The 55,369-nt window shown below is 56.6% G+C and carries 57 protein-coding genes and 2 pseudogenes (2 of these 59 cut by a window edge); 28 read left to right on the top strand and 31 right to left on the bottom strand.

Annotated features, from left to right (window positions below; all coding sequences use genetic code 11):
• The 5 genes and pseudogenes from MXF20_RS19765 to MXF20_RS19750 form a co-directional block, all read left to right on the top strand.
• A protein-coding gene (locus tag MXF20_RS19765) for a hemagglutinin repeat-containing protein (protein WP_325970967.1) crosses the window boundary here: on the top strand, positions 1–56 show its 3' end. The gene continues 10,435 nt to the left of window position 1, outside the view; 56 of the gene's 10,491 nt are visible here — the last part of the coding sequence; its start codon lies beyond the left edge, outside the window; its stop codon occupies positions 54–56.
• Positions 57–65: 9 nt separating this feature from the next.
• Positions 66–413 (top strand): immunity 8 family protein, encoded by a 348-nt coding sequence (locus MXF20_RS19760; protein WP_325970965.1) that lies wholly within the window; start codon positions 66–68, stop codon positions 411–413.
• A gap of 369 nt (positions 414–782) precedes the next feature.
• A pseudogene (locus MXF20_RS23465) lies at positions 783–932 on the top strand (helix-turn-helix domain-containing protein); the annotation flags it as partial.
• Positions 933–968: 36 nt separating this feature from the next.
• A pseudogene (locus MXF20_RS19755) lies at positions 969–1,424 on the top strand (ISNCY family transposase); the annotation flags it as partial.
• Positions 1,421–1,594: a hypothetical protein gene (locus MXF20_RS19750; RefSeq protein ID WP_418936867.1), complete on the top strand. Its 174-nt coding sequence runs from the start codon at positions 1,421–1,423 to the stop codon at positions 1,592–1,594. The pseudogene MXF20_RS19755 and the gene MXF20_RS19750, both read left to right, overlap by 4 nt.
• A gap of 28 nt (positions 1,595–1,622) precedes the next feature.
• Here MXF20_RS19750 and MXF20_RS19745 read toward each other — a convergent pair whose 3' ends face one another.
• The 9 genes from MXF20_RS19745 to MXF20_RS19705 all read right to left on the bottom strand — a co-directional run bounded on the left by MXF20_RS19745 (position 1,623) and on the right by MXF20_RS19705 (position 11,287).
• Positions 1,623–2,678 carry a fimbrial protein gene (locus tag MXF20_RS19745; protein WP_325970963.1) on the bottom strand — a complete coding sequence of 352 codons (1,056 nt, stop codon included), beginning with the start codon at positions 2,676–2,678 and terminating at the stop codon, positions 1,623–1,625.
• A gap of 16 nt (positions 2,679–2,694) precedes the next feature.
• Positions 2,695–5,325 carry a fimbria/pilus outer membrane usher protein gene (locus MXF20_RS19740; protein WP_325970961.1) on the bottom strand — a complete coding sequence of 877 codons (2,631 nt, stop codon included), beginning with the start codon at positions 5,323–5,325 and terminating at the stop codon, positions 2,695–2,697.
• Positions 5,326–5,345: 20 nt separating this feature from the next.
• Positions 5,346–6,050 (bottom strand): molecular chaperone, encoded by a 705-nt coding sequence (locus tag MXF20_RS19735; RefSeq protein WP_325970959.1) that lies wholly within the window; start codon positions 6,048–6,050, stop codon positions 5,346–5,348.
• Between the two features lie 87 nt (positions 6,051–6,137).
• On the bottom strand, positions 6,138–6,668 hold the full coding sequence (locus MXF20_RS19730; RefSeq protein ID WP_325970957.1) for a fimbrial protein: 531 nt from the start codon (positions 6,666–6,668) through the stop codon (positions 6,138–6,140).
• 371 nt (positions 6,669–7,039) lie between these two features.
• Positions 7,040–7,276, bottom strand: coding sequence for a hypothetical protein (locus tag MXF20_RS19725; protein ID WP_325970955.1), 237 nt, complete (start codon positions 7,274–7,276; stop codon positions 7,040–7,042).
• Between the two features lie 174 nt (positions 7,277–7,450).
• Positions 7,451–8,683, bottom strand: a complete 1,233-nt coding sequence (locus MXF20_RS19720; protein ID WP_325970953.1) for an FKBP-type peptidyl-prolyl cis-trans isomerase — start codon at positions 8,681–8,683, stop codon at positions 7,451–7,453.
• The gene (locus tag MXF20_RS19715) at positions 8,683–9,504 is read right to left on the bottom strand and encodes a tetratricopeptide repeat protein (RefSeq protein WP_325970951.1); all 822 of its coding nucleotides are present in this window, start codon (positions 9,502–9,504) and stop codon (positions 8,683–8,685) included. The genes MXF20_RS19720 and MXF20_RS19715 overlap by 1 nt, the downstream gene beginning before the upstream one ends.
• Positions 9,501–9,833 carry a hypothetical protein gene (locus MXF20_RS19710; RefSeq protein ID WP_325970949.1) on the bottom strand — a complete coding sequence of 111 codons (333 nt, stop codon included), beginning with the start codon at positions 9,831–9,833 and terminating at the stop codon, positions 9,501–9,503. Before MXF20_RS19710 ends, MXF20_RS19715 begins: the two co-directional genes overlap by 4 nt.
• A 455-nt stretch (positions 9,834–10,288) precedes the next feature.
• On the bottom strand, positions 10,289–11,287 hold the full coding sequence (locus MXF20_RS19705; RefSeq protein ID WP_325970947.1) for a GlxA family transcriptional regulator: 999 nt from the start codon (positions 11,285–11,287) through the stop codon (positions 10,289–10,291).
• A 90-nt stretch (positions 11,288–11,377) separates the two neighbouring features.
• On the opposite strand from MXF20_RS19705, the gene MXF20_RS19700 reads away from it, so the two are divergent.
• A complete protein-coding gene (locus MXF20_RS19700; protein ID WP_325970946.1) occupies positions 11,378–12,073 on the top strand; it encodes a cysteine hydrolase family protein in 696 nt (231 codons plus the stop codon).
• A 146-nt stretch (positions 12,074–12,219) separates the two neighbouring features.
• On the opposite strand, the gene MXF20_RS19695 is transcribed toward MXF20_RS19700, so the two are convergent.
• A complete protein-coding gene (locus MXF20_RS19695; RefSeq protein WP_325970945.1) occupies positions 12,220–12,909 on the bottom strand; it encodes a hypothetical protein in 690 nt (229 codons plus the stop codon).
• A 277-nt stretch (positions 12,910–13,186) separates the two neighbouring features.
• Between MXF20_RS19695 and MXF20_RS19690 the strand changes: the two genes are divergently transcribed.
• Both MXF20_RS19690 and MXF20_RS19685 read left to right on the top strand, forming a co-directional pair.
• Complete coding sequence (locus tag MXF20_RS19690) at positions 13,187–14,122, top strand: class I SAM-dependent methyltransferase (RefSeq protein WP_325970944.1); 936 nt, start codon at positions 13,187–13,189, stop codon at positions 14,120–14,122.
• Between the two features lie 294 nt (positions 14,123–14,416).
• Positions 14,417–15,121: an MgtC/SapB family protein gene (locus tag MXF20_RS19685; protein ID WP_325970942.1), complete on the top strand. Its 705-nt coding sequence runs from the start codon at positions 14,417–14,419 to the stop codon at positions 15,119–15,121.
• A gap of 12 nt (positions 15,122–15,133) precedes the next feature.
• On the opposite strand, the gene MXF20_RS19680 is transcribed toward MXF20_RS19685, so the two are convergent.
• The 5 genes from MXF20_RS19680 to MXF20_RS19660 form a co-directional block, all read right to left on the bottom strand.
• On the bottom strand, positions 15,134–16,144 hold the full coding sequence (locus tag MXF20_RS19680; RefSeq protein ID WP_325970941.1) for a substrate-binding domain-containing protein: 1,011 nt from the start codon (positions 16,142–16,144) through the stop codon (positions 15,134–15,136).
• Positions 16,145–16,173: 29 nt separating this feature from the next.
• Complete coding sequence (locus MXF20_RS19675) at positions 16,174–17,583, bottom strand: sucrose-6-phosphate hydrolase (protein WP_325970939.1); 1,410 nt, start codon at positions 17,581–17,583, stop codon at positions 16,174–16,176.
• The gene (locus MXF20_RS19670; RefSeq protein ID WP_325970937.1) at positions 17,583–18,953 is read right to left on the bottom strand and encodes a sucrose-specific PTS transporter subunit IIBC; all 1,371 of its coding nucleotides are present in this window, start codon (positions 18,951–18,953) and stop codon (positions 17,583–17,585) included. The genes MXF20_RS19675 and MXF20_RS19670 overlap by 1 nt, the downstream gene beginning before the upstream one ends.
• A 64-nt stretch (positions 18,954–19,017) precedes the next feature.
• Positions 19,018–20,544, bottom strand: a complete 1,527-nt coding sequence (locus MXF20_RS19665) for a carbohydrate porin (protein WP_325970935.1) — start codon at positions 20,542–20,544, stop codon at positions 19,018–19,020.
• Between the two features lie 160 nt (positions 20,545–20,704).
• A complete protein-coding gene (locus MXF20_RS19660) occupies positions 20,705–21,631 on the bottom strand; it encodes an aminoimidazole riboside kinase (protein WP_325970933.1) in 927 nt (308 codons plus the stop codon).
• Positions 21,632–21,867: 236 nt separating this feature from the next.
• Here MXF20_RS19660 and paoA point away from each other — a divergent pair, with 236 nt between their 5' ends.
• The 5 genes from paoA (at position 21,868) to MXF20_RS19635 (ending at position 26,288) form a co-directional block, all read left to right on the top strand.
• A complete protein-coding gene (paoA, locus tag MXF20_RS19655) occupies positions 21,868–22,482 on the top strand; it encodes an aldehyde dehydrogenase iron-sulfur subunit PaoA (RefSeq protein WP_325970931.1) in 615 nt (204 codons plus the stop codon).
• Positions 22,479–23,435 carry a xanthine dehydrogenase family protein subunit M gene (locus MXF20_RS19650; RefSeq protein ID WP_325970930.1) on the top strand — a complete coding sequence of 319 codons (957 nt, stop codon included), beginning with the start codon at positions 22,479–22,481 and terminating at the stop codon, positions 23,433–23,435. Before paoA ends, MXF20_RS19650 begins: the two co-directional genes overlap by 4 nt.
• Positions 23,432–25,621, top strand: a complete 2,190-nt coding sequence (gene paoC, locus MXF20_RS19645; RefSeq protein WP_325970929.1) for an aldehyde oxidoreductase molybdenum-binding subunit PaoC — start codon at positions 23,432–23,434, stop codon at positions 25,619–25,621. Before MXF20_RS19650 ends, paoC begins: the two co-directional genes overlap by 4 nt.
• Positions 25,622–25,752: 131 nt before the next feature.
• The gene (locus MXF20_RS19640) at positions 25,753–26,004 is read left to right on the top strand and encodes a type II toxin-antitoxin system Phd/YefM family antitoxin (RefSeq protein WP_088517619.1); all 252 of its coding nucleotides are present in this window, start codon (positions 25,753–25,755) and stop codon (positions 26,002–26,004) included.
• Entirely contained in the window at positions 26,001–26,288 is a 288-nt protein-coding gene (locus MXF20_RS19635; RefSeq protein ID WP_325970928.1) for a type II toxin-antitoxin system RelE/ParE family toxin, read from the top strand. Before MXF20_RS19640 ends, MXF20_RS19635 begins: the two co-directional genes overlap by 4 nt.
• A gap of 50 nt (positions 26,289–26,338) precedes the next feature.
• On the opposite strand, the gene MXF20_RS19630 is transcribed toward MXF20_RS19635, so the two are convergent.
• From MXF20_RS19630 to MXF20_RS19600, 7 genes are read right to left on the bottom strand one after another with little or no spacing between them, the layout of a single operon-like run.
• The gene (locus MXF20_RS19630) at positions 26,339–27,673 is read right to left on the bottom strand and encodes an ArgE/DapE family deacylase (protein WP_325970927.1); all 1,335 of its coding nucleotides are present in this window, start codon (positions 27,671–27,673) and stop codon (positions 26,339–26,341) included.
• A 3-nt stretch (positions 27,674–27,676) separates the two neighbouring features.
• On the bottom strand, positions 27,677–28,621 hold the full coding sequence (locus MXF20_RS19625) for an ABC transporter permease (protein WP_325970926.1): 945 nt from the start codon (positions 28,619–28,621) through the stop codon (positions 27,677–27,679).
• A complete protein-coding gene (locus MXF20_RS19620) occupies positions 28,618–29,559 on the bottom strand; it encodes an ABC transporter permease (protein ID WP_325970925.1) in 942 nt (313 codons plus the stop codon). Before MXF20_RS19620 ends, MXF20_RS19625 begins: the two co-directional genes overlap by 4 nt.
• Before the next feature lie 11 nt (positions 29,560–29,570).
• Positions 29,571–30,542 (bottom strand): autoinducer 2 ABC transporter substrate-binding protein, encoded by a 972-nt coding sequence (locus MXF20_RS19615; protein ID WP_325970924.1) that lies wholly within the window; start codon positions 30,540–30,542, stop codon positions 29,571–29,573.
• 24 nt (positions 30,543–30,566) lie between these two features.
• Positions 30,567–31,334 (bottom strand): ATP-binding cassette domain-containing protein, encoded by a 768-nt coding sequence (locus tag MXF20_RS19610; protein ID WP_325970923.1) that lies wholly within the window; start codon positions 31,332–31,334, stop codon positions 30,567–30,569.
• Positions 31,327–31,983 (bottom strand): TenA family protein, encoded by a 657-nt coding sequence (locus tag MXF20_RS19605; protein WP_325970922.1) that lies wholly within the window; start codon positions 31,981–31,983, stop codon positions 31,327–31,329. Before MXF20_RS19605 ends, MXF20_RS19610 begins: the two co-directional genes overlap by 8 nt.
• Positions 31,983–32,828 carry a BtpA/SgcQ family protein gene (locus MXF20_RS19600; protein WP_325970920.1) on the bottom strand — a complete coding sequence of 282 codons (846 nt, stop codon included), beginning with the start codon at positions 32,826–32,828 and terminating at the stop codon, positions 31,983–31,985. The genes MXF20_RS19605 and MXF20_RS19600 overlap by 1 nt, the downstream gene beginning before the upstream one ends.
• A gap of 27 nt (positions 32,829–32,855) precedes the next feature.
• Between MXF20_RS19600 and MXF20_RS19595 the strand changes: the two genes are divergently transcribed.
• A complete protein-coding gene (locus MXF20_RS19595) occupies positions 32,856–33,719 on the top strand; it encodes a PfkB family carbohydrate kinase (RefSeq protein ID WP_325970918.1) in 864 nt (287 codons plus the stop codon).
• A gap of 35 nt (positions 33,720–33,754) precedes the next feature.
• Here the strand turns inward: MXF20_RS19595 and MXF20_RS19590 are convergent, their stop codons facing one another.
• Positions 33,755–34,705, bottom strand: a complete 951-nt coding sequence (locus MXF20_RS19590) for a substrate-binding domain-containing protein (protein ID WP_325970917.1) — start codon at positions 34,703–34,705, stop codon at positions 33,755–33,757.
• A gap of 353 nt (positions 34,706–35,058) precedes the next feature.
• On the opposite strand from MXF20_RS19590, the gene MXF20_RS19585 reads away from it, so the two are divergent.
• The 7 genes from MXF20_RS19585 (at position 35,059) to MXF20_RS19555 (ending at position 42,218) form a co-directional block, all read left to right on the top strand.
• The gene (locus tag MXF20_RS19585) at positions 35,059–36,084 is read left to right on the top strand and encodes a LacI family DNA-binding transcriptional regulator (protein WP_325970916.1); all 1,026 of its coding nucleotides are present in this window, start codon (positions 35,059–35,061) and stop codon (positions 36,082–36,084) included.
• Between the two features lie 359 nt (positions 36,085–36,443).
• Positions 36,444–37,190, top strand: a complete 747-nt coding sequence (locus tag MXF20_RS19580) for an ATP-binding cassette domain-containing protein (RefSeq protein WP_325970981.1) — start codon at positions 36,444–36,446, stop codon at positions 37,188–37,190.
• An 18-nt stretch (positions 37,191–37,208) separates the two neighbouring features.
• Positions 37,209–38,210, top strand: coding sequence for an ABC transporter permease (locus MXF20_RS19575; RefSeq protein WP_164861075.1), 1,002 nt, complete (start codon positions 37,209–37,211; stop codon positions 38,208–38,210).
• A gap of 3 nt (positions 38,211–38,213) precedes the next feature.
• Positions 38,214–39,293, top strand: coding sequence for a phosphotriesterase-related protein (locus MXF20_RS19570; RefSeq protein ID WP_325970915.1), 1,080 nt, complete (start codon positions 38,214–38,216; stop codon positions 39,291–39,293).
• A gap of 14 nt (positions 39,294–39,307) precedes the next feature.
• Positions 39,308–40,063, top strand: a complete 756-nt coding sequence (locus MXF20_RS19565; protein WP_325970914.1) for a glutamine amidotransferase — start codon at positions 39,308–39,310, stop codon at positions 40,061–40,063.
• A complete protein-coding gene (locus MXF20_RS19560; protein WP_325970912.1) occupies positions 40,063–41,178 on the top strand; it encodes a M20 family metallopeptidase in 1,116 nt (371 codons plus the stop codon). The genes MXF20_RS19565 and MXF20_RS19560 overlap by 1 nt, the downstream gene beginning before the upstream one ends.
• A 140-nt stretch (positions 41,179–41,318) precedes the next feature.
• On the top strand, positions 41,319–42,218 hold the full coding sequence (locus MXF20_RS19555) for a LysR family transcriptional regulator (RefSeq protein ID WP_325970910.1): 900 nt from the start codon (positions 41,319–41,321) through the stop codon (positions 42,216–42,218).
• Here MXF20_RS19555 and MXF20_RS19550 read toward each other — a convergent pair.
• From MXF20_RS19550 to MXF20_RS19540, 3 genes are all read right to left on the bottom strand, one after another.
• Positions 42,215–43,510 carry an MFS transporter gene (locus MXF20_RS19550; RefSeq protein ID WP_325970908.1) on the bottom strand — a complete coding sequence of 432 codons (1,296 nt, stop codon included), beginning with the start codon at positions 43,508–43,510 and terminating at the stop codon, positions 42,215–42,217. The two genes, MXF20_RS19555 and MXF20_RS19550, sit on opposite strands and share 4 nt — an antisense overlap.
• 268 nt (positions 43,511–43,778) lie before the next feature.
• Complete coding sequence (locus MXF20_RS19545; protein WP_325970906.1) at positions 43,779–44,204, bottom strand: thiol-disulfide oxidoreductase DCC family protein; 426 nt, start codon at positions 44,202–44,204, stop codon at positions 43,779–43,781.
• Positions 44,205–44,266: 62 nt separating this feature from the next.
• Complete coding sequence (locus tag MXF20_RS19540; RefSeq protein ID WP_325970904.1) at positions 44,267–44,851, bottom strand: TetR/AcrR family transcriptional regulator; 585 nt, start codon at positions 44,849–44,851, stop codon at positions 44,267–44,269.
• Positions 44,852–45,026: 175 nt separating this feature from the next.
• Between MXF20_RS19540 and MXF20_RS19535 the strand changes: the two genes are divergently transcribed.
• Both MXF20_RS19535 and MXF20_RS19530 read left to right on the top strand, forming a co-directional pair.
• A complete protein-coding gene (locus MXF20_RS19535) occupies positions 45,027–45,467 on the top strand; it encodes a hypothetical protein (protein WP_325970902.1) in 441 nt (146 codons plus the stop codon).
• Between the two features lie 5 nt (positions 45,468–45,472).
• Positions 45,473–46,009, top strand: coding sequence for an RNA polymerase sigma factor (locus tag MXF20_RS19530; RefSeq protein WP_325970900.1), 537 nt, complete (start codon positions 45,473–45,475; stop codon positions 46,007–46,009).
• Between the two features lie 42 nt (positions 46,010–46,051).
• Here the strand turns inward: MXF20_RS19530 and MXF20_RS19525 are convergent, their stop codons facing one another.
• Positions 46,052–47,071 (bottom strand): MBL fold metallo-hydrolase, encoded by a 1,020-nt coding sequence (locus tag MXF20_RS19525; protein ID WP_325970898.1) that lies wholly within the window; start codon positions 47,069–47,071, stop codon positions 46,052–46,054.
• Between the two features lie 214 nt (positions 47,072–47,285).
• On the opposite strand from MXF20_RS19525, the gene MXF20_RS19520 reads away from it, so the two are divergent.
• The 5 genes from MXF20_RS19520 (at position 47,286) to MXF20_RS19500 (ending at position 52,323) form a co-directional block, all read left to right on the top strand.
• On the top strand, positions 47,286–47,627 hold the full coding sequence (locus MXF20_RS19520) for a gamma-glutamylcyclotransferase family protein (RefSeq protein WP_325970897.1): 342 nt from the start codon (positions 47,286–47,288) through the stop codon (positions 47,625–47,627).
• 48 nt (positions 47,628–47,675) lie between these two features.
• Entirely contained in the window at positions 47,676–48,479 is an 804-nt protein-coding gene (locus tag MXF20_RS19515; RefSeq protein ID WP_325970896.1) for an MBL fold metallo-hydrolase, read from the top strand.
• A 114-nt stretch (positions 48,480–48,593) separates the two neighbouring features.
• A complete protein-coding gene (locus tag MXF20_RS19510) occupies positions 48,594–49,394 on the top strand; it encodes a MetQ/NlpA family lipoprotein (protein ID WP_325970895.1) in 801 nt (266 codons plus the stop codon).
• A gap of 472 nt (positions 49,395–49,866) precedes the next feature.
• Positions 49,867–51,735 (top strand): low affinity potassium transporter Kup, encoded by a 1,869-nt coding sequence (gene kup / locus MXF20_RS19505; RefSeq protein ID WP_325970893.1) that lies wholly within the window; start codon positions 49,867–49,869, stop codon positions 51,733–51,735.
• Between the two features lie 282 nt (positions 51,736–52,017).
• A complete protein-coding gene (locus MXF20_RS19500; RefSeq protein WP_021509483.1) occupies positions 52,018–52,323 on the top strand; it encodes a DUF1471 domain-containing protein in 306 nt (101 codons plus the stop codon).
• Between the two features lie 25 nt (positions 52,324–52,348).
• Here the strand turns inward: MXF20_RS19500 and MXF20_RS19495 are convergent, their stop codons facing one another.
• The 4 genes in view from MXF20_RS19495 to leuC are tightly spaced (at most 30 nt apart) and all read right to left on the bottom strand, a layout consistent with a single transcriptional unit that may run on beyond the window.
• Positions 52,349–53,311, bottom strand: a complete 963-nt coding sequence (locus tag MXF20_RS19495; protein ID WP_325970892.1) for a LysR family transcriptional regulator — start codon at positions 53,309–53,311, stop codon at positions 52,349–52,351.
• Positions 53,312–53,341: 30 nt separating this feature from the next.
• Positions 53,342–54,256, bottom strand: a complete 915-nt coding sequence (locus MXF20_RS19490) for an alpha/beta hydrolase (protein ID WP_325970891.1) — start codon at positions 54,254–54,256, stop codon at positions 53,342–53,344.
• Positions 54,253–54,876, bottom strand: coding sequence for a 3-isopropylmalate dehydratase small subunit (gene leuD, locus MXF20_RS19485; RefSeq protein WP_325970890.1), 624 nt, complete (start codon positions 54,874–54,876; stop codon positions 54,253–54,255). The genes MXF20_RS19490 and leuD overlap by 4 nt, the downstream gene beginning before the upstream one ends.
• Position 54,877: 1 nt before the next feature.
• Positions 54,878–55,369, bottom strand: the 3' portion of a protein-coding gene (gene leuC, locus MXF20_RS19480) for a 3-isopropylmalate dehydratase large subunit (protein WP_325970888.1). It continues 930 nt past the right edge of the window; 492 of the gene's 1,422 nt are visible here — the last part of the coding sequence; its start codon lies off the right edge, out of view; its stop codon occupies positions 54,878–54,880.

Genomic DNA, 55,369 nt, shown 5'->3' with positions numbered 1-55,369 from the left:
ATCCGACGACTGGAGATAGGAGTAAGATTGGTAATGGTCATCTTGATATAGAATAGGAAATATAAATGAAGGCTGTTTTGAAAAGTATTTCAAATGACGATTTTGAATTAGATAATTTTCATCCTGAAGATGAGCAGTGTTTTTCTCTCCGGTTGTTATTGCGTATTGGGGGTGACGATAGCTCTGGGGCAGACAACTTTGATCTCCGTATTTGTACCCCGGAATGGCTATGTAAGCACCTCTGGCTTCCGGAACTGATGCGGCATACGCTTCTGGTACGTAAATACGATCTGGATGAAATTAAAAAAAACATCACAGGCTGCATCGATCGGTGTGAAGGCAATGACTGGAGGGAGATAGCAGAAAAGCTCTCTCACTTTTTTGCTTGGGAATATGAAGACTATCAGTCTTAAATGAAATATCTAGAGCAATCGCGTCAAGATCGTTACCAGCCACTTGCTCATTAGTAAGACGGATAACCAGTTATCGGAACGGTGAATATCCAGGGCAGCCGTCCGGTGATAAACCCAGCGGTTCCGTTAGCTACCGAGTGAATCTCAGGTGTGCCAGGAGTGGCCTGGTGCTTTGTGAGATTGTCAATTTAACATAATCATGATTATGCGCACTTAACTTGAGAGTCCAATTTGATAATGTCACTTTTTAGCTAGTTCATAATGTCACCCAGATGCGGCGCGTTTGCCACCTTTTATGGGAGATCTCTGCTGATGCTGGTGACCATGTCGAACAAAGAGCTTCACCGCCTTTCAGTCGTTTAGGCTGTTATTGAAAAACGTCTTCGCCGCCGTGATGCGGCCTCCCAGCTTGATCTTACCGAACGTCAGGTTCAGCGGCTGATGAACCGCTACCGCGAGTCTGGTGCAGCCGGTCTTACCGACGCACGACGCGGCAAGCCCGGCACGCATCGCATTGATGAAGCTCTGCGCCACCACATACTGACGCTGCTAGGTGAAATGCACCGCACAGTCTCAGAGAGCAGCCCGGAACTGGATGACATCTTCGTCTGGCAGACGCTGCGTACGCTCTCAAAATCACTGACGCTTCAGTACGATAAAATATTGTATCTGGTTGAACCTACTGAGGAAAATTCATGCACAGCCGGAGAGAAAATCCTGGCGTTTGACTACCCAGACGGTACGCTCGCATACCGTCACGGCAGCCGAATCCTGGAATACCAGATGTTCGACAAGCTGGAGTGCATCAGCCATGGGCGCATCGTGGACAATAAAAGGCTGGGTGCGGTGCTGAAGCTGGCGCAGTAAAAGCAGGATGAGCTGGAAGCCGCAGGAAAAAGAAAACGCAGCCAGAGTATGCCCAAAAGGCGGGCACAGATTCAGGTACAGCTTAGGGCAATCAACCCGGTTCTGGCTGAACCATCACTGATTAAATCCGGCCAGAAAAAATGAGCTCACTACCCTTTTCTCTTCATCTCCTTGCACGTTATCGCGAGTCTGGGCCGCTGGCACTGGCGAACCGCCGCTGTGGATTGCGCGGTAATCGCCAGCTTGTTCCTGGCCTTGCTGAACTTGCTCTGGGCATCATCCGCGATAACTACGCCGACTTTGAATTAAATTAAAATCCGTGTCAGGCTATTAAAGAATATCCTATTGAATAATTATGGTGTAAGTCGCCACGGCATTGAATTCGCCGGTCTGATGATGCTTAGCTCCAGGTATGTACCGAAGAAACCAGTAGAATGTATCGGCAAAATAACTTTTATCTTTCCCTCCAGCAGCCCAATGATTTAGCGAATATTTCTCACCAAATTTTGACCAGCTGTTTCCCTCCGCATCCCGAGCGAAACGAATGGCCATATCATCAATGCTGGTTGACAGTGCACTGGCGTCATTACCGTGCAGCGTGCTTGCATTAAACGTGATGTTTACCTGGTAGTCATTAACACTTTCATCGCGCAGCGGCAGGCAAGCCACTTCGATGCGCGTAGCCTGTGGCGTACCCAGCGTTTTTTCGTTGGTCTCGCCTTTTGGGCGGTTAATTTGACCAAATCTTACATTATGCTCTTTTTCTGTAATCAGTTCACAGCTTGCAGTCGTCGCTATAATTGGTGCTATCAAGCCATTACCCATAATATCAAAAGAACTTTCACTGGCAGCTTTACCCTGCAAAGCTAGCGCCCCGCCTCTTGCCAGTCTCATAGTGGTGTGTGACTGGAAAGGTGTGTTGTGACCGATTTTCACAAGCTGTGCTTTAAGACTAAGGCGCAGTGTTTTAGCATCACGGCTGGCTGGATAAAGGGTGCAGCTGAAAGGCTTACCAGAGCTGATCCAGTCGCTGTTAGTGCAGTTACCGCTTTCGCTGTTTGCATCAACACGCAATCGTACGCCAACCCCCGGTATGTTGGTCGCCAGAATATCGCGTCCTGGGCCGAGCCACTCCAGTGGACCGTTTTCATGCACACTAAAGCTCACCGGTTGATTGAGCGGTCCTTCGCATTGTAAGGTCATATTTAATATTTCCCGTTGCGCATCGCCAATTTCACTGAACAATGGCGTAGAAGCTGAAATCTGCACTTGACTCGTTAGAGTTTGCTGCACATTACTGATATAACGGCAGGCGGGAGGCAATTCAGGTAGCGCCAGATTCTGTGCATGTGCACCAGTGCTACCAAGCACCAGTAACCCGACAAGAAGCGCGCTCATTCTAATGCTCACTCTGTTACTCCTTTTCATCAATTCGCTGGCAAACGCTGCGCATTTGCGCCGGTGTATTATCGTCCGACGGACTTGACAGGCTGAACGGTATGCTGCATCTGGTGTTTTCTCCCTTACCCCACTGCACTGTGAGTTGACCTGTTTCGGGTAATCCCGTCATATAGAGCAGACCTTCATCCGCGACAATACCGGTTGTCGGATTACTTTCATCACTATTTTCAAGCAGGGCAATGGCTCCAAACGGTACTGGCTGTCCGTTTTGCTGAGTCACAGTCATTAATACCTGTCGGCCGTGCTGGGTTGGATAATCAGCCAGCACCACTGCGCCGCGCGTTGGAACGACACCAGTGCTGGTATTGTTCAACGCAACGTTGGCTTTAAGATTCGTCGGCTCCAGCGACACTTCGGTACGGCGATAGGGTGTGACATAAGGCACTACTGCATAACCGCGCCAGTCGGTTGCTACACCTGTCTGGTTATTCACATTGACACCTGAAGCACCGGGCGCACGCACCAGCGCCACGGTTTCACTTAGTTCCTGCGACAGTGTTATGCCATATGGGTGTGCCACTATACCTCCGCGCAGTCCATAATTGACCTGCTCCTGTTGAGCGCTGCGGTTGTAGCCTGCCGACAGCGTGCCACTACTGCCACGGTAGGCAGCAGAGAGAGAAGAGCTACCCTCGCCTTTTGAGGCCTGACTATGGCTAACGTTGTAACTGAGCTGGCTTCCCTGGAGCGCGGTGCCGCTAAGTCCCAGCTGCTGTGACGTGCCATGGTTTTTTACATCAACCAGACCATAGTTAAGGTTCATGGTCGGTCGATATCGGCTTTCACCACCCGGCAGCCAGCGACTGAGCGGCACCGAGACGTTTAACGCAAGGCGGCTATCCTGACGGCCAGTGTCTGTATCCTTCGCCTGCGTGAAGTTCACGCCGAGATTGGTGCCCCATAGGCTAGTGTTGTAACCCAGCGTCCAGCTCTGCAGCGCGCCTTGTTTCGACCAGTAATCGCGTTGAGATCCAGTGACATACAGCGAACCGGCATCGCCCAACGACTGGTTCAGCATCAGTTGAAATTCACTACGCGGGCGATAACGGGAGTTTAAACCATTCCCTGTGCCGTCAGCGGATTGCGTGACAGTATCCTGGAGGCTGTAATAGCCTGCAGTTGAATAGCGATAGGCCGCCAATGACACTGAGGTGCCGGTTTCAAGGATGCTGCGCGAGTAACGCAAGCGGTACGATTGCCCGTGCACACGTTCATGACTCGGCAACTTAGCACTGGACTGTGTTACATCTGCGGAAAGCGCCCCCAGATGGCCCAGGCTGACGCCAACACCGGCGCTGAGCGCGCCATATTTTTCTGTCGCCTGAACACCGCCATAAAGCGTGATGCTGCGCGGAAGACCATAAATAATGGTGCCTTGTACAAAAATCGGTTCGCGGTTACCGCCGCCGCTCTGTAATCGTCCACCTACAAACGCATATTTCGCTTGCCCTTCTCGTTGCATAATCGCTACCGAGGAATACGGCTGTGAAAATGTGCGCTCGCTGCCATCGTTCTCTTTGATTGTTACTTCGAGATCGCCACTTAAAGAAGCAGGATAAAGGTCGTTAATTTCGAATGGGCCAGGTGGCACATAAGATTGGTAGATAACACTATTATTCTGGCGGATGGTCACTTCCGCACCAGATTCCGATACACCACGTATGACCGGTGCAAAACCGCGAAGGCTGTTTGGCAGCATGGCGTCATCGGAGACTAATTGACCACCACGAAACTGTACGCTGTCGAATACTTCCCCGGGTGTGGCGGCATCACCTAAAATCAGCTGTCCTTTAATTGAGTGGATATCACGCTGCAGGTATGTGCTGATAACGTTAAAGTCACGCTTGCTTTTCCCCGATGAAGAGCGCTGCTGCCCAGTGGCGTAACTTCGTAACCGCCAGGCACCCAGATTGAATCCACCGCGAAGGTTGGCATAGAGTGATTCGCTGCTGCCAACACCGCTAAGGCCACGGGTGTGATTGCCAGTGATAGCATAGTTGAGCAGTGCCGCCGGTAAGCCCTGATCCCAGCTTGCGGGGTCAGCTTCTCCTCTTGCTCGACGCTGCATCATTAACTGTGGAATCGAAAGGTTCAGGCGCTGGTCGGCAAATATGAAGTCGCTGCGAGCACTGGGAATATAAGCGCGTATATTTTCAATGCTGACGTCATGCGGCAGCGTAGCCAAGCCCTCTATCGTGCTGGTACGCACGCCAAACGCGTCATATTGTTCACGAGTGAATACAGGCAGCAGCTCATTATCTGGACCAGTAATGAAGGTAACATTCTGATCGCCAACATAGCGATCATTAATAAACACTTTGACTCGATAATCACCCGGAGCCTGCGACCCCATTTCATAAGGGCTTAAATCAGCATATTCATTTTGCAAATAATCATCCCCTGCAACTTTGAGAAGCTCAGGGTTGAAATAGAGTTGAGCAAATGATTCAGACGAACAGGTAATGATACAATAACAGGCGGTTTTAATCGATCGCGAAAAACTATTATTTTTGTAGTTATTTTTTTTATTTTCAGATTTCTTAGCGTTGAATATAGTCCCTTTTGTTTTAATAAATCTCCGCATTGCCTGCCACCTTTAAGATTTTAATTTAATTTATACTTGAATTCATCTGACACGCCGCCAGAATCATTAACTGATCTGACAGAAAATTCATTTACCCTTGTTTTTTCCGGTAAATGATGAACATAATCACCGTATGGGCTCAGCATGGGCGCATCTTTATTAACCTGCTTTCCGTTAAAAGCCATACTGTTAAGAGTGACATAAAATGGTGTGGGATTTGTAATTTTTACCTCATTCCCGTTCTGTTTTATTTTTAATTTCTTGAAAGCTTCATTAGCTGTGCCATTTAATCCCTCAGGGCGATAGAAAAGTTTCAAACGCATGACATAAGCAAAAGATATAGCATTATTCGAAACATCTTCTTTCTTTTGTGATGGTATGGCCTTAACATTCAGCCAGAAGAGAGATTCACGGTCTTTGGGAAGATTATTATCTATCAATTTTATGCGCACAGTATTTTGGCCATAATCTTGACGATATAAAGGAGGCATGACGAGGAATGGTGCTTTAGTTTTCCCTGTTTCCTCAGTGACCCAAGACTGTACTAAAAATGATTTCTTGTTGTCCGAGTTACGGACAGTAATCAAAGCTTCCTCTTTGGTTTCGTAATATATGATGCGAGTTGCATTCAGACTGAAACCCTTGGTATCAGCATAAACTATTTTAATGGTGAAAGCCTGGCATACGATTAATATAATAATAAATAGACTAGAATAAGAAGGCATAAACTCCTCGCGTAGTTAATCTTAAATCAACGTCATTGATAGAACTGGCCTGTTTAACTCATGTAAACAGGCCGCTCAACTATCAAATTATTCGTATGTCATGGCTAAATTGACGGTTGCAGCAAAATCACCCGCTACAACATTTGCGCTACCTGATTGACCGCCACCTGTAAATCGAACCAGGCTAGGCTTCAATGTGAAAGTGGTCGCATTAGCTACCAGATCTTTAGAGTAACCCGTAGCGCTATACATTTGTTTATCATCATCACCGTTTACCAGCCACAGACCTGCGCCTTTCATTGGACCGGTGTAAGCAATACGCGGACCATTTCCGAGTTCAGCAGTGAATGTTGGAGTTATCGTTACTTTAGAAATTGATGACGGGCAAGCTGTTACTTCAATTGTCATAGTCTCTTGCTTATGAACATTACCATTCGACAGGGCTTGCAATTCGGCCTGATCAATGTTTCCAAAGTTAGCTGTTTGATTCATGCCGTTTATTGTGCACGTTGCCCCTACAACTGAGCCGGAAATAGATACAGTTCCCGTTTGAGCTTGAACAGAAGCAGCAGCAAAGATACCCATCATAGCGAATAATACAGATTTTTTACTTTTCATATCTTATTTCCTTGATTTAACGATTAATAAGTCACTCATCAAAAAGCAAACCATTTTTGATGCGAATACAATATTAATTTTAGAATAACAGAGAAATAAGAGCACTCTCGATTTTAGTGCGGAAGAGACTCATTTCAGACTAGCGTGGGGAATTATAAATCTCTATCGCAGTACTCGAAAACTTTTTTATGTTAAAAAGCATATTGATATTAGCCTCAGCATGATTCCTTTTGCGAATAGAGTTGAGTCACGGTAAAACCTGCATGCAAATATTCTAGCACCCTTTCTTGGCGTAATTCGATGAGGGTCAGTTCCATTTTTTCATTAATATTGGATAAGTTAAAAGGCGAGGCTGTTTTATCCTGTAAATGCTAATGCCAAACATGCCGCAGCCCCATACTGATTTTTTCCGGATGCAGAGATTTGCAAAAATACCCTTTGAATGCGGGCCGTAAATTTTTACTCAGGCGCTGATGTTGGTGGGTTTCACCCAGCGCCACCATGGCTATACCCGGCATCTCCTGATGAATTTTTTCCACCAGCGATACGGTCTCTTCTTCACTAAGTGAGGACGACAGGTCCAGAATTGTTATGTCTGCCGGATTCATACTGAGTGACAGCAGCAACTCCGCATAGGTATGACAACAATTCACCACGTTAAAAATAGCGCTTTGGTTAATCAGAAACTTCAGCTCTTCCAGATAAAGAGGATGGGCATCCAGCAGGATTATTTTTACTTCATTGTTATTTTTGCATCATCTTACCTATTTGCGGCTTGAGAATCATGCTTTGAGCTTGATATCAAAGATCACTACTGCACCTGGTGGAATGAGGTTGTCTACGCCCTCATCACCGAAGGCCTCTTCTGGCGGCAAAATCACTTCCACTTCACTACCTGACTTTAGGGTGCTCAATATGTTAGTTAATGCTGGTAATAGGCTATTCAGTTTGACACGCTGTGCTTTGTTCTCTTTGCCGCTGCTATCAAATACTGTGCCGTCGGGCAGACGTCCGGTCAGCAGCAGATCGACTGTGCTATCTGCTTTTAGCGTTTCGCCAGAGCCAGCTTTAGTGACGAGGTAATATGCACCTTTCAGTGATTTCACACCTTTACGTTTTCGGGTCTGCTCCAGGAACGCTTTACCGCTTTTATGTTGTTGCTCGCGCTGATACGCTTTGTTCTCCTGCTGCGACTGCAGACTGCTGTTTAGTTGCTGGTCAAGATCGTTTACCAGCGTAGTGATCTCTTCACTGTTTAATGCGATGCGCTGGGCAAAAGCATCCTGTATTCCGGCCAGCACCATCGGTCGATCGGGATGAATGCCAAGATTTTGCTGAGCTTGTAAGCTTTGTACAATATTACTGGCGAACGCAACGCCGTTAGCGTAAGAAAGTTTTTGCGTCTGTGTTTCGGGTTTAATGACAGGCGACTGCGCAGGAGCGCGTAACGCTTCAAGCTGCTGACTTAGCTCAACTACATCTTGCTCTTTTTGCTGAAGCTTTTCCGATAGTGCAGATTGCTGCAACGTCTTGGTATCCACCAGTTGTTGCTGCGCAGCCAGTTGAATACGTAACTCACTTAGCTGCTGAAGATATTTATCAGGTTGGCTCTGTGCCACTTGCTGTTCAAGCTCGTTCAGGCGAGCTCGCATTGAGCGCACTGCCTCCTGGTCCGCTTTCTGTGCAGTTAACTGTTGCTGAAGCTTGCTCTTTTCTACCTGGTAATCTGCAAGCGTCTGTTGATGTAGACGTTGTTGCTCCGTCAACGAATTTTGCAGACTCTGTATACGCTTGTCATGATCGATTTTTTGCGTAGTCGCCGGGCGCAATACTTTACGCTGTGCCGGTTGCGGTTTGAGCCACGGTTTTGCTGGCTCGCTGTCATCAAACAGTGTTTCCGGAATGGTATCAATCGAGCTGAAACCAGTCAGTTGCGGCGCTGCATGTGCAATCGTAAAAAAAAATGCTGAGGCTATTTCCACACTCAGCACGGCAGGCAAAAGTGTTCTTTTCATCAAATAGTTTCCTGATTAGCCAGCCGATACTGACGTATATAAAGTTGCTCTAACTTGCGAGCCCTCGCCGCTTTACCCAAGCGGTTAGCCTCTACGTACATGCGTAATTTCATTTGCTCCGCCACCCGCCTCAGGCGCGGGTCATTACTATTTTTCTCTGCCACGGCGTACCAGGCATAGGCCTGGTCTGGCTGTTTTTTTACGCCAGCGCCACTCTGATAAGCACCTGCTAAATTAAACTGGGCTAGCGCGTGCCCTTGCTCAGCTGCCTTGCGGTACCACATCACCGCGCGTACCGAGTCCTGCTGCGTTCCATCGCCTCGACTCCAGGCCGCGCCAACATCATTTTGCGCCTGCGGTTCACCGCGCTCAGCCGCCATCATGAGCCAGTTAAAAGCCTGCTGTTTATGCTGCAGTAGTGGATTAGCGTGTAGCTCAAGCTGCGCCAACTGACGAGCTGCGCCGTTGTGCCCCTGCTCAGCAGCACGCGCTAGCCATTGCAAGGCTTCGGAACTGTGTGCAGGTAGTAATAGACCAAGTTGATATTGCGCCTGGGCATCGCCCTGTTGTGCCGCTGCACGTAATAGCGGTGCCGCTGCATCGGTTTGACCAGCCGATGCCAGCCACTGGCCATAACGCTGCTGTGCCATGCGTTCACCGGCATCGGCACGCTGCCCGATGTGTACCAGTTGCTGTTGGAACTGATTAAGTAATGGCGGTTGCGACATTGCCGGGTTTGCCATCGTTGCCGGATAGCGAACACAGCCGCTGATGAGCAGGACCAGAGAGGCGGCGGTAAATAATAATATTCCCTGAATCATTCACTCTTCTCCTTTTTCGCTTGCTGCATCAGGGCATCAAACAACGTGACATGAATGCGCTGGCAGCGTGTTGCTAGCTGCGCCTGATACACGCTATCCAGTACTGATTGCATATCTGTGCTTAGCTTCGGGCGTGTCAGCAAATATTTGGCACTGCGGTCCAGAAGAGTATTCAGGGCGGTGTCCTGCTTCTGCCAGCTGACCACATCGTAGAGTTGAAGTGCCGCTAATTCCGATTGGCAAATAACCAGTCCTGAATACGTGGATACAGATTGCCTATGTTCAGGCAAGTCTTTTTGCTGTACAGCGCACCCCGTCAACCACAGCAATGCGCTCAGGAGTATGCTGACTCTGAACGAGCCTCTCAGACACATAGAATTGAATTCCCGTTAATTTAATTTTTGCCGTGACTGAAGTTTCGATATGTCATATCGACTTCAATGAGCAACAAAAGATATTAGTACTTCCATCACCCGATAAATAAAGCGGTCACTCAGCAAATAGCGTCAAGCAATGACTGGAAGCATTATTGGAAAATTATTGTAAAGTGATGACTGGTTAGGCGAAACGAGAGCACTCTCAAAACTGCTTATGGAGCATACACTGCATTTTTCCGCCTTGTTCTGGCGTGAAGATGTTTGCTTTACAGCAGGATTGATGAGGTATTGAGGCCTATACGTTTTCTGGAATCAATCAATCGCTGAAAAGATTTAATCAACAGGGATCAGGTCGCCTTTTCCATGAGCTCTCAGCTGATTCGCCAGATAAGATATGAACAAAGAGTTTACTGACTCAGCTTGCCGCAAAACTTTTTCCTATATTCTGCGGGAGAGATGCCCAGCTTACTTTTAAAATGGCGGCGCATACTCAACGGTGAAGAAAAACCTGATTCGATGGCGATAATCTCTACCGGTTGATCGGTTTTTTCCAGATAACGCTGCGCCAGTGCCAGGCGCTGATGATATAGCCAGTCGCTAAAACAATTGCCAGTGGTTTGCTGAAAACGGCGGGTAAAACTGCGTGGACTCATCAACGCCTTTTGCGCTAAATCCTCTAACGTCAGGGTCTGCTTTAAATTTTTGCTCGCCCATGCCAGCGCATTCATAAAACAATCGCTGGCAGTAGAATCATGAACCGGTTGTTGAATAAATTGCATTTGATTGCCCTGACGGTGTGCCGGTACCACCAGCATACGCGCCACATTATTGGCGATATCCGCACCACACTGTTTACGTACCAGGTGCAGGCAGCAGTCGATACTGGCGGCGGTGCCGGCGGAAGTGACAATCTGGCCCTCATCGATATACAACACATCACGGTCAATCTCTACATCCGGGTAACTCCGTTCAAATTCTGCCATCCAGCGCCAGTGAGTGGTGGCACGTGATTGCGTAAGCAAACCGGCCTCGGCGAGCACGAACGCCCCGAGACACAGTCCAACGACGGTCGCGCCACGCGCGGCAGCCTGCTGCAATGTTTCGATCAAAACCGCAGGGGGTTGTAAGTCGGGATCGCTCCAGCTCGGCACAATCACCATATCCACCTCGCGCACGCATTCCAGCCCGTGTTCCGCGACAATCGAAAAACCACTGTTGGTCTTTAACGGTGTGCGATGTTCGGCACAAATCAACAGTTCGTAATACGGAGTACCATCTTCATGCCGGGCGTTTTCAAATACCGCGCAGGGAACCGAGAGATGAAACGGAATGATGTTATCGAAAACGATAACACCCACTTTAATCGGGTCGGCTTTTTTTGGCGCGAAGTGAACGCTATTTGTCATCTGTGCTACTCCTGGCCAGGTAGATGTTCAGGGATAATTACCGGCAAAGGAGATCATCCCGATCTCCCGTATGAAAATGGATACTCATCTATGAAAAACTATATTGCTTCAGGTACTTTTGCGCTGATGATGGCTATTTCCGGCGCGGCCAGCGCGGATGAACGCAATGCAGAGCGAGCCCCAACGATCCGTACCATGAGTGGCGCAACGGCCACTACATCACTCACAGCCCAGCAAACGGCGGTCATCGTGATTGATATTCAAAACGAATATTTTCCGGGCGGAAAAATGCCGATTCCGGATGGCATGAAAGCGCTGGATAATAGCAAACGCATTGTGGAATTTGCACATAAAAATAACATGCCGGTGTTCTTCGTTCAGCACATTGGTGATGCTAACGGTCCGCTGTTTGCTAAAGGCAGCCGCTTTGCCGACTTCCATAAAGACCTGCAGCCAGCTAAGGACGACCGTGTGATAACCAAAGCGACACCAAGCTCCTTTGTCGGCACCGATCTCAAAGCACAGCTGGACAATCTGGGCATCAAACAGCTGATCGTCACGGGCTTGATGACCCATATGTGCGTCTCTTCAACCGCACGTGACGCGGTTCCGCTGGGCTTCTCGGTGATTATTCCGGAAGATGCCACGGCAACCCGCGATCTGGCCACCTGGGATGGCAATGTGGTGGATCACAACGTTCTGCAGCAGGCCGCGCTGGCCGGTGTAGCCGATGTGTTTGCCGAAATCAAAACCACCGATGCGGTGCTGGCCATGCCGGTAAAGTAAAATCATCCTTCCTGACGGCGCCTGGCACTCTTTTGTCAGGCGCTGTTAATGAGAACGTTGAAAGCTACACTGCATGTTTGCATGGCGAATTGCGACGCGGTGACAGCCAGGCGGCTTGCAGATGTGGAGCGAGATTATTCAGGTGATCACGCCCTCGCTGGCAACGGATAACACTTCGTCCAGTTATAGTTAGTCTTCGCCAGCATCAGTTCTCCAGCCACCGCGCCAAAATTGATGTCCTGACGCTCATAAAAGAATTGACGTAAAACAGCGGGTAAAAACTCAGCGCTGTAGCGCAGTAGCGTGCTGTGCCAGAATGGTGCCGGCAACGGGCTGTTGCCATGCCGCATCAGCAATTCATTTTTCCAGTCAGAATCCAGAACCTTGTCGCAGAATGACTGGCGCATGGCAATCGCAGGCGTATCAGGTATGCCCGCAAGCAATAACTGGCTGGGCAACGCCACTAAGCGCAGATCCCTGATGACGATTTTTTTTTCAGCAAATTCATTCCAGACTGTGGTCAATTGCGCCGCTTTCGCTGGTAAAGGTTCGTTGATGCTATACAGCGGTAAGGTCAGAGGCAGGAAGGTAAAGTGTAAACCTTGTACTGGCAGTGTATCGGCAAGCGGATCAGCCTGTGTGAGTCGTTGCAATTCATCAATCAGACGTAACACCGGTAAGGAAACTGACGGTTTAATCCCTGCAGCAAGCGCCAGTTTTACCGGATCGTAGTAATTCTCTTCACGGATGTTCCCGATATCTGCATGTTTCGCCCACAGCGCAGTGGTGTTTTGGTTCGCAGAACGATATCTGTTTTGCAGACTGATTGGTTGCATGTCAGACCTTACAGCATTGGGGTGAATACCGGCGGAGATGATGAATAGTATCGCTATCAGATATAACAGGCGATCAATTGATTCTGACCATGGAGGTCATTTTTGTGCTGCGGGTACTGAGAAACCCGTCAGCTTTGCCCCGCCTCCCTCCCCCTCAATCTGACCTTTACAAAAAAGCGTAGCGGCTAGATCCAGTAAATTCATTTATGAATGCTAAGCTCATTTTTGTCTGTCTCTATTGCGTTATCCGCTACTTACTCTCTAAGGTAGGATACACATGCAACTCTCTGAAACACATTCAGATTCCCTTCAGGCACAACTACATTCCCTGCTGGACTGCGCGCTGGCTTATTGTGAAAGAGGCGATTACTTCTCTGCGTTTCAACTCAGCGGAGAAAAACTCACCCAACTCTGCGACAGGATAAACATTAACGCTTCAGATGATTCCCTGCTGTCGGCCCGTCTGCATCCCTTCTTTAAGCTCTGCCAGCAGGATCCGTATACCTCGCGAGCGTTCAGCAAACCTCGCGGCTATGCGGGCGATGCTGTCATGCTGGATTATATTTATTCGGGTGCTGTACCAGCGGAGACAACATCGCATGGCCGTGGCATCTTTGCCTGCACAACCGCCAGTTCAATGGGGTTATCGGTTTTATTCAGACGACACTTGTTAACCGCCTATATCAATGAAACGGTACTAAATAATCCGCAGGCGCGCATATTATCGGTGGCCTCCGGTCACTGCCGGGAGTTTGAAAATACGCTGGCGCTGTCGGATATTTTCAAAGGCGAGATCGTCGCCTTCGATCAGGATGCAGAATCCTGTGCAGAAGTTAATCGTGCTTATGGCGGCAGGGTGAAAACGCACATTGCCGGCATCAACGCTTTACTGCAGACCTCACGCGCTGAACAGGAGAGCTTTGATTTTATTTATTCCGCCGGCCTGTATGATTATCTGCCTGAGCGCAAAGCCAAAGCCCTCAGTGAGTCACTGAAAAACAGGCTCAAACCAGGAGGACGTCTGGTGGTGGGCAATTTCAGTCCCGACAGTTCCGGACGGGGCTATTTACAACTGATAATGGACTGGCACCTGATTTATCGCGACACGCCGTCGTTAACCACGCTATTTGGTGATCTGACAGGCTTCACCGTCAATAACTATGCCGATCCCCACAATAACGTGGTTTATATCGATATTATCAAAGACGCGTAACTATGCCGCGCATCCTTAACCCCGCTTAAACGGTGCGCGATTTGTCTTCGCGCTGGCGAATCAAAGCGTCTACAATGCCGGCGCAATTTTACTGATGAGGATACACAATTGGACACCTGTCCCACACGATTACAATCGGTGCCGATGCTGAGATAGCCTCATCGCTGTCTTAGCCCTGCGTTAAGACGGTGGATCCCCCTCCCCCTTTTTTCCTGCGTGCTGTCTGGCCCCGCTGTAATCCATTCTTATAACTCTGTATATCCATTGCCCGGCGGTGATGGAGTGAGGTCTGACATGGACTGGAAAATCTTTTTACTGCGCGTCACGGTCGCGCTGATTCTCGGCGCGCTGATCGGTAGCGAGCGCCAGCTGCGCCAGCGCCTGACCGGGCTGCGCACCAATGCACTGGTCAGCACCGGTGCCTGTTTATTTGTCCTGATGACGCAAAGCGTACCGGGAATTGCCGCAGATGCTTCGCGCGTTGCGGCCTATGTGGTCTCCGGTATTGGCTTTCTCGGCGGTGGCGTCATCATGCGTGATGGCCTGAATGTGCGCGGCCTTAACACCGCCGCCACGCTGTGGTGCACCGCGGCGATCGGCGTGTTATGCAGCATGGGTTTGCTGCTGGAAGCGGCTATTGGTTGCGTCGTGATTCTGTGCGCCAACATCCTGTTGCGCGAACTGGCTCAGGGCATTAATCGTCAGAGCATCATTACTGCGGAAGACGCCAGCCAGTATTACAAAGTGCAAATCATTTGTCTGGCGGCCGATGAGGTGCAGGTGCGCAGCCTGATGCTGCATAGCCTCGGAGGCAGCGGCCTGCGGCTGCAATCCCTGCACAGTGAGGATCTGGAACCGTCACACCGCATGGCGGTGAATGCGGAAGTGCTGGGTAAACCCAGCCTGACCGATCAGCTGGAAAATCTGGTCAGCCGTATCAGTCTGGAAAAAGGCGTCAGCTCGGTCAGATGGCAGGTATGTGAGCCAGAGAGCGATTGAGTCGGGGCTGCGCTACCTGCCAAAGCGCAGCCGCAGCGTTGCCGGCAGCACGGTGTGCAGGCTGCCGGGTTCATCGCCGTTAATCATGGTAGTCAGCAGCGTAAAACACTCCTGTGCCAGGCGCGGCACATCCTGCTCGACGGTATCAATCGGCAAAGTCAGCGAGTCATACAGATAGTGATCGTCAAAGCTGGCGACGCGGATATCGCTGTGCAGCAGGTGGTGCTGGCTCATGTAACGTAACACCCCTTCCAGCAGTCCGCAGGCAGCGGTAAAAATCGCTTTCGGCGGACGCCCCAGCCGGGCGCACAGCGCGGCGAACATCTCATAACCGCTGCTGGGATGATAATTACCGTGAATGATCCACTCCGGGCGCGGCGTGATGCCCGCCCGCTCCAGCCCCTGCATAAAACCGGCCAGACGGTCTTTAGTGGGTGACAGACGCGGCTGACCGCCGAGAAAGTAAATTTCATCTGGATTGGCGCGCGCCAGCCGTTCCACCAGCTCGGCGGTCGGCGTGATCGAATCGGTCATCACCAGCGGCAGCTGCGTGTCATTGACGTAGCGGTCAAACAGCACAACTGGCAGCTGATCACTCAGCTTCACGTAGTCACTGTCGCTCAACATGCTGGACGCCACAATCAGTCCGTCCACCTGACGCGCCACCAGGTTATCCACTACCACCCGCTCCTGCCCGGCGTTTTCATCAGTGCAGGAGATCAGCAGCTGCAAGCCGGCCTCGCGACACAGATTTTCCAGCGCGTGTGAGAACACCGCAAAGCCATAGTTGGTAATCTCCGGTACCACTAATCCCAGCGTATGGCTGCGGTTATCACGCAGCGAGCGTGCGTGAATACTGGCCTGATAGTGATGTTCGCGCGCCAGCGTTAACACGCGTTCGCGCGTCTCTTTCGCCACGCGCAACTCTTTGCCACGGCCATTCAGCACTAGACTGGCGGTGGCTTTGGACACCCCCGCCAGCGCAGCAATATCCGCTATGGTAACGCGTTTGGTTTTTCTCACGTCAGTGCATCGGTTAAGGAAACAATGACTTATTCTACCATGCACGGGCGCAACGACCAGTAGCGCGCCGTCACTTCTGCGTGTCCGGTCAGGGTTAATTGCGCCGGATGCGCCGGGAAGTAGCGACTGCTCATCACCCCTTCGCCTTCATTAATGAAAATCTCAACGCTGGAGTGATCGCACAGTAACTGGAGCTGACTCACCGCGCCGCGCCAGTAACGGAACTGCCACTCGCCGTTTGCCAGACTGCGCCGCGCGAGCCGCAGCCCGTCGGCACGCCATTCCAGCCGTAGCTGGTCAGCAAAGTTCAGGGTGATGTCGCCCTGCCCGCTCAGCAGCAATTCCAGCCGCCGCGCATCAATGACCGGCGCATCGGCGGCCGGGCCCTGATAATGCTGTTCAGCGTTGCGCAGTGCCTGCAGTTCAGTGACCGGCCGCTGGAACAGCCGGCCATCACGCGTGCCCAGTTCGCGCACGCAGGTCATCTGATGGATCCAGCCATTGGCCACCGTGGGCTGCAGCATCTCCTCGCCGTCCGGCACGCCCATCCAGCCCACCAGCAGCCGGCGTCCGTCGGCGGTTAGCGTGGTTTGCGGCGCGTAAAACTCGAAACCGGCGTCAAGCTCATGCAATTCGCCATGGCTAAAGCTGGCGTTAGCGTAATCAAGATCGCCGGACAGCCACGCGCTCGGATGCGCATTCAGAAAACGATGATCTTCCTGCGCGATGCCCTGCGGGCAGCAAATCAGGAACGTGCTATCGCCGAGGGTGAACATGTCCGGGCATTCCCACATATAACTGGTTGCCGCCAGCCCGTTCAGGCCGCTGCCGGCAATCTCGCCCAGATTGTGCCACTCACGCAGGTCCGCCGAGCGCAGCAGCAACACTTTGCCCTGCTTTTGCAAATCCTGCGCGCCCAGCACCATGAACCAGTGCTCGCCATGCCGCCATACTTTGGGATCGCGCACGTGTCCGGTGTAGCCGTCGGGCAGCGCGATCACCGGCCCGAGCTTGTCAAAGCCGCCCTGGGGATTTTGCACCGCCAGACATTGCCACGCGGTGCGCGCGCCATCGGCAAACTTTACGTTGCCGGTATAGATCAACGTCAGCAGGCCGTTATCGTCGACGGCACTGCCCGAATAGCAGCCGCTGCGGTCATACTCTTCATCCGGCATTAGCGCTATGGGTTCATGCTGCCAGTGCAGCAGATCGGCCGAACTCCAGTGGCCCCAGCATTTATGCTGATGCTGACAGCCCAGCGCATTCCACTGATAAAACAGATGGTAACGCCCGGCGAAGTGGATAAAACCGTTCGGATCGTTAAGCAAGCCCGTGACGGGTGCCAGATGCCAGCCCGGATAATGCGGGTCGCTCAGCGCGCGCGGCTGACCGCGCATCACCGCCTGCAAAATATCGGGTAACAATGAAGAAGCCGTCATTATTCCGCGTCCGTTTTGTATTTGAGCAGATAAGAGATCATAAATGCGCTGCTGAACGCGATCACCATGCCAATCGCATAGTTAAGCAATGAACTGGCCTGCACAATCGCCATGCCAGGCAGACCGGTCAGACCGACAGCCGTCATATACACATGCACCGACACCACCCAGGCACCGCCCAGCGCGCCGCCAATCAGGCCGGCGATGAAGGGTTTCATAAAGCGCAGGTTGATACCGAAAATCGCTGCTTCAGTAATCCCCAGCAGCGCCGAAAAACCTGACGGCAGCGAAATGGCTTTGATTTTCACATCTTTAGTTTTAAACCACACCGCCAGACAGGCACCGCCCTGCGCCACGTTCGCCATCGCCCAGATCGGCAGCAGGAAGTTGACGCCAATCGCCGGATTGCCCAGCAGCCCGGCTTCAATTGCATGGAAGCTGTGATGCACGCCCGTGATGACAATCACCGAGTAAAGCCCGCCAAACACCAGCCCGGCCAGCCAGCCGGCATGCGCAATCAGCGTGCTGAGCACAAACGAAATACCGTCGCCGAGCATCCTTCCCGCCGGACCAATCACCAGCAGCGCGACGAAGCCGGCGATGATCACCGTCAGGAACGGCGTCAGGATCAGATCCAGCGCATCCGGAATCACCCGGCGCAGCTGTTTCTCCAGCATGCTCATAAACCACACCGCCAGCAGCACCGGAAACACCGTGCCCTGATAGCCGATCATCGCCACTTCGATACCGAAAAAGTTCATGGTATGGAAGCCCGCCGCCACGCCCCAGGCGTTGGTGAGTGCCGGATGGGTCAGAATACCGCCGAGCGTCGCGCCGAGAAACGGGTTTCCGCCAAACTCACGCGCCGCGGTGAAGCCAATCAGGATCGGCAGGATGATAAAGGCCGCCGAGCTGCACATATCCAACATGATATACAGCGCGTTGTCGGGGCTAACCCAGCCGTAGGTTTTGACCATGCCGAGCAGGCCCATCAGCAGACCAGAGGCGACGATCGCCGGAATGATCGGCACGAAAATGTTCGACAGCAGGCGCGCAATGCGCTGGAACGGGTTGAGCTTACGCGCGGCGATGTCCGCGGCTTCCGATTTGCTGGTTTCGCTGATGCCGGCTTCGCGGATGAACGCGGCATACACTTTATTCACCACGCCGGTGCCAAATATCACCTGCAGCTGTCCGGCATTGCGAAAACAGCCCTTCACCCCGTCAAGTTTGCCGATGGCGGCAGTATCCGCTTTGGCGTCATCCACAAGCACCAGGCGCAAACGTGTGGCACAGTGCGCCGCACTGGCGATATTTTCCCGGCCTCCCAGCAGCGGCAGCAGCGACCGGGAAAGAGTAACAAAATCCATAGTAACCTCTGTTTTTGGTTGTTATGCCATCATGCGCGAAGCGGCCCGCGCGCGGGCCGTTGTATCAGAACCAGGTTTCCATTTGCACGCCAAAGTTCCACTCGCCGCCGGACTTAAAGCCGGTGCTGCCAAAGGCATCATCGCTGGCGTAGTTATCCAGACGATGATCCCAGTCCATCCAGCTGGCGAACAGGCGGATTTCCGGACGCTTGAGGAATTCGCCCACGTCGCTGGCTTTAAGCGTGGGGGCAACGGTGAGCTTGTAGAAGTTGCCGCTGACGGCCTGACGATTGTTATAGCCTTCAGGACGCAGATCCATGTACTGGTACGAGCCTTCATACTGCATCTCAAAGTTCTGCGTAAATTCCTGAATCAGACGCAGGTTTACGGTGGCCCACTCGTAGCTGTCGCCTTTGACGTAGCGATCTTTGCTGCTCTGCGCCAGCAGTGCCGGTGCGATGTGCCAGCCAGCGCCCAGCGGCGTCATACCGTAGCTGGCGAGCCGCCAGGTGTCTGCGTCCGGCAACAGTGCACCGTCGGCACCGATGGTTTTCACCTCCGCACCCAGACCATGGCCGTACAACAGCGCGGTTTTCGCTGAACCTTCACGCAGACCATAGAAGCTGTCGTTGTGCAATCCGACCAGCGCGTGCACACCGTCATTAGCAGCATCACTTTTCACGCGACGACCGTCGATATCGGTGCGCTGATCGTTATCTTTCGCGCGCATGCCGCTCACCATCAGCTGCAGCGGGCCGACGAAGTTATTCAGCGACAGAATGTAGTTTTGCGCGGTGTTTTCGTTATTTTCGATGTCACCGAAGGTGCGACCATAAATCGACAGATTGCTGCGGGCGTCATCGCCCCACTTCATGTCGTAAATACCGGCCCCGGTTCCGGCGAGGAACACCACATCGGAATCGATCCAGTGGATGTCGAAGTTATCGCGGTCGAAACGCTTACCGGCCCACACCGTGGTGTCTTTAAACGCGCCGGTGAAGGTCGGTAGCTGGCCCAGCTCGACAAACGCCTGACGCAGGTTGAGATCGCTGCTGGCGGCGGTCCAGTCGTTGTAGGTGCGCTGTCCGTCAGCCAGCATTGCTTTAAAGCGCGTGGTAGCACCGTTGGTCAGCGTTTGTTTGTGCTCAAGATTGAGTTCAACGTAGGTGTCCGGCTCATTGCCAAGACGTCCGACGTGGCCGCCGGTCTCACCGGCTGGCGTAACGGCCGGTCCGCCCTGGGTTTTCGCGGCGGAGCTGTTCATCAACAGGCCGGAGCGCGCATAGCCGTGGAATTCAAAACCGCCGGCGTCACTGCTGGCGGCTGGCGCTGCCGGTTCGGCGGCGCGCGGTTCGCTCTGAGCGACGGCAACCGGCGTCGGATTCTGCTGCTGCACCGCAGCCAGCTTCTGCACCTGCTGTTCCGCCGCCTGCGCGCGATGCTCCGCTACGCTGGCGCGCTGCTCAGCCGCAGCAAGGCGTTTTTCCATCGCCGCCAGACGCGCTTCGATGCTGCTCATGTCGGTTGCGGCCCAGGCTGGGCCTGAACCTAATATCGTACTAAGGGTTATAGCGATTAGACTTTTTTTCACTGTTTTGCATCCCTGAGGCAAGGCTATCATCAGATGTATTTTTTTGCTAAACCGGTTTAGGCACCGCATCATAGCGGTGCCGTTTTTTAAAGCGCAATGGATTTTGCTAAACCGATTTAGTGGATGTGAGATACATCGCAAAACAGGGGAAACGGCGAGGTCAGATGCCGTACTGCTGTAGCTGTTGAGCGTCAGGTAACGCGGTCATGGCACCTTTGGCGGTGGTGGCCAGCGCCCCGCACGCCTGGGCCGTGCGCAGGCAGGCCGCCAGCTGTGCTTCCTCCACCGGCAGACCCTGCTGCGCCAGTTCCCACAGCAGACCGGCCACGAAGGCATCGCCTGCACCGGTGGTATCCACGCTGACCACCGGTCGCGCGGGATAGTGAATTTGCCGACCGTTAAAGAACGCACGAACGCCGGCGCTGCCCTGCGTAACCAGCAGTAATTTCAGGGCAAACCGCTGCGCCAGTTGCGCAATGCCGCTATCAATGTCGGTGCAGTCGGTGATGAAACTCAGCTCTTCCACGGAGAGCTTCACCACATCCGCCTGTTGCAGTGCCGAGCTGAGGCACTGCTGCAGCGCCGCCGGATCGGACCACAAATCGAGGCGGATATTAGGGTCGAAGCTGACAAAGCCGCCCGCCTCACGTATGCGTTGCATGGCGGTTAACGCGGCAGCGCGTGACGGCTCGGCGAGTAACGCAATCGAACAGCAGTGCAGCCACTCACCAGACTGAAACCGCGGCAAATCGTCCGGCGTGAGAAATAAGTCGGCGCTGGGGCGCACCATGAAGGTGAAGGTACGCTCACCCTGATCGTCAAGAGCCACGACCACGGTCGAAGTGCGCTGCTGCGCGTCTTTACGCATGTGGGAAATATCCACCTTTTCCTGCGCCAGCGTGTGACATAAAAACTGGCCAAAAGGATCGTCGCCCACCCGTCCGATAAATCCGCTGTTGCCCGCCAGCCGGGCGATACCCACTGCCACATTGGCGGGCGCGCCGCCGGGACACTGCAACAAGCGCCCTGCGTCATCAGGCAGCAAATCCACTACGGCGTCACCCAGACACCAGATACGTTTCATCATGATTCAGTCTCACTTAATCGCTAAAACGGTTTAGCAAAGCATGCATATTAATCACGAATATGGCTCTTTGTCACCGTGAACAGCCCGACAAACTTCAGACTTGTCCGTTGCTGGGATCGGTTTTCCCCTGCCGCATGGTCGTCTGCGTATTGACGTCTATGCTTAAAGTTTTCCAAAACCTTATAAAAATCGGTGTCATTGAGATTTCATTTCGCCACTTGTCCGGAGGCAAAGGCATGAGCAACCCACGCGATGAGAAGACGCAACGCTATTCCCCGCAGCAGGAAGAGACAGAGCGGGCCCGGCTGACGGCCGGTTCCGCCGCGCCGGCCCCTGTCACGGTGCCGGTCACGCTGCAGGTGAACGGCGAACCTCAGCAGCTGAACGTCGATACCCGCACCACGCTGCTGGACGCGCTGCGCGAACATTTACATCTGACCGGCACCAAAAAAGGCTGCGATCACGGCCAGTGCGGTGCCTGTACCGTGCTGGTCAATGGCCGGCGCATCAACGCCTGCCTCACCCTTGCAGTGATGCAACAGGATGCTGACGTGACCACCATCGAAGGCGTCGGCACGCCCGATGATTTGCATCCGCTGCAGTCCGCCTTTATCCGCCACGACGGCTATCAGTGCGGCTACTGCACGCCGGGACAAATCTGTTCATCGCTGGCGGTGCTGCAGGAAATCGCGGCCGGCATTCCCAGCCATGTCACAGGCGATCTGAGCGCCGCACCGACGCTGAGCGATGACGAGATTCGTGAACGCATGAGCGGCAACATCTGCCGCTGCGGCGCTTATGCCAACATCCTTGCCGCCATCGAAGAGTACGCCGGAGACCAGAAAGCATGAGAGCCTTTACCTTTGAACGGGCCGCAACGCCCGCGCAGGCCGCGCGCAGCGCGATGCAACACCCGGGCGCGCGCTTTATCGCCGGCGGCACCAATCTGCTCGATTTGATGAAGCTGGAAATTGAAACCCCGGCGCACCTGATTGACGTCAATGGACTGGCGCTGGACAGCATTGAACCCACCGCAGAGGGCGGCTTACGTATCGGTGCGCTGGTGCGCAACACCGATCTGGCAGCCGATGCGCGCATCCGGCGCGACTATGCCGTGCTGACGCGCGCGCTGGTGGCCGGTGCCTCCGGACAGCTGCGCAATCAGGCCACCACCGCCGGCAATCTGCTGCAGCGCACGCGCTGTCCCTATTTTTACGATGTTAATCAACCCTGCAATAAGCGTCAGCCGGGTACGGGCTGCGCCGCACGCGAAGGATACAGCCGCCAGCACGCGGTGGTGGGTGTCAGCGAAGCCTGTATTGCCACCCATCCCAGCGATATGGCGGTAGCGATGCGACTGCTGGATGCGGTGATTGAAACCGTCAGCCCTGATGGCAGCCAGCGCGCCATTCCCATCGCTGAATTCTACTGCACACCGGGCGACACGCCGCATATCGAAACCGTGCTGCAGCCGGGTGAGCTGATCGTTGCGGTCACCCTGCCTGCTCCGCTGGGTGGCACGCACATTTACCGTAAGGTGCGCGATCGCGCGTCTTATGCCTTTGCGCTGGTCTCGGTGGCAGCGGTTATCCTGCCTGAGGGCGGCGGTCGGGTGGCCGTCGGCGGCGTGGCCCACCAGCCGTGGCGCAGCGCGGCGGCGGATGCTGAACTTCCCCACGGGGCGCAGGCGGTCTGCGATGTGCTGTTCGCCGATGCGCGTCCCACGGAAGCCAACCGATACAAACTGTTGCTGACGCAGCGCACGCTCGCCTCAGCAATCGCGGAAGCGAGGGCCAACCCATGAAATTTGACACACCTGCAACCGCCAATCCTATCGATCGGCAGCGCGTCGTCGGCCAGCCGCTGGCGCGCATCGACGGGCCGTTAAAAACCACCGGTTCGGCACATTACGCCTATGAATGGCACGCAGTAGCACCGGATGCGGCATACGGTTATGTGGTCGGCGCGCCGATTGCCAAAGGTAAAATTCTTTCGATAGACACAGAAGTCGCGGCACAGGCACCGGGCGTGCTGGGCATCGTCACTGGTGCCAGCGCCGGTAAGCTCAACAAGGCAGAGCGCAACACCGCGACGCTGCTGGCGAATAATAAAATCGAACACTATCACCAGGCCGTGGCGCTGGTGGTGGCGGAGACCTTCGAGCAGGCACGTGCGGCCGCGCAGCTGGTTAAGGTTAACTGCCAGGCTGAAGCGGGCGCTTACGATCTCGCAGCGGCCCAGCCTGAAGTGACAACGTCACCCGAAGGTGAACCGGATAAAACATTGGGCGACGTCGATGCTGCCCTGCACAGCGCAGCCTTTACGCTGGACGCCACCTACACCACGCCCGATCAAAGTCATATGGCGATGGAACCGCACGCTTCGATGGCGCTGTGGCAGGACGATCACCTGACGGTCTGGACCTCGAATCAGATGATTAACTGGTGCCACACCGACCTGGCGCACACGCTCGACATGCCGCTGGAAAAGGTGCGCGTGCTCTCTCCCTACGTCGGCGGTGGCTTTGGCAGCAAACTGTTTTTACGCAGCGATGCGCTGCTGGCGGCTCTGGGCGCGCGCGCCGTGGGACGCGCGGTGAAGGTGATGGTGCCGCGCCCGATGATCCCCAACAACACCACGCACCGGCCCGCGACGCGGCAGCGCATCCGCTTAGGTACCGATGCGCATGGCCATCTCACCGCCATTGCCCACGAAAGCTGGTCCGGTAACCTGCCGGGCGGAACGCCGGAAACCGCGGTGCAGCAGACCGAATTGCTTTATGCCGCCGCCAACAGGCTCACCGGGCTGCGCCTCGCCGGGCTCGATCTGCCCGAGGGCAACGCGATGCGTGCGCCGGGTGAAGCGCCCGGTCTGATGGCGCTGGAAATCGCCATGGATGAAATGGCCGCCATCGCCGGTATCGACCCGGTAGAGTTTCGCATCATCAATGATACACAGGTTGATCCGCTGCATCCGGAGCGCTTCTTTTCACGCCGCCAGCTGGTGCAGTGCCTGCGCACCGGTGCCAGCAAATTTGGCTGGGCGGAGCGCTGTGCCCAACCGGGACAGCGGCGCGAGGGGCGCTGGCTGGTGGGCATGGGCGTGGCCGCCGGTTTCCGTAACAACCTGCTGGCGCCCTCCGCCGCGCGCGTGCAGCTGGATGCGCAAGGCACAATCACCGTCGAAACTGATATGACCGATATCGGCACCGGCAGCTATACCATCATTGCCCAGACGGCAGCCGAGATGATGGGGGTACCGATTGAGCAGGTCAGCGTGCGGCTCGGCGACTCGGCGTTTCCCGTCTCGGCGGGATCGGGCGGCCAGTGGGGTGCCAACACTTCCACCGCCGGGGTGTACGCCGCCTGCGTCCGGCTGCGCGAGAAGGTTGCCGCGCAGTTGGGTCTGGATGCAGATACCGCAGAGTTTGCCGATGGGCAGGTTTACGCCAACGGGCAGCGCCTGCCGCTCACTGCGGCGGGTCCGCTGATGGCGGAAGAGACCATGGAATTCGGCGATCTGGACAAAACCTTCCAGCAATCCACCTTTGCCGGCCATTTTGTCGAAGTGGCGGTCGATAGCGCCACCGGTGAAGTGCGCGTGCGGCGCATGCTGGCGGTGTGTGCCGCGGGCCGCATCCTCAACCCCAAAACCGCGCGCAGCCAGGTGATCGGCGCGATGACCATGGGCCTCGGCGCCGCGCTGATGGAGGAGCTGGCGGTGGACACGCGGCTCGGCTACTTCGTTAATCACGACATGGCAGGCTATGAGGTGCCGGTACACGCCGATGTGCCCGAGCAGGAGGTGATTTTCCTCGATGACACCGATCCGGTCTCTTCGCCGATGAAAGCCAAAGGCGTCGGTGAACTTGGGCTGTGTGGCGTCGGTGCTGCGCTGGTTAATGCGGTCTACAATGCCACCGGCGTCCGGGTGAGAGACTATCCAGTGACGCTGGATAAGTTACTCGCCGCGCTGCCCGATCAGCCGTAATGCAGGTCCCCTCCGCCAGTGCATGCTGGCTGGCGGAGAGTGGAAAAGCGTAAGTGGCTAAGCCGTCAGGACTGCTTAACAGGTCACCAAACTGATAATATTGAGACCTGTTAACCAGTCTGGAGAGAAGTATGCCAAACATCATTCTCAGCGATATGAGCGCCAGCGTTAGTGAATTGAAAAAGAATCCTATGGCGACCGTCAATGCGGGAGAAGGCTTGCCGGTGGCGATTCTCAATCGTAATCAGCCCGCCTTTTATTGTGTTCCCGCACAACTTTACGAGCAAATGCTGGAAGCGCTGGACGATCAGGAACTGGTTAAAAAGGTAACTGAACGCCACCAGCAGCCGCTGATTGACGTGGATCTGGACAGCTTTCTGTGACATGGACAGTGAAGTTCAGGGAAGAAGCCCTGAAGGAGTGGCATAAGCTGGATAAAGCCATTCAGCAGCAGTTTGCCAAAAATCTGAAAAAATGTTGTGAAAATCCTCATATCCCCTCAGCCAAATTGCGTGGCATTAAAAACTGCTACAAAAATAAACTCAGGGCTTACGGGTTTCGCCTGGTTTATCAGGTGATTGATGACCAGTTGATCATCGCTGTGGTCGCGGTGGGTAAACGCGAGCGCAGTGACGTTTATCATCTTGCCAGTGACAGAATGCGTTAACACCTGACGCCGGCCATCTGCGGCCAGCGTCACGGCGATGGTTAATGCTCTCAGCGTCCCGCTTCCTGAGCCACTCCGCACCACTGCACCAGCGTCAGTGCAATCGCTTTGGTGCAGGCCACCAGATCGGCAATCGGCACGTGTTCGTTGGGCTGATGTGACAGCGCCGGATCGCCGGGACCAAAGTTGACCGTCGGCGTCTGGCCCAGCGTACTGGGCAAGCCGATGTCACTGTGAGCACCAAAGCCGGCCAGTTGCGGATTCAGTGCCGCGGCGCTGACACCCTGCTGAAAAGCGCTGACAAACGGATGATCGGCCGGGATCTCGGCGCAGTCGGCGTCCAGTATCCACTCCACGCGCGCCGGATGCTTTGCCAGATAGGGATCCAGCGCGCACACCTTCGCCACGTGCGCCTCAATCTCCTGTTTTACCTTACCGCCCAGCCCCATCTCATCCTTTTCTGCCGGCAGATACTGCACGTCTATGACGATCTCGGCGCGGCCGGCAATCGACGCCGGATGCTCGCCCACTTTTAGCTGCGTCACGATAATCTGGTTGGGCAGATCCATGAGTGGATGGTTTTTGTCGGGCTGCGTCTGCCAGCGGCGGTTCAGCACATCGAGCCCGTCCAGCATCTGGCGACACAACATTACGGCATCAACCGGACCGCTGCTGTCCCAGCTGTTCGGCGTTAATTCCGCATGGCCGCCGATGCCATCCAGAATGATGCGCGCCCACAAAATGCCGTGGCAAATCGACGCGATGCGATTAGCGGTGGGCTCGGTCATGATACCGGCATCGGCTTTAAAGCCGCGATCGACCATCGCCAGCGAGCCCATGCCGCCGATCTCTTCATCCACCACCGTGGTGAATACCACGTCGCCGGCCAGCTGCACGTTGAGATCCTGCAGCAGTTCCACCGCCATCAGCATACAGGCCACGCCGCCTTTCATGTCCACCGCACCGCGGCCATATACCGCCTCGTTGCGGATTTCGGGCACAAAAGGATCGCTGTGCCAGTGCTCAGCCGGCCCCGGAGGTACTACATCAATATGGCCGGTAAGCATCAGCGACCTGCCGCCACCGGCGCCGCTCAGGGTGGCGCCCAGATTGGGACGGCCTTCGAAGGTGCGGCCCTTATTGGCGCCCGGGCGGCCCTGATACTTCTGGTACAGCGCCGGGCCATCCGGATCCCACAGATCGGTGTCCATGCCCAGCGCCATCAGCCGCTGCTGCAGATAGTGCTGGCAGTCGCGCTCGCCTGGCCCGGCCTCGCGCGGATCGACTTTCACCACCGAGGGAAACGCCAGCAGGTCGCACAATGTCTGCGCGATACGCTGCGCGCTGGCATCGACGTGCGCGCTAATTTTTTCAGTCAGACTCATGTGTTATCTCCGATAGATAAGAAGTCGTTGTGCCATTAACACCATGATTAACAACATGCCCACCACGCCCAGCTGCCACACGCTGTTCAGCCCCAGCTGCAACATGCAGGTTTTGAGGGTGACCAGCATCAGCGCGGCGGCGAGAACGCCGATGACGCTGCCGCGTCCGCCGAAGATCGCCACGCCACCCAGCAGCGCGGCGGTTAGCGACTCCAGCTCAAGATTGACGCCGATCTCCGGCCGGGCGCTGCCGAGCCAGCACAGCGAAATAAAGCCGGCGCAACCCGCCAGCGCGCCGCTCAGGCAGTAAACCAGCAGCCGCAGACGGTCGACCGGAATGCCCACCAGCCGCGTGGCCTGCTCGTTGAAGCCGCAGGCGTAAATCCATTTGCCCCACGCGCTGTTGCTGAGAATCAGCCACGCCAGTACAAAGGCCGGGATCACGCATACCAGAAACGGCAGCGGGATAAACAGCGTGGCCGCCCGGCCCCACTGCGTCAGCAGCGGCGGCACGCCAGCCAGCGCCGCGCCGCCGGTTAAGGCCAGCGCCAGGCCGGAAAACAGATAAAAACTGCCCAGCGTGACGATCAGCGGCCAGAGGCGTAAACGCGCCACCAGCAGGCCGTTCAGCGCGCCGGCCAGGCTGCCGCTCAGCAGGCAAATCAGCGGCAGCCATCCCGGCGCAATGCCCTGATCGAGTGCCAGCATGCCGATGACCGCCGAGAGCGAAACGTTACCGCCAACCGACAAATCAATGCCGCCGCCGCCGGTCATCACCACCAGCGATTGCCCAAGCGCCACCAGCGACAGCAGCGTGGCAAACTGCAGGATGGAGGTCAGCGACCACGCCGCCAGCATCTGCGGCAGCACAATCGCGATGGCGATCAGCAGCAGCAGCCACAGCGCCAGCAGCAGCGTCAGATCGGGGGCTTTGCGCCACAGCTTCATGCCAGCCTCCTCAGCGATAACACCCGTCCGCTGGCCGCTTCGCTGCTGAGTACCAGCAGCAGCACCGCTCCGGTAACCACGGTTTGCCACAGCGAGGGCACGCCAATCAGCAGCAGGCCATTTTGCAAAATGCGCAACAGCAGCACGCCGAGCAGCGTACCGAGCAAACTGCAGGAGCCGCCGGTAATGCGCGTGCCGCCCAGCACCACAGCGGCGATCGCTTCTAACGCCAGCGTGCCGCCGACGGTCATTTCCACGTTTCGATAGGTGGCGATGTAACAGGTGGCGGCCAGGCCGCACAGCACGCCGCTGATGGCAAAGGTGGCAATGCGCACCTGGGTTACCGGAATGCCCGCCAGCCGCGCTTTTTCTTCGGAGTTGCCCGCCGCCAGCAGCCATAAGCCGTACGGCGTATGGCGCAGCGCCAGCCACACCAGCGCCCAGGCCGCGACAATCAGCCAGGCCATCAGCGGCAATCCCAGCAGCGGCCGCATCAGCGTCTGCGTTAGATCGCCAGGCAGGCCGGATAGCCACTGTCCGCCCAGCAGCACAAACAGCGCCGTGCGCCAGACGCCGAACAGCCCCAGCGTGCCGACAATCGCCGGAATGCGGCCAATCACCACCACCAGCGCGGTGATCAGCCCTGCCAGCAGACCAATAAATGGGCCGGCCAGCGCCGCCAGCAGCGGGGATTGCAGCATCAGCAATTGTCCGACGCCCCACGCGGCCACGCCCATTACCACGCCGACCGACACATCCACGCCGCCCATGGCGATGACCAGCGTCATACCGAGCGCGATCAGCAGCAGTTCACTGCTATTGCGCAGAATGGTCAGCAGGTTGTCAGCCGTAGCAAACCACGGTGAAAACCACGTAAAGCAGCCGCCCGCCAGCACGGCGATCGCCAGCAGGACGATTTCCCGCGAAGTCATATGCATGACAGGCCTCGTCAGAATTTGAACTGGTCGACGTTCTCTTTGGTGAACACCGCCGGCTTGCCGAGCAGCAGCACACCGGTTTTGCTGTCAAAGGTCACCGGCTGCGCAAAGCCGGGAACGTGGTTTTCGGCGGCAAAAGGTTTCCCGTCGATCAATTGTTTGCCCGCCCACACCGTGAGATAGCCAAGCTTTTCCGGATCCCACAGCACGGTGTAGCCAAACGCCCCGCTTTTCAGATAGGCGCGCGCGGTGTTCGGGCTGTAGAAACCGCTGCCGATCACCCTGCCGTTTTTACCGGCGGTTTCGATGGCCTGCGCCACGCCCGGACAGGTCGTGGACGCCATGGCAATCACCCCTTTCAGGTCGGGGTTAGCGGACATCAAATCGGTGGTGATTTGCGCCGCGCGGCTGGCGGAGCCGCCGGCGTACTGGGGTTTGAGCAGCGTAATGTGTGGATATTTGCTTTTCACCCGCTGCTGCATAAAGCCAATCCAGCTGTTGAGGTTGGACGCGGTGGCTTCGCCGGAGACGATGCCGATTTTGCCGCGCTCGCCGACGCGTTTGACCATCTCGTCGATCACCGTATCGCCCAGTCCTTCATCGGTGGCCTGCGCCACATAGACCGGTCGGCCGCTGTCGGGCGCATCGCTGTCGCTGGTGAACAGATGCACATTGCTGGCCTGTGCCTGCGCCATTACCGGCGCGATGCTGGAAGCATCCAGCACGCTGATACCAATCGCGTTGACCTTCTGCGCGATCAGGTTCTGCACGATCTGCAGCTGATCCATCGGGTTAGTATCTACCGGACCGCTATAGACAAACTCCACGCCGAGATCGTGCGCGGCGCGCTTGCCGCCCGCCTCCATCGCCTGAAAATAGGGAATACCGATGATTTGCGGCACAAAGGCCACCTTTTGCGCCGCGAGGGCGTAACCCGTTACCAGCAGTGACAGCGAACAAACAGCAGTAGCAATGCGATGCATGATGATTTCCCCTGGTGTGCATGCTTAGGTGTTTTCGAAAAGGCGCGCATCAGGATGCGCGCCGGTAATGAGTGCAACGATTTCATCCGGCGTGGTGTCCGCGTGACGGCGCTCGGCAATTTTGCGGCCGCGACGAAACACCACCATGCGATCGGCGACGGCAAACACATCGCTGATGTTGTGGCTGATCAGCACCACGGCGCAGCCGCGCTCCGCCAGGCGGCGCGTCAGCTGCAGGACTTTCTGCGTTTCCGCCACGGCCAGCGCGGCGGTGGGTTCATCCATGATCACCAGCTGTGCGTTGAGATTGAGCGCGCGACAGATCGCCACCGCCTGACGCTGGCCGCCGGACAGACTGCCGACCGCCGCTTCGGCATCGGAAATGTGCGCATCCAGCTCGGTCAGCAGCCGATCTACCGTTTCCCGCATCGCGCGGCGACGCAGAAAAGGAATGCCTAGCACGCGGCGCTTTAGTTCGCGGCCAAGAAACACGTTCTCGGCAATTGACAGATTCTCTGCCAGCGCCAGCTCCTGATAGATCGTGGCAATACCGTGCTCGGCGGCCTGACGCGGAGAAGTGAATTTCACCGCCCTGCCGTCCACCCACAGTTCGCCGTCGCTGGCGCTGTACGCGCCGGATAACACTTTGGTGAAGGTGGATTTGCCCGCGCCGTTGTCACCCAGCAGCGCCAGCACTTCACCGCGATGGATCGACAGATTGACCTGGCTGAGCGCCGTCAACGCGCCGAAGCGTTTACCGATGTTGCGCGCTTCGATGAAACAGCTAGTCATGGGCGCTCTCCGGGTAAGCCGCGCTGTGGAAATCGATCTCCCACTGCAGCACGCGGGCGTAAAGCTGCGACAGCTGCGCCTGTTGCGCCGCGCTGAGCGTCAGTGCGCACTGGTCCAGTTCGGTTTTCAGCCACTGCGCCTGCTGATGAAACTCGTCTTCGGCATGCATCTCTACCCAGCGGCGCAGGTCAGCGTCCTGCTGCGGTTGCGCGCTGACGCGCTGGCACCAGTGGTAATACATCCACTCGGCACCGAACATCAGGGTAATGATTTCTGCATAGCTGCCCTGCTGCGCGACTTTCAGCATGCCATCGCGGAACGCGCTGACGCCGGGCAGATCGTCCGGGTAATCCACCAGCTGAATGCCGCGCCGGGCCAGCACCGCCTCAAACCAGGCGATTTGCGTATCCACCAGCGCATTGAGCACGCCAATCAGCCAGCGCTGCTGACGAATGCCGGGCGCCTTACTCACCGCCAGCGCAAAAATAGCGATGGCGGTGGCGACGAAGTTACCTTCAAACACCAGATAGCGGTTAAACACGCTGTCCGGCAGCCGATCGTGCTCAATGTCGACGACAAAGCGGTGCTGCTGCATCGCCTGCCACAGCGCCTGATGCTGCGTCAGCAGCCGATCGCTGAAGCTTTCCATCACGCTTCCTCCAGCGCAGTCTGCGCCACCGCCATGAAGTGCTGCACGCGCGCCAGTTCCACCGGGTTCCACCACACGCCATCGACTTTCAGCGTGCTGGCGACAATCACCCCCTGCGTGCGGCCAAGGATCTGGCAGACGTTATCCGGCGTTACGCCTGAGCCGACCAGCAGCGGCAACGCGGTTGCGGCGCGGATTTCGTCGATCTCACTCAGCGTGGCGCTGTCGCCGGTGCGCTGGCCGGTGGCAATCACCGCATCAGCTTCGAAGAAGTCGACGTCACGCGTCAGCTCCTGAATCGAGCGGTCGGCGACAATCGCGTGGCTACCGTGCTTAACATGGCTATCGGCAAACACGCGAATGTGATCGGCCCGCAGCTGATTGCGATAGCGCAGCGCTTTAGCGGCTGCCCCTTCGATAAAACCTTCATTGGCGATATAGGCATTGGCCCACTGGTTCACGCGCACAAAATCCGCCCCGCCGGCTAATGCCGTGGCAATCGCCGGGATTGCCGCATTGGCCAGCACGTTAATCCCCAGCGGTGCAGCAAAACGCTCGCGAATTTTATCGGTGATCACCGCCATAAACGCCGCCGTCTCCGGGCCAATATCGTCGGGTTTGGCAAAGGGAATATCGCCATGATTCTCAACGATTAAACCGTGCACACCGCCAGTCAGATAATTATCCGCATCGCGCAGGGCGCAATCGATAATTTCGCGCACCGGTTTACCACGATATTTCGGCGACCCGGGAAAAGCATCGCAGTGAATAACACCAATCACCGCTTTACGGCGTGAAAAAATATCTTGTATCGCGTTACTTTTTTCTGCTGATATAGAAGCCATCTCTTTCACCTTATTAACGAGAAAACTATGCGTGTCTATGTTGCAGGCAATATTGTGGTGGATGAAACCTGGTCCATCGATCAACTCCCTGAAAAAGGCGCCTCAATTCATGGCAAAAAGATTGCGCAGGATATTGGTGGCAAAGGGGCTAATCAGGCAATCGTTCTTTCACGCTGCGGCATCGACACGCGCTTAATTAGCGCCACCGGCAATGATATTAATGGCCAGTGGATCCGCGAACGTATGCAGCACGAAACATTAACCTTACTGCCGCCTCATTTTTTAGCTGCTCACAGTGACACCTCAATTATTTTTAATAGCAGCGATGGCGACAATGCGATTATTACCACCACTGCTGCCGCCGATGCACTGGCAGCTGAGATTATTCTGACCCATTTAGCCGATGCCGCTGCCGGCGATATTCTGCTGCAGCAGGGCAATTTTTCTGCGGAGAAAACCCGCCGGTTATTTAGCTGGGCAAAAGCACACGGCTTAACCACGGTATTTAATCCGTCACCGGTCAATCCGGACTTTGCCGATCTCTGGCCGCTGATCGATATCGCGGTGGTCAATCAACCGGAAGCCGATCTGCTGCAACCCGCAGGCGTAAACACGCTGGTGATTACCCAGGGTGCCGCCGGTGCGCTGCTGATGCGCGGCAATCAGCGCGTGTTCTGCCCGGCGAACACTGTCGCGGCCGTCGACACCACCGGCGCCGGTGACACCTTCCTCGCAGTGCTGCTGGCGTCGGCCCTGCTGCGCGGCGTCGCGCCCGACCGGCTGGCGCTGCAGCATGCCAGCGCGGCAGCGGCGATCACCGTCAGCCGCACCGGCACCCTGAATGCTTTTCCCGATGCCGGTGAACTGGCGCACATTCTGGCGCAGCGCTAAGTGCGGGCGCAGACATTCGCGTCTGCGCCTGGCCGTTACTTAAACAGCGAACGGTAGTTATCGACGTTGGCTTTGGTCACCACGGTGGCCGGCACCAGAATGGTTTTGCTCACGGTTTTGCCGGCCGTCAGGCTATTCAGCGCGTTTAGCGCCTCTTCGCCCATTTTCTTCGGATCCTGTTGCAGCACGGCGGTGACGTAGCCGCTGTCAATGCCGCTGATGGCTTTTGCCGTCAGATCCCAGCCGAATACCTTGATGTCCTTCTGCCGCCCCTGGTTTTCCACTGCGGCAATGGCGCCCAGCAGCGCCGGTTCGCCGGTGGCGTAGATCGCGGTGAGATCCGGGTTGCCGGTGATCAGGTTTTCCGCAGCAGTCATGGCGTTGTCCTGAATATTCTGGCCATCGACCACATCGGCGACCGTTATCTGGCTGTTGCTTTTAATCGTCTCTTCAAAGCCTTTCTGGCGCTGGTTTTGAATCGCCGAATTGAGCGCGCCAACAATCCCCAGTCGCGCTTTGCCGCCCATCTCTTTCGCGACATAATCGACAAAGTATTTACCGAGGATTTTTCCGCCTTCGAGGTTATCCACACCGACCTGCGACGCCTGCGGACCGGCAGGCAATACGGCATCAATCGCAATCACCGGAATATTCGCCGCTGCGGCTTCTTTTATCGCTGGCATAATACCGTTAACATCAATTGCATCCACCAGAATGCCTTTCACTCCCTGCTGAATATAGTTTTCGATGGCATCGTTTTGCGCTACCGGATTGTCGTTAGCGTTATAAATCACCAGATCTTTTCCGCTGGCTTTGGCCGCTTCCTGCGCCCCCTGATTCATCAGATTGAAAAATAAAGCCTGCTGATTAATTTGTACTAAGGCATAAGTGGGTGCGGCTTGCGCCTGAATGAATAACGAACCTGCGGCGAGTAAGCCACTCGCGATGAACAGTGAACGCAGTTTTCCGCTGAAAGATGACATCATTGAGTTCCTCGTCGGGAATAATAATAACCAGCGCTTCTCAGCAAGGTGCCGCTGAGCGTTTTTTTTGGCAGGTAAATATCAGTTCAATGATTCTGAGCACGGCGATAATGCCGTGTTTTGATGCCGCCGGCATTGTTTTTTTTCGGCATCCCATCCACTGGGAGTGCGGGGTGAAAAAAACAAAGTCGGGTTGGGAAGTGAATCCCGGTACTGCGGTAAACGCTTTATACAATTCGCCCGACGCATTTTTTTGTCAAGTGTTTATTTCTCCAGCAACGCAATCGGGAAAGCGCTGTATTAGTCGCGCTTAACTGTGTTACAGATAAGCCACCCCGGTCAATATGGCGAAATAGATGAGTACGAAACGCGTGTTGTTATCTGACGTGGCAAAGCTGGCTGGCCTGTCAAAAGCCACGGTGTCTCGCTATCTGAATCACAGCATCGTGCTGCCGCAGGAGACCATCGACCGCATTGAAAGCGCCATCCGCACCCTCGATTATCGCGGCAATTCCCTTGCGCGGCGGTTAAGCAAAGGCGGCAGCGAAACCCTGGGCCTGGTGCTGCCGGATATCACTAACCCGTTTTTTGCCGAACTGGCGGATGCCGCCGAAGAAGCCGCATCGGCACACGGCTATAGCCTGGTGCTGTGCATTACGCGCAACAACCCGGACAAAGAGGCGCAGTTTATCCGCTGGCTGGACACGCGCCAGGTGGATGGCCTGCTGTTCACCACCAACCGGCCGGACAACGGCCTGCTGCGCGACGAGATCCAGCGCCAGCGCCACGTCGTGCTGTTGGATGAAGACATTCCCGGCAGCAACGTACCAAAGGTTTTTGCCGACAACGTGCAGGGCGGCCGCATCGCCACCGAGCAGCTGATCGCCGCCGGACATACGCAGATTGCGTTTATCGGCGGCCCGGAACAGCTGATGAGCGTGCGCGAACGTTATCTCGGCTTCTGCACCGCGATGCAGCAGGCCGGTTTAACCGTGCCGCCGCAGTGGGTGATGTATGGCAACTACGAACGCGAATTTGGTCAGCAGGCATTGCAGCACCTGTTCCAACGCGCGCCGCGCCCTACCGCCGTGTTCGCCGCCAGTGATTATCTGGTACTGGGATTGCTCGACGGCCTGCGCGCCCTCGGCCTGCAGGCGCCGGCGGCGCTGTCGCTGGTGGGCTTCGATGACGCCAACTACAGCGATCTGACCCAGCCGCGCATCTCCACCATCCGCCAGCCGGCGCGCCAGCTGGGCCACACGGCGGTGAGCATCATGCTGCGCCTGCTCAACAACGACAGCAGCATCCCGATGGAAACGCGTTTACCGGTGGAATGGATTGGTCGCGATTCGGTGGGATTTGTTAGCGATGTCCCAAAATGAGGCAAAACTGCACAATCATGGCGCAAAAAGTGAGCGATTTTTTCCGTTAGCAGTATAGTGAGTAAACCGGTTTACTTGTTAATCACATAACATGCGATGGATTACAACAAGTTAGCCGCGAGTGCAGTGCCTGTGATACAGGCTGGCATGGATGCTGCAATGTCGTACCTGGCGAGTAAATATCATTGTAGCGTTTGCCCTGTTGTTGTGAATTATCGGTCTGTCTGGCAGGTAAACCGGTTTACTAGCGTGTAAACCGTGTCAGATAGCCGCTTTTCCCGGCAGGGCAAATATTTCCCACAGGCGTTGATGGGAGTGATCCAATGCAGCAATTACAAGCTCTTCCGGCCCGGGTGGAGATGATTAACATCACCAAAACCTACGGCTCAATCCGTTCTCTGCGCGGCGTTAATCTGCAGCTGGCCCCCGGTGAAGTACTCGGTCTGGTGGGTGACAACGGCGCCGGCAAATCGACGCTGACCAAAGTGCTGTCTGGCGCAGTGATCCCCACCAGCGGCGCGATCCGCATTGATGGTGAACAGCAGTTCTTCAGCAATCCGGCAGATTCCCGCCGTTGCCATATCGAAATGGTTTATCAGGATCTGTCGCTGTGCGACACGGTCGACGTGGCCGGCAACCTGTTCATGGGCCGCGAACCGACTAAACGCATCCTCGGCGTGCCGTTTCTCGATCAGGCAAAAATGCATGCGCAGGCGCGTGAGATGCTGAAAGGTCTGGGCATTTCGATTCCCGATACCCGTCTGCTGGTGCGTAATCTCTCTGGCGGGCAGCGCCAGGCGATTGCCATCGCCCGTGCCGCGGCCTTCGATCCGAAAGTGCTGATCATGGACGAACCCACCGCCGCGCTGGCAGTGGCGGAAGTCGAGGCAGTGCTGGAGCTGATTCGCCGCGTGTCGGCACGTGGCGTCAGCGTGATCCTCATCACCCATCGGCTGCAGGATCTGTTCCTGGTGTGCGATCGCATCATGGTGATGTACGAGGGCACCAACGTGGCCGACCGCCGCGTGGCGGACACCAGCCTGAGCGATATCGTCAACCTGATCGTGGGTGAGAAATTTACCGCACAGTCCGCGGCAGCACACTGAGGTAACAGGATGAGCATCATGAATTTAGGCAGTTCACGCATGATTCAGCACTCTCTGCCGCGTCGCTTGCTGCATAACCATTCGGGTGTGGTGAGCATCGCGCTGTTTTTTGTCTTTTGCTGCGTGGTGTTTTCGCTGATCACCAGCAACTTTCTCACCAGCACCAACTGGCTGAATATTATCCGGCAAAGTGCCCCGCTGCTGATCGTCGCCACCGCGATGACGCTGGTGATCACTACCGGCGGCATCGATTTGTCAGTCGGCTCGACGCTGGCGCTGGTGGGCGCGCTGTCGGCGATTGCGCTCAATAACTGGGGCTTGCCATGGCCGGTGGTGCTGATTGGCGGACTGCTGCTCGGTGCGCTGGTGGGTGCCATTAACGGCTTCTTTATCGCCTGGGAAGGGATACCGGCATTTATCGTCACGCTGGCGACGCTGGCGGTGGTGCGCGGCATCGCGCTGCTGGTGACGCAGGGCTATTCGATTCCGGTGCCGGCTGACAGCCTGTTCACCTTTATGGGTCGCGCCTGGGTGCTGGGGATTCCCATGCCGGCGCTGATCGGCATCGTGGTGCTGCTGGCCGGCCACATCGTGCTCAATCACCTGCGCTTTGGCCGCTACGTCACCGCCATCGGTGCCAACGCGGAAGGTGCACGGCGCAGCGGCATCAACACCAAAGCGGTGACCATGAAAGTCTACATTCTCAGCGGCATGGCGGCGGCGCTGGCTGGCATGATCATCACCGCTCGCCTCGGCAGCGGCTCCTCTAATCAGGGCGAAGGTTTTGAGCTGCAGGTCATTGCCGCCGTGGTGCTGGGCAGCACCAGCCTGTTTGGCGGCTTTGGGACCGTGATTGGCACACTGCTCGGCGCGCTGTCGATTGCCATCATCCAGAACGGCCTGATTTTGTCGCATATCTCGCCGTTTTACACCCAGATCGCCACCGGTACCATCATTCTGCTCGCCATCTGGCTCAACACCCGCATTCTCAACCCGAGCCGCGCGCCCGCCAAAGGATAGCCCATGAAAGGATCAATTTTTCGCCATGCGGATCCGTTGCCGCTCGGCGTCAGCAGCGGTCAGGTGATGACGGTGCTCGGTCCGCTGCCGGTCGCGCAGATGGGCGTCACGCTGATGCACGAGCACATTTTACTGGATGCCTCCGGCAAATGGGTGCCGCCCTGCTGCTGCAGCGATCGCCACATTGCTGAAATGCCGGTGCGCATCGATAACCTCGGCGAGCTGTCGCTTAATCCGCTGATGAGCCGCGACAACTGCCAGCTGTTTGACGTCGAGACCGCAATTGACGAGCTGATGAAATACCGCGCGCTGGGCGGCGAAACGGTGATCGATCCCACTAATATCGGCATCGGCCGCGATGGCAAAGCGCTGCAGCGCATCGCCCGTCTCACCGGACTGAATATTGTAATGGGCACCGGCCTGTATCTGGAGCCGTCGCATCCGGAGTGGGTGAAAACCATCAGCGTGGAGCAGTTAACCGACAAGCTGATTTATGACCTCGGCGGGCTGCCGGACAAGCCAGAAGTCCTGGCCGGGCTGATCGGCGAAATCGGCATCTCCAGCCGCTTCACGCCGGATGAAGAGAAGTCGCTGCGTGCCGCCGGACGCGCCAGCGCCGCCACCGGCGTGCCGATTCAGGTGCATCTGCCCGGCTGGGAGCGGCTCGGCCATAAGGTGCTGGATATTCTGGCGCAGGAAGGTGCCGATCTGCGTCACACCGTGCTGTGCCACATGAACCCCAGCTTTGCCGACAAAACCTACCAGCGCGAGCTGGCGGATCGCGGCGTGTTCCTCGAATACGACATGATCGGCATGAGCTACTACTACGCCGATGAATCGGCGCAGTCGCCGTCCGATGAGGAGAACGCGCGCGCCATTTGCGAGCTGATCGACGACGGTTATCTGCAGCAGATTTTGCTGTCGCAGGATGTCTTCCTGAAAACCATGCTGACGCGCTACGGCGGTCACGGCTATGGCTACATCCTCAAACACTTTGTGCCGCGCCTGAGACGTCATGGCGTCAGCGGCGAACAACTCGAAACCCTGATGATCACTAATCCGCAGCGGGTTTTTGGCGGATAAACGGAGAAGTTGGCATGCAAAAGAACGTCTTGCTGGTGGGGGAATCCTGGACCAGTACCGCAACGCACGTAAAAGGCTTTGATCAGTTTGCCACCGCGACCTGGCACAGCGGTGCGGCGGATTTTCTCGCTGCGCTGCATGAGAGCGACTATGCGGTGACGCATATGCCGGCCCACGCCGCCGCCACCGATTTCCCGCAGACGCTGGAGGATTTGCAGCGCTGGGACGTGATTATTCTGTCCGATATCGGTGCCAATACCCTGCTGCTGCATCCGGACACCTGGCTGAAAAGCCGGCGCACGCCCAATCGCCTGGCGCTGATTCACGACTATGTTGCCGCGGGTGGCGCATTGATGATGGTGGGCGGCTATTACAGTTTTCAGGGGATTAACGGCGGCGCACGCTATCGCAACACGCTGGTGGAGAAAGTGCTGCCGGTGCGCTGTCTCGCCTGGGATGATCGCATTGAAACGCCGGAAGGCAGTTACGCTGAGGTGACAACGTCACACAGTGTGGTTACCGATTTGCCCGGCGACTGGCCGTGGCTGCTCGGTTACAACGAAGTGGAGATGCAGCCAGAAGGGACGCTGCTGGCCACCGTGGCGGGCACCGGTCATCCGCTGCTGGCGGTGCGCGAATATCAGCAAGGCCGCTCGCTGGTGTGGACCAGCGATATGTCAGCCCACTGGCTGCCGGAAGAGTTCAGCCGCTGGCCGGGCTATCGCCAGCTGTGGATCAACTGCCTCGACTGGCTGACGGAGCGTCACTGATGGCACCGCGCTCACTGCCTCTGGCGCAGCAGCTGCTGCGCTTTGACACCATCAATCCGCCGGGCAATGAGCTGGCCTGTCTGCAATTCCTCGCCGCGTGGCTACAAGAGCAGGGCTTCGTTGTCGAACTGACGGGGTTTGGCGAGCAGCGCGCCAACCTGATCGCCCGCCTGCCGGGCCAGATGCCGGGCAAACCGCTGGCCTTTACCGGCCATCTGGATACCGTGCCGCTGGGTAATCAGCCGTGGCAGTTTGACCCGTTTGGTCACGACATCGATGGCGACCGGCTGTACGGGCGCGGCGCCAGTGATATGAAAGCGGCGGTCGCAGCGTTTGTGCTGGCCTGCGTGCAGCACAAAGCGGCAATTGCCGCCGGGCGCGGCGTGGTGCTGCTGCTGACCGGCGGTGAAGAGACCGGCTGCCACGGTGCCCAGGCGCTGATCGCTGCCGGGCAATTGCCCGAGGTCGGCGCACTGATTGTGGGTGAGCCGACTGCTAACCAGCCGGTGATCGGCCATAAAGGCGCGCTGTGGCTGCGCTGTGAAACGCGTGGCAAAACCGCGCACGGTGCCATGCCGGAGCTGGGCATCAACGCGATTTACCTGGCGGCTGATGCGCTGGGTAAGATTCGGCACTTTTCACCGGGCGCGCCGCATCCACTGATGAAACAACCGACGCTGAACGTCGGGCGCATTGAGGGCGGCCTCAACATCAATTCGGTGCCGGACCGCGCCGCGTTTGATGTGGATATCCGTAGCGCGCCCAACCTGCAACACGCGGTGATTCGCCAGCAGCTGGCGACGTTTCTCGGTGACAGCGTGCACATCAGCACGCTGGTCGATCTGCCGGCGGTGCTGAGCCCGGAAAGTCACCAGTGGATCCAGTCGGTGTACCGTGCCTGCGAAGCCGTGACGCAGCAGCTTGCGGAAGCGCGCATCGTGCCCTATTTTACCGACGCCTCACTGCTGCTGCCCGCGCTCGGCGATCCGCCCTGCATTATTCTCGGTCCCGGTGAGCCGACGCAGGCGCATCAGACTGACGAATACTGCCTGCTCAGCCGGCTGAGCGAGGCTGAACGGATTTACGGGCAGCTCATCACCGGCTGGATGCGCTGAATCCTGCGCATGCTTGAAAGCGTGATTTTTTATCCAGTCGACACCGAAACCCCTGCCAGCCTGTTACACTCGTCGGCTATAACAACTTTTTAACGTCAGCTCCGCGCTGAGCGGGCGTTTTCATCTGGATAGTCGCGGTTATGCCCGTCAATTTCGACCTCAACGATCTTTACGCTTTTCGCGCGCTGGTGGAGTACGGCAACTTTCGGCTGGCGGCGGAGTCGATCTGCCTGTCGCAGTCAGCGCTCAGCCGCCGAATTGAGAAACTGGAAGCCGCGCTCGGCACCCGGCTGTTTGACCGCACCACACGGCGCGTCACGCTGACGCTGTATGGCCAGAACTTTGCCCAGCGCTCAGAGCAGCTGCTGGAGAATGTCGAATCGATGCTGGCCGACGTCGAGCGCGCCAGCCAGGATCGCACCGGCCTGATCACCGTCGCCACCGTGCCCTCGGGCGCGTACTATTTTATGCCGGAAGTGATTCGCCGCTTTCAGGCGCGCTATCCGCGCGTGCGCATCAAGCTGATAGACAGCAGCGTGGGTAACGTGATGGATGCGGTCAGCAGCGGACAGGCCAATTTCGGTATCTGCTTTGCGCGTAATATACCACCGGAGCTCACCTTCACGCCGCTGGTGGAAGATGTCTACGTCGCCGCCTGCCGCCACGATCATCCGCTGGCGACGCGCCAGCAGCTGAGCTGGCAGGAGTATTTTGCACAGGATTATGTGGCGCTGGATAAGGTGTCCGGTAACCGCAATTTGCTGGACAACGCGCTGGCGCACATTACGCCCGCCCGGCAAAGCATCTGCGAAACGCGCCATGTCACGACGCTGCTGGGGATGGTAGAAGCGGGCATCGGCATTGCTGCCGTGCCCGCGATGTCGATGCCGGCGAATGGTCATCCGCTGCTGCGCCAGCTGGCGTTGACCGATCCGCAGGTCACCCGTTCAGTGGGGCTGATCCGCCGCAGCGGACGGATGCAATCTTACGTCGCTGCGGAGCTGGAAAAGCTGATTATCGAGCAGTCGCACAACGCTTAACGCGCGGTCTGCAGCGTCAGCGCACGGCGACGATACAGATACAGCGTCGCCAGCAGCGCACAGAACGCCGCGAAGCTCATCCAGTAGCCCGGTGACGCCTTATCGCCGGTGTATTCGATCAGCGCGGTAGACACCACCGGCGTGAAGCCGCCAAACAGCGCCGTTGCCAGGCTGTAGGCCAGCGAGAAACCGGCGACGCGCACTTCTGCTGGCATCACTTCGGTCAGCGCCGGAATCATCGCCCCGTTATACAGGCCGTAAATAAACGACAGCCACAGCAGCACGCTCAGCATCATGCTGAAGGTCGGCGTCTGCGCCAGCAGCGTCAGTGCCGGATAGGCAGTGGCCAGCGCCAGCAGCGTCATCGTCAGCAGCACCGGTTTGCGGCCAAAGCGGTCCGACAGCGCACCGCCAATTGGCAGCCAGATAAAGTTGGAGATGGCCACCAGCAGCGTCACCAGCAGGCTGTCCGAGGCGCTCAGCATCAGCACTTTTTTGCCGAAGGTCGGCGCATAGACGGTAATGAGGTAGAACGCGGTGGTGGTCATCGCCACCATCAGCATCCCCGCAATCACCACCGGCCAGTTCTGCAACAGCGTGCTGAAAACCTGACGCATATCCAGATGATGACGGCGCGCGCTGAACTCCTGCGTCTCCTCCAGACGGCGGCGCAGAATAAAGATAAACGGCACGATCAGGCAGCCAAACAGGAACGGAATACGCCAGCCCCAGGCGCTGATGGCGCTCTGCTCCAGCGCGGCATTAAGCGCAAAGCCCATTGCGGCAGCGACCATGATGGCAACCTGCTGACTGCCGGATTGCCAGCTGGTGTAGAAACCTTTGCGCCCCGGCGTAGCAATTTCTGCCAGATACACCGACACGCCACCCAGTTCGGCTCCGGCCGAGAAGCCCTGCAGCAGACGACCAATCAGCACCAGCAGCGGCGCCCACAGGCCAATCGACTGATACGACGGAATCAGCACAATCAGGAAGGTGCCCGCCGCCATGATCGACAGCGTGACGATCAGCCCTTTGCGCCGGCCAACCTTATCGATATAAGCGCCCAGCACAATCGCGCCAATCGGCCGCATCAGGAAGCCGGCACCGAACACCGCAAAGGTCATCATCAGCGACGCGAATTCGCTGCTGGCGGGGAAAAAGGTGTGCGCGATATAGGTGGCATAGAAACCGAACAGGAAGAAATCGAACTGTTCGAGGAAATTGCCGGAGGTGACGCGAAAAATTGCGCCGATCCGGGCTCGGGTGGTCATCGGTAAGGCAGAGGAATGCATAAGTATCTCCAGTTTGTCCCTGGCGCTGTTATCAGTCGCGCCTGCTTCGGAAGACTGGATCAGAAAACGGAGGTTAATAAGCGCAATAAACGCATCGCCTGATGCGTCTGACGCATTAATCGCACCGCACGGTAATGCAATATATTCATTAACAATGAGTTAACATCAAAACGCTGTTGCCACAGCCATAAATCGCTGAAAAAGCATCATTGGGTTTTGTGACCCGCTTCACCCGACGTTAACAGCCGTTCAGTGTCAGCCGGCGCCGTTAATCGGACAAAAATCGTCCCGGATAATCGGCTTCAATCGTGTGCACCTGGTCATAACGGCCAAACAGGCGATAGCGATTGCGGGCAATCAGGTTGTAGATCAGATTGGTTAGCCCGTCCGGCAGATAACGCAGCACGCCGCAGGCGCGCCACGGCCAGGGCAGCGAGTTCATAATGCGACAGATGGCCTGCGCGCGCAGCCAGTGCTGGCCATCGCGCATTAACACGATGGTGCGGATGTTATCGTGCGGTAATCCGGCGCGCTGCAGCAGCTGTTTGCCGCGCTCGCTCTGGATCGCCGCAAAATGATAATCGCGCGGCAGTTGGTGGCGCAGCAGAAAAATCACCCAGGCATTGCACAGCTTGCATTGTCCATCATAGAGAATGATTGGCTGGCCGGACGCGGATTCAAGTGATGACGACATGCAGCTTCCACATGAGTTGCTATCAAAGCAATAAGCTTAGCAAAATCAGCCGCAGAACAGGCTCAACCCGCTTTAATCAGCTTATGCAGCAGCGGCCTGGCAATCTGCTCGAATACCCCGGCATTATTAAACGCCCGCGCTGCCAGCATCGCGCCGTGCACGCCGGCCATCAGGGTTTTGGCTTCGTTTTCGGCGCTGTCGCTGAGCTGAAAAACGCCGCTGTCAGCGCCTCTCTCCAGCTGGCGCGCTAACCAGCCCGAGAGATCGCTGAAGTGGCCGCTGACTTCGGTGGCGACATCCGGCGGCAGCGTGGGCATTTCCGCCGCCAGCATCGCGCAGATGCAGAAAGGCGACGTGCCCTCTTTGATACAGTGCGCCCAGAAATCAACATAGGCTTTCACTTCATTTAGCGGATCGTTGATCTGTTCATCCATCGCCCGCATACCCGCCTGCGCTTCCGCGCGATACTCTTCCACCACGGCTTTCACCAGATCGGCCTTGCCGGGAAAATGATGGTGAATGCTGGCCTTGCGGATATCCACCTGCGCCGCAATATCGGCGTAGCTGAAGCTTTTATAGCCGCCGGCGGTGAGCAACTGGCGGGTACAGGCCATGATTTCGCTGGCTTTTGAGGAACGCGCGGTCATAACGTTATCCGGTAGATCAACAGATCGGTCAACCTACTGGCAGGCAGGCAAGAAGTCAAGCCAGCGGCTTTGCGGTCATAACCCGCAAATTTTTTGCCTTCGGTCAGCAATATTTTGGTTGCTGATTCGTCTACCTCCTCACACACATGCTCTGACACTGTAATGAGGAACCCCGATGAGAGATTTTGATATGCACCCACGTGGTCACCGTTTTGGCCATCACCGCCTGGCGAAACCGCTGCTGCTCGGCGTGGCGCTGTTTGCCGCCCTTGGCCTGCTGGTGATGTCGCTGTGGAATGCGCTGCTGCCGGAGTTGACCGGCGTAAAAAGTATTGGCTTCTGGCAGGCGCTCGGGCTGCTGGTGCTGTGCCGCATCCTGTTCGGCGGGCTGGGCATCCGTCCCGGCATGTTTGGCATGGCGCGCCGCCGCATGCATGAACGCTGGATGCAAATGACGCCGGAGCAGCGCGAAGCCTTTATGCAGCAGCGGCGCGAGCGTTTCGGTGGTCGTGGTCATCATGGCGGACGTTGTGACTGGCACGATCGCCGCAGCCAGCGTGATGATGCGCGGCCAGCCGCAGACGATGCGCCCGCCAAATCCCCGGATACAGAGTAAGCGGCATGGCGCAGGATTCGCGGCTGCTGGCGGCCCTCAGCGCCTGTCGCACTAAGCTCAGCGCCTTTATTCGCGGCCGCAGCGACCGTCACGACGAGGCCGAGGATATTCTGCAGGAGATCAGCTGGAAACTGCTGCAGGTGGAACAGCCGGTGGAAAACGTCAGCGCCTGGCTGTTTCGCGCCGCGCGTAACGAGATCACCGATCGTTCGCGGAAAAAACGCGAGCTGTCGCTGTTCAGTGCCGCTGATGACGAGGATTTCCCCGAGGATGAAATTGCCGAAACGCTGTTTGGCGTGGCGCAAACGCCAGAGGATGAGTATCTGAAGACGCTGCTGTGGGAAGAGCTGGACGACGCCCTCGCGGAACTGCCAGCTGCGCAGCGCGAGGTGTTTGAAAAGACCGAACTGCTCGGCTTCAGCTATCAGGATCTGGCCACTGAGAGCGGATGTAGCGTGCAGGCGCTGCTGTCGCGCAAACATAAAGCGGTTCTGTTTCTGCGCACCCGGCTGCGCAGCCTGTATGACGAACTCACCACCTGATCATTACAACCCGATCGCCTCGCGGCCATCGGGTTGCTGTGTTTACCACCAGGCCGCGCTGGGCTGCGGCTGTAACAGATCGACGCCCTCGCCCAGCATCGGCAGACACAGTTGAACCTGATGCTCCGCCGCCAGCTGGACAATCTGCGTAAACGGATCGTCCCAGCGATGAAAAGCTAAATCAAAAGCCGCGTTGTGAATCGGAAACAGCCAGCGCGCGTTGAGGTCCTGAAACGCGCGCAGCGTGTCCGGCGGCAGCATATGAATGTCGGCCCAGCGTGCATCGTAAGCGCCGTTTTCCAGAAACGCCGCATCAAACGAGCCGTATCTGCGACCAATCTCTTTGAAACCATCGAAGTAGCCGGAGTCACCGCCAAAAAACAGGCGGAACCGGTCAGAAATTAATGTCCACGAACACCACAACCGTTTGTTGCTGTCGAACAGGCCACGGCCGGAAAAGTGCTGCGACGGTGTCGCGACAAAATGGATGCCGCCGATATCCTGCGCCTGCCACCAGTCGAGCTGGGTGACTTTCTCAGGTGCCACGCCCCACTTAATCAGCAAATCGCCGACGCCAAGCGGCGTGAGAAAGTGCTTCACCCGATCTTTCAGCTGCATGATGGTGTGGTAATCCAGGTGATCGTAATGATCGTGCGACAAAATAATGCCTTCGATTGGCGGCAGGTCAGCCACGGCAATCGGTGCCGGCTGAAAGCGCTTTGGTCCCAGTCGCTTAAAAGGGGATGCGCGCTCGGCGAACACCGGATCGGTCAGCCAGAATTGCCCGTTGAGCTTCAGCAACAGCGAAGAGTGGCCGAGGCGAAAAACGCTGTTCGGCGCGGCCTGTGCCAGCGCGGCGGCCGTGATGGGCTGCACCGGCAGCGCGACCTCGGGCTGGGTATCTTTGGGTTTATTGAACAGCAAATCCCACAGCATTTTGCGGTATTCGCTGAAGCTCAGCGACTGACGCGGTCGGACGTTGCGAAACTTTTTGCCATCAAACTGGGCGGAGTGCGGATATTCCCGGATAGCACTCCGGCAAAGGCTGGAACCCTTTAACATAGCGCGGATACCTGTTGAAAAGAGAACGCTGGCTGGCAGCACATGTAAATATCAGCGGTTACGTTAACCATTTACGCTACACGCGTTCTCACATTACGAGCGATTGCACAGCCGGAAGTGCAGAATGTCGCCGCCGCAGTGACGGTTCACCGCCGGATGACAGGACGGCGGCTGGCAGGTACAGTAGCGCTTTTGCATGATTTTACGAGGGAAAATGAACACGCTTTTCGTCTATGGCACGCTGCAGCCGGGCCAGTGCAATGCCCACATTCTGGAGAACATCGGCGGTGAGTGGCTGGCGGGTACGGTAGGCGGTACCTATTATGCCAACGGCTGGGGCGCGGCCGCCGATTTTCCCGGCATCGTACTGGATGAGCACGGCGCGCGCGTGCCGGGTTATCTGTTCAGCTCGGATCGGCTGGCGCTGCACTGGCCGATGCTGGATGAGTTTGAAGATGGCTACGACCGGGTGCCGGTTGAGGTCACCACATCCGACGGCCAGCAGCTGACGGCGTGGATTTATCAGCTGCAGCCGCAGCAGGACAACGCGCGCTAACCTCGTACCTTGCCTACACTGATCCTCACCAGACTGTGAGGAGAAAACATGATCACCATTTGCACCGCCTGCGGCACGTCTTATCAGCAACAGCAACCTGCCCTTACGCAGTGTCGCATTTGTCAGGATGAACGCCAGTTCGTGCCGCCCGGCGGGCAGCAGTGGATCGATCAGTCTGCGCTGCGCGCGTCGCATCAGAACAAGTGGCAGCAGCTGGAGCCCGGACTGCTCAGCCTGCAAACCGTACCGGATTTTGCCATCAACCAGCGCGCCTTTGTGCTGCAAACACCGCACGGCAATATTTTGTGGGATTGCATCGCCCATCTGGATGACGCCACCATCACGCTGCTGCGCGCGCTCGGCGGCCTGCACGCCATCGCCATCTCCCATCCCCACTATTACAGCACCATGCAGGACTGGGCCGACGCCTTTGACGCGCCGGTGTACCTGCACGCCAGCGACAGCGAGTGGATCATGCGGCCTTCGCCGCGTCTGCAACGCTGGCACGGCGACAGCTGCGATCTGCTGCCCGGCGTACAGCTGTTGCGCCTCGGCGGCCACTTTGCCGGCGGCACGGTGTTGCACCGGGCGCACGATGGCGGCGTGCTGCTGAGCGGCGATATTCTGCAGGTGACACCCGGTGCCAGCGCGGTTTCGTTTATGTGGAGCTATCCCAATATGTTACCGCTGGCCGGCGCCACGGTGACAGCCATGCTGCAGCGGTTGCAGGGCGTGGCGTTTACACGCCTGTACGGCGCGTTTGCCGGCCGCGAGATTCTCTCGCACGCCGATGAAGCGGTGCAGCAGTCGGGCCGCCGCTATCTGGCCTGTCTGCACCATCCGCAGCCGTAGCGCTTACGCAGGCGCGCTGGATAAATATCAGGCGATCGCACCGCGCATGGATGTACAGACGTCTGGACGTATAATATAGTCGGTTTCCTGCAAACATAAGGAAACCTGCTAACAATGAAAAAAACATGGCTTACCGCCCTGCTGGCGGCCTCTGTCACTCTGCTCAGTGCCTGTGATAATCACAACGACAACAAAATCAAAGTGGCGATCAACACCGGACCGGATGAAGTGCTGTGGCAAACCGTGAAGCAGGTGGCGCACGATAAATATCAGCTCGACGTCGATGTGGTGGCGTTTAACGATTACGTGCAGCCGAACGAAGCGCTGTTTAATAAAGATGTGGACGCCAACGCCTTCCAGAGCCTGCCTTATCTGGAGATGCAGTCTAAAGAGCGCGGTTATAAGTTTGCCGTGGTGACTAACACCTTTGTTTTCCCGATTGCCGGTTATTCGCGCAAGATTAAATCCCTGCAGGATCTGCCGGATGGCGCTACCGTGACCGTGTCTAACGAAGCCACCACCCTGGGCCGCAGCCTGCTGCTGTTACAGGCGCAGGGCCTGCTGAAGGTGAAACCCGAAGCCGGTCTGCTGCCGACCACGCTGGACATTACCGACAACCCGAAAAAGCTGAAGATTGTGGAAGTGGATACGCCGCAGCTGGCGCGTACGCTGGACGATCCGCAGGTTTATCTGTCGATCATCAATAATAATTTTGCTGCGCTGGTGAATTTGTCTGCCTCGCGTGACGGGATGTTTATGGAAGGCAAAGCCTCGCCGTACGTGAATGCGATTGTGGCGCGCGAAGACAATAAAGACAGCCCGAACGTGCAGAAGCTGAAAGAGGCATTCCAGTCGCAGGCCGTGCTGGATAAAGCCAACGAGATTTATAAAGGCGATATTATTAAGGGTTGGTAAGGATTACTTGCCTGTTAATACAGGCAGGAACAGGATTACCGCACCGCTCGTAGCGGCGCAATTTATTGCGCTACCCACAGCGGTGCGGTCATTTAAAACGCGCGATAAATCGCGCCGCTACATATTGTGCGGTCAGAGGGTACGGACATAATTTTTAGTACAAAGTCTTAGCATCGCTATTTCCTGCATTTTTAATCATCTCACTACCTGCGCTCCCCCACCCCATTTTCTGCACGCCAGCCCGCTTTTCCTGCTGTCTGAATCGTCTACACTTCAGGTTGAAAAAGCCGCAGCGGTGTAAAAATGGCGTAAAAATTTGCCCGATTGGTATAAAAATCGCGTACAAAAAAACGCCACCCCCTACCGATTACGCCGCTGAAACGCTATCTTCGCCAGCATAAAAGTGGGTGATTGCGACACGCCAGTGCGGTTGATGGCCATCGCCCTTTCTCCCCGAAGAAACAGGAAATGTATGAGTCAATCAGAGAAACAGTCTCTGCCTGCCGGCATGCTGGCCGCCGCCGGGATCGTATTTGGTGATATCGGCACCAGCCCGCTGTATACCCTGAAAGAGTGTCTGTCGATTTTGCCGGACGGCGCGCCGTCGGCGCTGGCGGTAATGGGCTTTTTATCACTGATCTTCTGGGCGCTGACGCTGATCGTGACGCTGAAATATGTCTGCTTCGTGATGCGCGCCGACCACGACGGCGAAGGCGGCATTCTGACGCTGATGTCGCTGGCCCGCCGCAACGTCGGCAGCAAAGCCGGGCATATCATCGTGCTGGCCGGTCTGATTGGTGGCGCATTTTTCTACGGTGATGGCGTGATAACGCCGGCCATCTCGGTGCTGTCGGCGATTGAAGGCATTCAGGTGGTCTCACCCGGGCTGGAAAAATACGTGGTGCCGCTGGCGCTGACCATTCTCGCGCTGCTGTTCATTATTCAGAAACACGGTACCGAAAAGGTCAGCCGGGTATTTGGTCCGGTGATGTTTGTCTGGTTTGTGGCCATCGGCGCGCTCGGCGTACGCGGTATTCTGCTCAACCCGGAAGTGCTGCACGCGCTCAGCCCGTCCTATGCGCTGACCTTCCTGCTCAGCCACAAAGCGCTCTCGCTCGCGGCGATGGGCATGGTGGTGCTGGCGGTGACCGGCGCGGAAGCGCTGTATGCAGACATGGGCCATCTGGGCAAAGCACCGATTCGCCTCGCCTGGCTGGTGATTGCCATGCCGGCGCTGGTGCTGAATTATTTCGGCCAGGGCGCGCTGGTGATCGCCGATGCGCAGGCGCTGAGCAATCCGTTCTTTAATCTGGCCCCCGGCTGGGCGCAGATCCCGCTGATTGTGCTGTCGACGCTGGCCACGGTAATCGCGGCGCAGGCGGTGATTTCCGGCGTTTATACCCTGACGCATCAGGCCATTCGCCAGGGCTTTTTACCGCCGATGCGCATCATTTTTACCTCGCATACCGAGTCCGGCCAGATTTACATTCCGGTGGTGAACTGGCTGCTGTTTACCGCCGTGATGCTAATCGTGCTGGCCTTCCGTCAGTCGTCCGCGTTGTCATCGGCTTACGGCATTGTGGTGACCGGTACCATGGTGATCACCGCCTGCCTCGCGGGCGTGGTGGCGCTGCGCAACTGGCGCTGGCCGCTGCCGCTGGCGCTGCTGTTCCTGCTGTGTATGCTGGTGGTCGACGTGCCGCTGTTCATCGCCAACCTGATGAAACTGCTGTCTGGCGGCTGGGTGCCGGTGCTGCTGGCGCTCACCATGATGGGGCTGATGCTGATCTGGAGCAGCGAGCGTAACCGCCTGATTCGTCGTCTGAATAACGATCAGGATGGCCTGCTGGCGCTGGTAAAATCGCTGGAGAGCAATCCGCCGAACCGCGTCGACGGCACCGCCATCTTCCTTGCGCGCAAGGAGTTTGAAATTCCCCAGGCGCTGCTGCATAACCTCAAGCATAACCGCGTGCTGCACCGCCGCGTGGTGCTGCTGCATATCCGCACCACCGACACGCCGCGCGTCTATAACCAGCAGCGCATCAGCATTACGCAGCTGTCGCCGTCATTCTGGCAGGTCACGGCGGCCTACGGCTGGCGCGAAGTGCCGTCAATGGCGGAGATTCTGCATCTGTGCGGATTGGAGGGCTTTGGCTGCACGGTGAATGAAGCGTCATTTTTTACCGCGCACGATACGCTGGTGATGAAGAAACGTCGCGGTCTGGCACGTATTCGCGGCGGAATTTTTCACTTCTGCCAGCGCAATGCATTACGTGCCCATGAGCAGTTTCATATTCCGCCCAACCGGGTGATTGAGCTGGGCGGTCAGCGCGAATTTTAAACCTCAGGCCACGGATGGCCTGCTCCTTCTGCCTGTTATTCTACGTGGTAAATGTAACCAGATGAAAAAATAGTAGCGAAACATTGACGGAGTTGTGGCGGAACTTTTCTTAACATCTGATTAGCAATTAAAGCTAAAACGCATAATCTCAAAAGGTGTTTATTAAGCCTGCCGGCATGATGATTCACCGTGCGCTGTGCCGGTATTTATAAACCAATAATCAATGATGTCAGAAACGGTTAATTCATTTCCGGCTCTGTTGTTATTTTGAGGAGTAAGACCATGAAAGCGTTAATTAACGATGTGATCTCCATTTTTACACCGCAAAATGTTAAACCGGTTCTGATTCGCGCCGATCTGACGCACCGCGAATTATCCTCAATCCATCCGGCAGGCGTGACATCTGTAAGCTGGGCTACCTCAATGGAAGAATTAACCGACGCCATTGTGAAAAAAGCGCAGGCGGCCGGTGCGGTCGGTTATCACATTACCGATGTTGAATCGCATGAGCCGGGCCACGATGGCCAGCATGTGATGGCTGCCACCGCCACGCTGTATCACATCAATGACAAGGTGGCTTACGGCTGATGCTGGAATTAACGCGTTTTACTGTTTATGGCCTGCCCGTCATTTCCGGCAGGCTTTTTTCATTAAAATAGGCGGCGAGAAAATCGAGAAACACTTTAATACGCTGCGACTCCGCCGCGCGCTGCGTATACACCGCCCAGATATTGGCTTCCTGATACCACTGCGGTAATACCGCCACCAGCTCGCCGGTTGCCAGATACGGCGCCACATCCCAGGCCGAACGCAGCGCAATACCGTGCGCCTGTAATGCCCAGTTAAGAATAACCTTGCCGCTGTTAGAAGAATAATGGCTGTTCAGGCGACACAATACCTGCTGTTCACCGTTGGTCAGCGCCCAGTTGCCAAATGAATTATCGCGCTCATTAATGATCAGACAGCTGTGATGGATTAACGCGTCCAGCGTGGCCGGTGTGCCGGCGCGGGATAAATAGGCGGGCGCAGCACATAAAATGCGCCGGTTGGCGATCATCTTGCGGGCAATATAGGAAGGATTGAGATCGTCGCCGACGCAAATTTCCACGTCGGTGCCGCTGTGCAGCAGGTCAAATGCCCGATCGCTCAGCATCAGCTTAATATTCAGCGACGGATGCTGGTGGATGAATGTCGAAACCGCATCCGACAAATAATCCTGGCCGAAGCCAAACGAGCAGCCGACGGTAATTTCACCGGTCAGCTCACCGCGCCACTGGCGAAAGTTATTGAGAAAGCCATCCATCTCCTGCACCACCTGCAGTGCGCCCTCCAGCGCTTTTTCGCCTTCCGGCGTCAGGCGCATCACGCGATTGGTACGGAAAAACAGCCGCGTCTCCAGCTGTTTTTCCAGAATGGCGATGCGTTTACTGATGTAAGACGGTGACTGACCCAGCTCAATCGCCGCGCGGCCGAAACCGTCATGGCGCGCCACGCTGATAAACACGTACAGGTCTTCAATCGACGGCCAGCCCTGTAACGGCTTCTGATAACTTTTCCCGGCAAGCAGTATTTTCATAACAGCACATGGTGAGTGAACGCCAGGTGGTTATAACACAGATCCCAGGAAGCGCTGAAGCTGGCGCAGAAACAGTTCAGATACCTCTTCCTGCGGTGAATGGCCGCACGGCAACGCCTCGCCCTGCACCTGCAGCGCCTTGTCCTGCCAGGTGTGCACCACATCGTACAGCTGACCGACCGTGCCCTTTTCGCCCCACAGCAGTAACAGCGGGCAGGCAATGCGCCGGTCGATGTCGGCGGCATCGTGTTGCAGATCGATACTGGCGGCGGCGCGATAATCTTCACACACCGCGTGGATCATCGCCGGATCGCGATAGCAGCGTAGATAATCGTCAAACACCGCCGCTTCGGTCGCACCCGGCGTTTTCAGCTGACCATCAATGTGTTTACGCAAAAAGAACGCCGGATCGTGACCAATCATAGTTTCCGGCAGCGGATGCGGCTGAATCAGGAAGAACCACCAGAAGTAGCGCGTGGCGAACGCCTGATCGGTCAGCGCATACATGGTGGCGGTCGGTGCAATATCAACAAACACGCAGCAGCTGACTTTTTCCGGGTGATCGAGTGCCAGCCGGTGCCCGACGCGGCCGCCGCGATCGTGGCCGACAAACGCCACGCGCTGCAGACCAAGCGCATCAATCAACAGGCTGATGTCCTGCGCCATGCTGCGTTTGGCATACGCCAGGTGTTCAGCGTCACTGGCGGGCTTATCGCTGTCGCCGTAACCGCGTAAATCCGGCAGGATCACCTGATAGTGCTGCGCCAGCTGCGGCGCAATTTTGCGCCAGGCCAGATGATTCTGCGGATGACCGTGCAGCATCAGCAGCGGCGTGCCTTTGCCGCCGCTCGCTACACGTAGCGTGACGCCATTATCCAGCGTCACGTCCTGCAGACTAAAACCGGCAATGAACGGCGACGGGCCGCGATCGATAATCTCACTCATGGCTGATTCCCGGTGCGCTGCAGCCACGGACGCTGCGCAAAGTGCTGCGCTTCAAACTGGCTGATATCCGCTTCATATTGCAGCGTCCAGTCCACCGCGCTGCCACCTCCGATCAGCATCTCGCGCTTCAGGGCACTGACTGTAAAGTGAATCACTTCATCCGCGAACTGAATAGTTTGCTGCTCCAGCGACACGCTGATGGTGTTGCGCTGCGCATCGGCGGCCACCGCGCTCAGACGCTGATAATCCGCCTCGCTCAGGCTTAGCGTCAGCACGCCGTTACGCTGGCAGTTGTCGTCAAAAATGCCGGCGAAACTGGTGCCGATAATCGCGCGGATACCGAGCTGATTCAGCCCCCACACCGCATGTTCGCGGCTGGAGCCGCAGCCAAAATTGGCCCCGACCAGCAGGAAACTGGCGTTCTGCCAGCCCGGCTGGTTGAGAATAAAGTCAGGATTCGGCGTACCGTCGGCCAGAAAGCGCAGGTCGAAGAACACGCCGCGGTCCAGTCCCTGCCGATCGATGCCTTTAAGAAACTGCTTAGGCATGATCACGTCGGTATCGATGTTAGCGGCGGGCAACGGCGCCAGCTTGCCGGTGAGGGTGGTGAAAGCGTGCATATCAGGCTCCGGATTGCAGATAGTGACGAACATCGACCAGATGGCCAGCCAGCGCCGCGGCAGCGACCATCGCCGGGCTCATTAAATGGGTGCGCGCGCCCGCGCCCTGACGGCCGGCGAAGTTACGGTTGGTGCCAGAAGCACAGCGGTCGCCCGGCGCCAGCACATCTTCGTTCATCGCCAGACACATCGAGCAGCCCGACTGACGCCACTCAAAGCCGGCGTCGATAAAGATCGCTGCCAGCCCTTCCGCCTCCGCCTGCTGTCGCACCTGGGTGGAGCCCGGCACGATAATGCCGCGCACGTGCGGCGCGATTTTGCGCGCGCCAATCACCGCCGCCGCGGCGCGCAAATCCTCAATGCGCCCGTTGGTGCAGGAGCCGATAAATGCGTGGGTGATAGCAATGTCGGCCAGCGGCGTGTCCGCCTGCAGCCCCATATAGTGCAGCGCATTTATCATCGCCTGCTGTTTTACCAGGTCAGATTCGTTAGC

The sequence above is a fragment of the Pantoea dispersa genome, assembly GCF_035783935.1.
Taxonomy (GTDB): domain Bacteria; phylum Pseudomonadota; class Gammaproteobacteria; order Enterobacterales; family Enterobacteriaceae; genus Pantoea; species Pantoea dispersa_C.
The sequence above is the reverse complement of the archived record's forward strand: the minus strand, read 5'-3'. Positions and strand labels throughout refer to the sequence as shown.

What these genes read in the sequence shown, in the direction of transcription:
- MXF20_RS19760 (WP_325970965.1), top strand. Translation starts at nt 66, where the DNA reads ATGAAGGCTGTTTTGAAAAGTATTTCAAATGACGATTTTGAATTAGAT.
- MXF20_RS19750 (WP_418936867.1), top strand. Translation starts at nt 1,421, where the DNA reads ATGAGCTCACTACCCTTTTCTCTTCATCTCCTTGCACGTTATCGCGAG.
- MXF20_RS19745 (WP_325970963.1), bottom strand. Translation starts at nt 2,678, where the DNA reads ATGAGCGCGCTTCTTGTCGGGTTACTGGTGCTTGGTAGCACTGGTGCA.
- MXF20_RS19740 (WP_325970961.1), bottom strand. Translation starts at nt 5,325, where the DNA reads ATGCGGAGATTTATTAAAACAAAAGGGACTATATTCAACGCTAAGAAA.
- MXF20_RS19735 (WP_325970959.1), bottom strand. Translation starts at nt 6,050, where the DNA reads ATGCCTTCTTATTCTAGTCTATTTATTATTATATTAATCGTATGCCAG.
- MXF20_RS19730 (WP_325970957.1), bottom strand. Translation starts at nt 6,668, where the DNA reads ATGAAAAGTAAAAAATCTGTATTATTCGCTATGATGGGTATCTTTGCT.
- MXF20_RS19725 (WP_325970955.1), bottom strand. Translation starts at nt 7,276, where the DNA reads ATGAATCCGGCAGACATAACAATTCTGGACCTGTCGTCCTCACTTAGT.
- MXF20_RS19720 (WP_325970953.1), bottom strand. Translation starts at nt 8,683, where the DNA reads ATGAAAAGAACACTTTTGCCTGCCGTGCTGAGTGTGGAAATAGCCTCA.
- MXF20_RS19715 (WP_325970951.1), bottom strand. Translation starts at nt 9,504, where the DNA reads ATGATTCAGGGAATATTATTATTTACCGCCGCCTCTCTGGTCCTGCTC.
- MXF20_RS19705 (WP_325970947.1), bottom strand. Translation starts at nt 11,287, where the DNA reads ATGACAAATAGCGTTCACTTCGCGCCAAAAAAAGCCGACCCGATTAAA.
- MXF20_RS19700 (WP_325970946.1), top strand. Translation starts at nt 11,378, where the DNA reads ATGAAAAACTATATTGCTTCAGGTACTTTTGCGCTGATGATGGCTATT.
- MXF20_RS19695 (WP_325970945.1), bottom strand. Translation starts at nt 12,909, where the DNA reads ATGCAACCAATCAGTCTGCAAAACAGATATCGTTCTGCGAACCAAAAC.
- MXF20_RS19690 (WP_325970944.1), top strand. Translation starts at nt 13,187, where the DNA reads ATGCAACTCTCTGAAACACATTCAGATTCCCTTCAGGCACAACTACAT.
- MXF20_RS19685 (WP_325970942.1), top strand. Translation starts at nt 14,417, where the DNA reads ATGGACTGGAAAATCTTTTTACTGCGCGTCACGGTCGCGCTGATTCTC.
- MXF20_RS19675 (WP_325970939.1), bottom strand. Translation starts at nt 17,583, where the DNA reads ATGACGGCTTCTTCATTGTTACCCGATATTTTGCAGGCGGTGATGCGC.
- MXF20_RS19670 (WP_325970937.1), bottom strand. Translation starts at nt 18,953, where the DNA reads ATGGATTTTGTTACTCTTTCCCGGTCGCTGCTGCCGCTGCTGGGAGGC.
- MXF20_RS19660 (WP_325970933.1), bottom strand. Translation starts at nt 21,631, where the DNA reads ATGATGAAACGTATCTGGTGTCTGGGTGACGCCGTAGTGGATTTGCTG.
- paoA (WP_325970931.1), top strand. Translation starts at nt 21,868, where the DNA reads ATGAGCAACCCACGCGATGAGAAGACGCAACGCTATTCCCCGCAGCAG.
- MXF20_RS19650 (WP_325970930.1), top strand. Translation starts at nt 22,479, where the DNA reads ATGAGAGCCTTTACCTTTGAACGGGCCGCAACGCCCGCGCAGGCCGCG.
- paoC (WP_325970929.1), top strand. Translation starts at nt 23,432, where the DNA reads ATGAAATTTGACACACCTGCAACCGCCAATCCTATCGATCGGCAGCGC.
- MXF20_RS19640 (WP_088517619.1), top strand. Translation starts at nt 25,753, where the DNA reads ATGCCAAACATCATTCTCAGCGATATGAGCGCCAGCGTTAGTGAATTG.
- MXF20_RS19630 (WP_325970927.1), bottom strand. Translation starts at nt 27,673, where the DNA reads ATGAGTCTGACTGAAAAAATTAGCGCGCACGTCGATGCCAGCGCGCAG.
- MXF20_RS19625 (WP_325970926.1), bottom strand. Translation starts at nt 28,621, where the DNA reads ATGAAGCTGTGGCGCAAAGCCCCCGATCTGACGCTGCTGCTGGCGCTG.
- MXF20_RS19620 (WP_325970925.1), bottom strand. Translation starts at nt 29,559, where the DNA reads ATGCATATGACTTCGCGGGAAATCGTCCTGCTGGCGATCGCCGTGCTG.
- MXF20_RS19615 (WP_325970924.1), bottom strand. Translation starts at nt 30,542, where the DNA reads ATGCATCGCATTGCTACTGCTGTTTGTTCGCTGTCACTGCTGGTAACG.
- MXF20_RS19610 (WP_325970923.1), bottom strand. Translation starts at nt 31,334, where the DNA reads ATGACTAGCTGTTTCATCGAAGCGCGCAACATCGGTAAACGCTTCGGC.
- MXF20_RS19605 (WP_325970922.1), bottom strand. Translation starts at nt 31,983, where the DNA reads ATGGAAAGCTTCAGCGATCGGCTGCTGACGCAGCATCAGGCGCTGTGG.
- MXF20_RS19600 (WP_325970920.1), bottom strand. Translation starts at nt 32,828, where the DNA reads ATGGCTTCTATATCAGCAGAAAAAAGTAACGCGATACAAGATATTTTT.
- MXF20_RS19595 (WP_325970918.1), top strand. Translation starts at nt 32,856, where the DNA reads ATGCGTGTCTATGTTGCAGGCAATATTGTGGTGGATGAAACCTGGTCC.
- MXF20_RS19590 (WP_325970917.1), bottom strand. Translation starts at nt 34,705, where the DNA reads ATGATGTCATCTTTCAGCGGAAAACTGCGTTCACTGTTCATCGCGAGT.
- MXF20_RS19585 (WP_325970916.1), top strand. Translation starts at nt 35,059, where the DNA reads ATGAGTACGAAACGCGTGTTGTTATCTGACGTGGCAAAGCTGGCTGGC.
- MXF20_RS19580 (WP_325970981.1), top strand. Translation starts at nt 36,444, where the DNA reads ATGATTAACATCACCAAAACCTACGGCTCAATCCGTTCTCTGCGCGGC.
- MXF20_RS19575 (WP_164861075.1), top strand. Translation starts at nt 37,209, where the DNA reads ATGAATTTAGGCAGTTCACGCATGATTCAGCACTCTCTGCCGCGTCGC.
- MXF20_RS19570 (WP_325970915.1), top strand. Translation starts at nt 38,214, where the DNA reads ATGAAAGGATCAATTTTTCGCCATGCGGATCCGTTGCCGCTCGGCGTC.
- MXF20_RS19565 (WP_325970914.1), top strand. Translation starts at nt 39,308, where the DNA reads ATGCAAAAGAACGTCTTGCTGGTGGGGGAATCCTGGACCAGTACCGCA.
- MXF20_RS19560 (WP_325970912.1), top strand. Translation starts at nt 40,063, where the DNA reads ATGGCACCGCGCTCACTGCCTCTGGCGCAGCAGCTGCTGCGCTTTGAC.
- MXF20_RS19555 (WP_325970910.1), top strand. Translation starts at nt 41,319, where the DNA reads ATGCCCGTCAATTTCGACCTCAACGATCTTTACGCTTTTCGCGCGCTG.
- MXF20_RS19550 (WP_325970908.1), bottom strand. Translation starts at nt 43,510, where the DNA reads ATGCATTCCTCTGCCTTACCGATGACCACCCGAGCCCGGATCGGCGCA.
- MXF20_RS19545 (WP_325970906.1), bottom strand. Translation starts at nt 44,204, where the DNA reads ATGTCGTCATCACTTGAATCCGCGTCCGGCCAGCCAATCATTCTCTAT.
- MXF20_RS19540 (WP_325970904.1), bottom strand. Translation starts at nt 44,851, where the DNA reads ATGACCGCGCGTTCCTCAAAAGCCAGCGAAATCATGGCCTGTACCCGC.
- MXF20_RS19535 (WP_325970902.1), top strand. Translation starts at nt 45,027, where the DNA reads ATGAGAGATTTTGATATGCACCCACGTGGTCACCGTTTTGGCCATCAC.
- MXF20_RS19530 (WP_325970900.1), top strand. Translation starts at nt 45,473, where the DNA reads ATGGCGCAGGATTCGCGGCTGCTGGCGGCCCTCAGCGCCTGTCGCACT.
- MXF20_RS19525 (WP_325970898.1), bottom strand. Translation starts at nt 47,071, where the DNA reads ATGTTAAAGGGTTCCAGCCTTTGCCGGAGTGCTATCCGGGAATATCCG.
- MXF20_RS19520 (WP_325970897.1), top strand. Translation starts at nt 47,286, where the DNA reads ATGAACACGCTTTTCGTCTATGGCACGCTGCAGCCGGGCCAGTGCAAT.
- MXF20_RS19515 (WP_325970896.1), top strand. Translation starts at nt 47,676, where the DNA reads ATGATCACCATTTGCACCGCCTGCGGCACGTCTTATCAGCAACAGCAA.
- MXF20_RS19510 (WP_325970895.1), top strand. Translation starts at nt 48,594, where the DNA reads ATGAAAAAAACATGGCTTACCGCCCTGCTGGCGGCCTCTGTCACTCTG.
- kup (WP_325970893.1), top strand. Translation starts at nt 49,867, where the DNA reads ATGAGTCAATCAGAGAAACAGTCTCTGCCTGCCGGCATGCTGGCCGCC.
- MXF20_RS19500 (WP_021509483.1), top strand. Translation starts at nt 52,018, where the DNA reads ATGAAAGCGTTAATTAACGATGTGATCTCCATTTTTACACCGCAAAAT.
- MXF20_RS19495 (WP_325970892.1), bottom strand. Translation starts at nt 53,311, where the DNA reads ATGAAAATACTGCTTGCCGGGAAAAGTTATCAGAAGCCGTTACAGGGC.
- MXF20_RS19490 (WP_325970891.1), bottom strand. Translation starts at nt 54,256, where the DNA reads ATGAGTGAGATTATCGATCGCGGCCCGTCGCCGTTCATTGCCGGTTTT.
- leuD (WP_325970890.1), bottom strand. Translation starts at nt 54,876, where the DNA reads ATGCACGCTTTCACCACCCTCACCGGCAAGCTGGCGCCGTTGCCCGCC.